Origin of the sequence: Vibrio paracholerae (genome assembly GCF_037672085.1) — a bacterium.
In the GTDB taxonomy this organism is placed as follows: Bacteria; Pseudomonadota; Gammaproteobacteria; order Enterobacterales; family Vibrionaceae; genus Vibrio; species Vibrio cholerae.
Map to the genome: position 1 here is coordinate 415,686 of NZ_JBBHLM010000002.1, position 57,671 is coordinate 473,356.

Below are 57,671 nucleotides of genomic sequence, written 5' to 3' on the forward strand. Positions count from 1 at the left end.
TTGGGGCTATGATCAACGCGCGCGCGGCGAGTAATGGCATGGCCAGTGGCGATTTTCCGCCACTGGCTAATTACACGATTTCCCATTACAATCCAACCCACTCACGGGGGGCCACCCATTCATCCGAATGGCGCTGAGATCAAGCACTGCTTGGGACCCGCAATGACTGCGATGTTCGCGGTTGAACCTGAACCAGATAATGCTGGCGTAGGAATTGAGCTAGGTTTGCAGAATGGAATAATGGACGATTCTCTGCCTCCCTCAAGCCTGTGCCGCTCATTAAGGAGAGCGAGCCTTGAAATTTCAACTGACTGCGGTTGCGTTAGCAACCCTATGTGTTGCCTCTGCAGCGTCTGCTGCACCAACCCTCACCGTTTACACTTACGACTCTTTTGCCGCCGACTGGGGGCCTGCACCTGCGATTGAAAAAGCGTTTGAAGCACAATGTGGCTGCGATCTGCAATTTGTCGCGCTAGATGATGGCGTGTCGATTCTTAATCGTCTGCGTTTAGAAGGTAGCAACAGCAAAGCCGATGTGGTACTGGGGCTGGATAACAACCTTATCGAAGAAGCCAAACAGACCGGATTATTGGCGACCCACAGTGTGGATACCAGCAAGGTGACTCTGCCCAATGGCTGGAGTGACAACACATTTGTGCCTTACGACTATGGTTATTTTGCTTTTGTGTACAACAAAGAGAAGCTAACTAATCCGCCGACCAGCTTGAAAGAGCTGGTGGAAAAACGTGATGATCTGAAAGTGATCTACCAAGACCCGCGCACTTCAACGCCAGGGCAAGGTTTATTGCTGTGGATGAAATCTGTCTACGGCGACCAAGCGCCACAAGCGTGGAAGCAGTTGGCGAGCAAAACGGTCACTGTGACCAAAGGTTGGTCAGAAGCTTACTCTATGTTTCTTGGTGGAGAGGCGGATCTGGTGCTCTCTTACACCACATCGCCAGCCTATCATTTGATTGCAGAAAATGATGCACGTTTTGCCACTGCGAATTTCAGCGAGGGGCATTACCTGCAAGTTGAAGTCGCCGCCAAAGTCAAAAGCACTAAAAATGGTGAGCTGGCGGACAAGTTCCTGCAATTTATCCTGAGTAATGAGTTCCAAAGCGTGATCCCAACGGGTAACTGGATGTATCCAGTGACGGCGGTTGAACTGCCCAAAGGGTTTGATACTTTGGCGGTACCGACACAATCTCTGTCCTTCAGCGCACAGGAAGTCGCGCAAATGCGTAAGCCATGGATTCGTGAGTGGCAGCAAGCGCTGAGCTTCTAAGGTTAAGCGTTGAATCGAACTCCTCAATTAGGCTTTTGGGTCGCGGCTGGTGTCGCGACCTTTGTCCTCGCAGCATTAGCAGCGCTGCTCTGGCAAGCGCCACCGCTCAATCTGAATCTGATCTGGCAAGATGCCTATTATCGGCATGTCACTCAGTTCAGCTTTTACCAAGCTTTCTGGTCAACCGTGCTCAGTGTGGGGTTGGCAATTCCGGTTGCTCATGCCCTCAGTCAGCGCCGTTTCCCCGGTCGTGATTTACTACTGAAACTGTTCGCGATGACGCTGGTTTTGCCCGTATTGGTGGCGATTTTTGGCTTGATTGCGATTTACGGTAACAGCGGTTTTTTGGCCAAAACGCTGCACAGTGTCGGACTCTCGCTGCCATTTTCGATTTATGGTTTGAACGGTATTTTGCTCGCTCATGTACTGTTTAATTTGCCTTATGCTAGCCGTTTGCTACTGCAAAGTTTAGAAGCGATCCCTAGTGAGCAGCACAAGCTGTGTGCCCATCTCGGTATGAACCGTTGGCAAAAGTTTAAGTGGGTCGAGTGGCCACGCTTGCGTCAGCAACTGCCGCACGTTGCAGGCTTGGTGTTTATGCTCTGCTTTACCAGTTTTGCAACCGTTATGGCGCTCGGTGGCGGGCCTAAAGCAACCACCATTGAGCTCGCGATCTACCAAGCGATCAAATTCGATTTCGATCTGCAAATTGGCGCGTTATTGGCGATTTGGCAGATGTTGCTGTGTACTTTACTGACTTTTACCCTGCAGCGTTTTTCCCATTCCCGACCCATGAACAGTGCTGCGAGCAAGGTGACTGAGCGTTGGATACGTGATTCATGGCGCGCCAAAGTTTGGGATACGAGCTGGATTGTTGCTGCATGTGCCTTGGTATTGCCACCATTAGTGATGGTTGTGCTGGCAGGGCTCAATTCAAAGCTAAGCAAGGTACTGACGAGCGGCGATTTTTGGTCGGCAGTCAGCCACTCTTTGCAAGTGGCGAGCTTAGCCAGCAGCTTGGCTTTGGCTAGTGGAATCGCGATGTTACTCACCAGCCGAGCCTTGCGGTTGAAAGCGGCCCATCGCCGCGCCAATGGCGTCGAGTGGATCGCGACTTTAATTCTGGTGACGCCGGGATTAGTGGTGAGTACCGGACTCTTTTTACTGCTGCGTAATATCACCGATGTGTTTAGTTTGGCTTACTGGATTGTGGTCGCAGTCAACGCGCTAATGGCGCTGCCTTACGTCGTAAAAACCTTGAGCCAACCTATGTGGCATTTGGCTCAGCAATATGAATTGCTGTGCGCCAGTCTAGGTATGTCTGGTTGGCGTCGATTTCGTTTAGTGGAGTGGCGCGCGCTGCGTAAGCCTCTCTCCCATGCTTTTGCGATCGGTTTTCTGCTCTCAATGGGAGATTTAAGCGCAATTGCCCTGTTTGGTAGCCAAGATTTTCGCACTCTGCCGCTCTATCTTTATCAATTGCTCGGCAGCTATCAGATGGATACCGCCGCTGTGGTGGCGTTGGCCATGCTGATCATGAGTGTGGGTTGGTTTTATGTGATTGAGCGGCTGTTTGCCCAGCGTCCGCTTACCAAGCGCTAATGAGGAAAAGCATGTTAGCTCTAGATAAAGTGCGTTACGAATATGACCACGAATGGTTCGAGTTTGATCTGAATGTGGCTGATGGCGACATTGTGGCTCTCATGGGGCCAAGTGGTGCGGGTAAATCTACCTTGCTGAGTCTGGTCGCGGGGTTTATTGAACCGGTGAGCGGCAGCATCAAGGTCAATGATCAGTCGGTACTCGGTTTAGCGCCTTATCAACGCCCTTTTTCGATGCTCTTTCAGGAGCACAACCTGTTTGCCCATCTTACCGTGCGTGAAAACATCGGCTTAGGTTTACATCCAGGCCTCAAATTGAACGCTGAGCAGAAACAGCAAGTGGTTGATGCAGCTCAGCAAGTAGGAATTGCCGACTACCTAGATCGTTTACCTGAGCAACTTTCCGGCGGGCAACGCCAGCGGGTGGCACTCGCGCGCTGTTTTGTGCAGCCGAATCCGATTTGGTTGCTTGATGAGCCTTTTTCGGCGCTCGATCCTTTGCTGCGAGAAGAGATGCTTGCCTTGGTGAAACAGTTAGCCAATGAGCGGCAGCGCACGGTAGTGATGGTGACCCACCATCTTAGTGATGCGCGTGCCATCGCCTGCCAAATCGCTTTTTTGAGTAAGGGCCAAGTGCAGGTAGTGACTGATTGTCAGGTGCTGACCGCGCAGCATCCGCATCCTGAACTGGCTCAGTTTGTGGCCGCGGCGCTGAGTGAGCCGAAATAACGCTGAGTGAACTGAGAAACATCGATCTAAAAAGAAAAAGGTTAGCGTGCGCTAACCTTTTTGATGCTGTTGCTTAAAACGAGATGGCATGTTGCCTCGCGTTTATTCCGCTGAATCCAGATCGTCTTCACTCTCTTCTTCGATCTCTTGTTTTGCCAACATCGCTTCTTTGAGCAGTTGGAAGATCTCGCGAGATGATTTTGGCGGCTTGTTGCCGGCTTTTTCCTTGCTGGCTTGACGTGCTAACAGACGCAGACGTTGACGATCTGCTTCCGGATATTGCTCCATCGCCACTTCAATCGCGCTGTCACCTTCGGCAACGATGCGATCACGCAACTGCTCCAGTTTGTGCAGTAATGCAGTGGTTTGCGAGTGCTTATTACGCAGTTTATCCAGTGCCGTTTGTAGCGGCTCAGGATCAATATGGCGCATCAATTTGCCAATGTATTGCAGTTGGCGACGACGTGCTTCGTTTTTAAAACGCTGCGCATCTTTGATCGCTTCGGCCAGATCTTCTGGCAGCGGGAATTTGGCTAACGCGGAAGGCTTTAGCTCCACCAGCTCTTCGCCGAGCTTTTGCAGGGCCAGCATGTCATTTTTCAATTCGGTTCTACTGACCCAAATGATCTCTTCTTCCTCTTCCCAAGGGGCTTTTTGGTTTTTACGTGCCATATTCTTCATCATGATGAGTTACTTATGTCGGCTATTTTAGCAAGAATCGTGGGGAGAAAGCGAAATTCTTGTTATCCTAATAACATCAATAACCAATGGTTGAATGAAATATGGATGTAAAAGAGCGAGTTGCGCTGCAGCGTCAAGAGCTGGAAGCTGCGGTTGCTAAGGCATTAGAGCTTGCAGCGGCGAGTTCTGATGCGGCTGAAGTGGCGATTACCAAGAGCACGGGGTTAAGTGTTTCGACCCGCATGTGCGAAGTAGAGAATGTTGAATTCAACAGCGATGGTGCTTTGGGTATCACAGTGTACCGTGGTCAGCGTAAAGGCAGCGCTTCAACATCGGACTTGAGTGAAAAAGCGATTCGACAAACCGTATTAGCCGCGCTGGATATTGCCCAGTACACCTCGGCCGATCCTTATGCCGGCCCTGCGCCGAAAGAATTGATGGTGCAGGAGATCCCTGATCTTGACCTCTTCCATCCTGATGAGCCTAATCCAGATGTGGCGGCGCAAATTGCCATTGCTGCTGAGCGTGCGGCGTTAGGCTACAGCAAGAAAATTAAGCAAAGCGATGGCGGTAGTTACGATAGCCATTTCGGCATTCGCGTTTACGGTAACAGCCATGGTTTATTGGCTAGCTATGCCTCTAGTCGCCACAGCATTAGCTGTAGTGTGATTGGTGAAGGCCGCAACGGTGAAATGGAGCGCGATTACAGCTATACCGTGGCACGTCACCGTGACGATTTATGGACGCCAGAAAGCGTTGGCTTGCAAGCGGCGGAAAATACGGTGAGCCGTCTGGATCCGCAAAAGCTGAAAACGGGTCAGTTTCCCGTGATGTTTGCGGCAGATGTGGCGACAGGCTTAATCGGTCATCTGGTGATGGCGATCAGCGGTGGTAATTTGTACCGTAAATCGAGTTTCCTGCTTGATCATCTAGGAAAATCTATTCTGCCAAGTTGGTTCAATATTAGTGAGCGCCCACATGTGATGCGTGGTTTGGCTTCCAGCCCATTTGATAGTGAAGGGGTTCGTACCCAAGATCTGGAAATCATCACTGATGGTGTGTTGGCGACTTACTTACTGACCAGCTACGCGGCACGTAAAATGAATATGACGCCAACCGGTCATGCGGGTGGTATTCACAACTGGTATGTGAAATCGACGGGGCAAAATTACCAACAGATGCTCAAAGAGCTGGGCACCGGCTTGCTGGTGACGGAAGTGATGGGGCAGGGCATGAATGTGGTCACCGGTGATTATTCACGTGGCGCTGCTGGTTTCTGGGTAGAAAATGGTGAAATCAAATACCCCGTTTCTGAAATCACCATTGCGGGTAACCTCAAGCAGATGTTGCAGCAGATTGTCGCAGTCGGCAGCGATATCGAAACGCGCTCACAGATCCAAACTGGTTCTATTTTGATTGAATCAATGAAGGTCGCGGGCGAATAAGCTCTGAGCCATTGAATGAAAAAGCCGACAGAAAGTCGGCTTTTTTGTCGAATCAATTTGGGAAATCGGACATTAACTGGTAAGCAGCAAAGTGGCTAGGCCGAGAAAAACGGATAAACCAATCACATCGGTGACGGTGGTGAGTGCCATCCCACCAGCGAGAGCTGGGTCGATGTTCATCTTTTTCAGCAAAATAGGAATGCTTACTCCAGCAATGCCGGCCACGATAAGGTTAGTCATCATCGCCGCGGAAATGATCCCGCCAAGCATCCATTCTCCTTTCCACACCACTACGATGGCACCAATGATCAATGCCCATGTAATGCCATTCAGTATGCCGATCGCCGCTTCTTTCATCAGCAATTCACGTTTATTACTGTCACCGATATGACCGAGTGCTAGTCCACGAATCACCAGAGCAACAGTTTGGTTTCCTGCCACACCACCCATAGAGGGCACAATAGTCATTAGCACGGCAACAGCGGCCATTTGTTCGAGAGTCGCTTCAAACATGTTCGACACCGAAGCCGCAGCAAGGGCGGCTAGCACGTTGGCACCGAGCCAAATACTGCGCTTGCGCGCCGATTTGACGACAGGGGCGAAGGTATCTTCATCATCATCCATACCCGCCATACTCATCATCGAGTGTTCGGCGTCTTCACGGATAATATCGACCACATCATCGATGGTGATACGGCCAACCAGATGTTGGTTTTCATCTACCACCGGTGCTGAAACCCAGTTACGGCGTTCGAACAGATTGGCGATATCAGAGTCTTTCATATCGACTTTGATCGCTTCGTCCGCGTCGTCCATCACTTCACTGACCGGCACATCCGGTTGGGTGGTGAGCAAAGTGACAAGAGAAAGATGGCCAATCAGTTTGCTTTCATCATCAATCACATACAGCGCATCGGTGGCTTCCGGTAATTCGCCTTTCATACGCAAATAACGCAGTACTACATCGACATCCACATCGGCACGAATGGTTATGACATCGGTGTTCATTAGACCGCCTGCGGTATCTTCCGGATAGGCAAGTGCGGTTTCTACCCGCATGCGATCCGCCGCATCCATTTGAGACAGAACTTCGCGCGATACATCATCTGGCAAGCTACGTAACACGTAAGCGACATCATCGATGTCCATACCTTCGGTCGCTTCGGCGAGCTTCTCAGGTGCCATTTTCGACACCAGCGCATCCTTAACGTCTTCATTCAGCTCGTCAAGGATTTCACCGTAATCTTCCGGGTCAGTCAGTTGCCACAACACCTCACGCGCTTTACGTGGTGAGGCTTCCAGCAGATGAGCAATATCTTCAGGCTCCATGTCCTGCAGTTGGCGGCGGACATGAACAAAGCGGCCATTATCTAAGGCTTCAGTGATTTCTTGGAGGGTGAGGTGAGCTTGGTCAAATTCGATCTGCTCGGCCATGGCTTCCCCCTAGGTTGGAATTGGAATAATGGTCAGCATGGTAACTTAATTTACCCGCTTATTTAATAAGATCTTATTAAGTAAGACGGATTTCTTTATTCTTGTTTGCCTAGGTAGGTCAAGCGGGTTGGGCTACGAGCTAAGTTGCTAGTGAGGAGTCTTACTCATCTTCATCAAACTTTTGTTCGATGAGCTGACAAACCGCCAGTAGTGCTTGTTCGGCTTGCGAGCCTTCGGCAGAGATCACCACGTTTTGCCCTTGTGCCGATTCCAGCATCAGTAACCCCATCACACTGTCGGCGGTTGCTTCACGGCCATCTTGGCTCTGTACGGTCAATACTGCATCAAAGGATTGAGCAACTTGCACCAGTTTAACCGCTGCCCGCGCATGCAGGCCAAGACGATTTTGGATCAGCACGGTTTGGCTTAGTTGCGGCATAGGGGCTCCTAGGATTGCTGTTTTTCCAATGAAGTATGGCGGATCTGCACTTGATGACCAAGCTGCGCGAAATATTCACCCAATTGCTGTGTCAGGTAGACCGAACGATGCTTGCCCCCGGTGCAACCAATAGCGATGGTCAGGTAGCTGCGATTGTTTTTCTCAAGCATGGGCAGCCAGTATTCGAAGAATTTTTGGATCTGCTGTTTCAGCTCCATCACTTCGCTATGGCCTTCCAAGAAAGATTTGATCGGCGCATCCAGTCCCGTCAGTGGGCGCAGATCGGGCTCCCAATGCGGATTGGGGAGAAAGCGCACATCAAACACGTAGTCGGCATCGGTTGGTAAACCGTATTTAAAGCCAAACGATTGAAACACCATCACAAGGTCTTTGCGTTCACGGCCTTCAATCCGCATGCGCACGGTTTCACTTAAATCATGCAGCGACTGGTTACTGCTGTCGAGCAACAAGTCAGCCTGCTCTTTGAGTGGGCCAAGCAGCTGTTTTTCTAACTCAATGGCTTGGGCAAGTGAAGTCTTGCTTTGACTGAGAGAGAGGGGATGAATGCGCCGTGTTTCACTGTAGCGTTTGAGCAAGGTCTCTTTACTGGCGTCGAGAAACAGCATGCTGACATCGTTGTTCTGCTTGAGCTGGTCGAGTACATCTTGTACCAAGCTTGGCTCTTTGGGCAGATTGCGGATATCAATGCTTACCGCTACGTTTTGTTGACTGCCTTGGACCGACTGGATAAAGGCTGTCAGCAGGCTGACGGGCAGGTTATCAACACAGTAGTAACCAAGGTCTTCGAGTACTCGAAGAGCGACGCTCTTACCGGCTCCCGATTGTCCACTGACCACGATCAAACGCATACTGTTTGCCTGCTATTGGTTAACCATGATGTTATACAGCTCTTGATCGCTGGCTGCGTTACGAAGCTGTTTGAGGATCTGTTTATCGTTGAGGCGTTCTGCCATGCAAGCGAGAGTTTTCAAATGCTCTTTGCACTGATCTTCTGGAACCAGTAGGGCAAATAAGAGATCCACCGGACGGTTATCAATCGAATCAAATTCAATCGGCTCTTCACACTGTAATAGCACGGCGACGGCGTTTTCGCTGTCAGACATGCGTGCGTGTGGGATGGCAATCCCGTTACCAATACCGGTACTGCCCATTTTTTCGCGGCCTAACATGCACTCGAACAGTTCGGTGGCATTTTGGCCAGTATGAAGGGCAGCGATTTCGCTGATGATTTCTAGTGCTCGTTTCTTACTAGAACATTGGACTGCACTTTTGGTGCAGTCCAATGAAAGTACTTCGCTCAATTGCATGATTAATGACTACTTAGCTTTTCTTTATGCTTATTCAATTGTCGAACCAACTTATCCACCAAACTATCGATGGCGGCATACATATTTTCATCGTCCGCGTGGGCATGAATTTCTGCTTGGTTTATGTGGAGCGTAGCTTCGGCGATCTGGCGCAGTTTTTCAACACGTAAAATGACTTGAACGTGATTAATGTGGTCGAAAAAACGCTCAAGTTTGTCAAATTTGGAGTTAACATAGTCTTGCATTGAATCGGTAAGATCAATGTGGTGGCCTTGAATGTTGATTTGCATAGACTTTCCTTCTCTAGTTTAGGCCTATAGCAGGCGTTTGCGCTGACTTGATGGGGCAATGCCAAGTGATTCACGATATTTGGCGATGGTTCGCCGCGCGACTTGGATGCCTTGGTCAGCGAGTAGGGTTGCGATCTTGCTGTCACTGAGTGGTTTAGCTGGACTCTCCGCCGCCACCAGTTTTTTGATCAGCGCCCTGATCGCAGTGGACGAGCACTCTCCGCCATTGTCAGTACTGACGTGGCTGGAGAAAAAGTACTTCAACTCAAAAATGCCGCGCGGGGTATGCATGTATTTCTGGGTGGTGACACGCGAAATCGTCGATTCATGCATTTCCACCGCCATCGCCACATCGTTGAGCACCATCGGCTTCATCGCCTCTTCTCCATACTCGAAGAAATCGTGTTGGTGTTCAACTATGCACTTGGCAACTTTGAGCAGTGTCTCGTTTCTACTTTCTAAACTTTTGATCAGCCATTTTGCCTCTTGCAAATTGGTACGGATGTAGTTGCTCTCCGCATTATTACCGCGCATCAGGTCGGCATACTGCTGATTGATCTTCAGTTTAGGCACACTATCTGGGTTGATGGTGACCAACCATCGACCTTGTTCTTTATAGACTGACACGTCAGGTATGACGTATTCAGCGTGATCTTGAGCAATTCGACTGCCGGGGCGAGGATCGAGCTGTTGGATGAGTTGCAGGATCTCGCGCAAGTCCTCTTCTTTGAGCTTAGTCTCTTTCAGAATGGTTTTGTAATCACGATTCCCTAAATCATCAATGTATTTTGCGAGCAGTAATTTGGCTTCTTCTAGCCAAGGGGTATTACTTGAATACGTGTTTAGTTGCAGTAGTAAGCAGTCCTGTAGATTGAGTGATGCTACTCCAAATGGGTCAAACTGCTGAATACGTTTACGTACCGCTTCAATCTCATCTAACTCAATGTCATCACTGCGCAGGCTCTCTTGGATATCCTCTAGTGAGACAGTTAAATAACCGTAATCATCGATAGCATCGATAAGTGCTACGGCAATGGTGCGATCCACATCACTAAAGGGAGTTAAATCAAGTTGCCAGTGAAGATAATCTTGCAGGGTTTGGGTGGTTTCGCCTTGGTAGATGGGGGCATCATCATCGAGTGCCAGTCCTGTACTGCCGGTATTCGCGCTGTAGACTTCATCCCAAGTGGTATCCATCTCTAATTCAGCGCTGATTTCCGATTTTTCAATCAGATCCGAGCTATCCTGCGGTTCAGGTTCGTAGAGTTCTTCTGGCTCGCGCGGGCTTTCTTCCGTCATGCGTACGCTATCAAGCGATGGTGCTTCGTCTTGGTTATCTTCCACCTCTAACAAGGGGTTAGATTCCAATGCTTCCTGAATTTCTTGCTGCAGATCCAGCGTCGAAAGCTGCAACAGACGAATCGCCTGCTGGAGCTGCGGAGTCATGGCTAACTGTTGACCTAGCTTGAGCTGTAATGACGGTTTCATGCAGTAATGGATGCCTTGTTATTTTTAGTATTCATTGAACTCTACTCTGTTTTAATCATAGACGGAATTGTTCGCCGAGATAAACCTGCTTCACCTGTTCATTATTGAGAACATCTTGTGGCGTTCCTTCCGCAATCAGTCGGCCTTGGCTGACAATATACGCTTTTTCACACACATCCAGTGTTTCACGCACGTTGTGGTCGGTGATGAGGACGCCTAGACCGCGATCGCGCAGATGCTCGATGATTTTTTTGATATCGATGACTGAGATCGGGTCAACACCAGCAAAAGGTTCATCGAGCAAGATAAATTGTGGGTTAGCCGCCAGAGCGCGGGCGATTTCCACTCGGCGTCGTTCACCGCCGGAGAGCGCCATTCCAGCACTTTTACGAATATGCTGAATGTGGAACTCTTCAAGCAAATCTTCCAGCTTGTCCTGACGCTCTTCATGGGTCAATTCTTCGCGGGTTTGCAGTACGGCCATGATGTTGTCTTCGACCGAGAGCTTACGAAAAATAGACGCTTCTTGCGGCAGATAACCAATGCCCATCCGTGAACGGCTGTGCATAGGTAAAATACTGATGTCGTTGTCATCAATGGTAATCGAGCCTTCATCACGCGCGACAAGGCCGACGATCATGTAAAACGACGTAGTTTTGCCTGCGCCATTCGGGCCCAGCAGGCCAACAATCTGCCCAGATTCGACTTGAAGACTGACGTCAGATACCACTTTGCGCTTTTTGTAGCTCTTGGCTAAATGTTGTGCTTTTAAGATGGCCATAGTTACTCTTGAATTGCTTGTGGTTGAAGAACGGTAGAGACGCGCCCTTTGCCATCACTGTCGGCAATTAATTTTTGTGCGCTAATGTTATAGCGAATTTTGCTGCCACGGATTTCACTATCGTCTTGTGACAACATGGCTTTATTGATCATCACTAACTCATCGTCGCGGACTTTGTAGTACAGCTCTTTGGCTTCACCATACAGGGTTTTGCCTTCATCAGTCAGTTGCGAGAAGGTTGCTACGTTGCCATAGCCTTCGATTTCTTCAATTTTGCCGTTTTTCGGATTACGGATCACGATCAACTTATTGGCATTGATGTTGATGCTGCCTTGCTTGAGTTTTACATCGCCTAAGAAGGTGACACGATTGCTCTTCATATCCAGTTGTTGACTGTCTGAGTCGATATAAACTGGTTGTTCTCTGTCGGTAGAGAGTGCATAAGCCTGAGTCGAGGCGAGCAAACAAGCAATAAGACTAAGGTGTGAGCGTTTCATATCTACCTTGTACTTGGTTATAAAGTTCAGCTGAATGATCAGCAAAGTTGCCTTTCATCGCTTGACCCTGTGTTTCAAATTGTGGGCCGCGCAGTTCGACGGGCTTATCGGCCCAGAAATCACGGCTTTTGAGTTGGATACTCATCTCGCTGGTGGTGAGAGTATCAAAGCCGGAGTCTGGAAGTAGATTTTTAGCCAAAACGTCGTCATATAAGGTCAGCACCTGATCTTTGCTCAGAATGCCTCTGCGTGCGGTGATTTCCCACTCTTGTAATGTACCTTCCCGATACACTTTGAGTATCGGAGCTTTAAACAGGGTATTGCCGCTTTTCGCATAGTGATCCAGATGAATCGAAGTGATCACGTAGTTGCGGATACCTTGTTCGTTATAAGTGATATTTTCTAAGTTCTCACCACTGAACATAGGCAACTCCAAATTGGGAGCCACCTGAATCTTACTGTCTTGTTCTTGTCCCAATAAGTAATAGAGTGACCAAGAAGCAATAAACAACAGCAGAACGTAAACAATGCGCGGCAAACTCATAGGCTCAGGCCTTTATGAACATCCAACTCGTTACGTGCTTGCAAAATCAAATCGCACACTTCGCGTACGGCGCCGTGACCGCCTTTGATGTGCGTAACGTAATTGGCGCGTTGCGCCAGTAGTGGATGACCATCAGCCACACACACTCGCAATGCCACTTTTTCCATTACTGGCCAATCAATAAGATCATCACCGATATAGCCTGTCTGTTCAGGAGCAATCGCGAGCTTCTGACAAATATCATAATAAGCCTGCACTTTATCATCCTGACCTTGATAGATCAGTGAAATGCCTAGCGCTTTCATACGATTTTCAACAATTTGTGAGCGTCGGCCAGTAATGATCGCGATTTCAATCCCCGCATTCATCAACGCTTTCACGCCATAACCATCACGAGTATGGAAGGTTTTTAACTCTTCGCCTTGGTTACCCATGTAAATTAAACCGTCAGAAAACACACCGTCGACATCGCAAATCAGCAATTTGATCTGTTTGGCAATCTCCAGCAGTGAAGGTTCCACTTCTCCATACAAGGTTGAGACGGTTGAACTCATTACATCACTCCGGCTTTGAGTAGGTCATGCATGTTTAATGCGCCGACCAATTTATTATTTTCAACGAGCATCAGGCCATTAATGCGTTTGGCCTGCATTAAATTCAATCCTTCCACGGCCAGTAAATTGGGTTGAGCCACGGTTGGTTGGCGTGTCATCACATCAGCGATCGCAGTGCTGTGAATATCGATACGCTTATCAAGAATGCGCCGTAAATCACCGTCAGTAAAAATACCGAGTAGCGTGTCTTGTTCATCGACAATCGCCGTCATACCAAGCCCTTTTTGACTGATTTCGAGCAAAGCATCTCGGATCAAGGCTTGTGGTGCAACTTTAGGCAGTGCGTCACCACTGTGCATGATGTCATTGAGTTTGAGCAAGAGTTTACGCCCAAGTGCGCCGCCTGGGTGAGACAAAGCAAAATCTTCTGCGGTGAAACCGCGTGCCTGCATTAAGGCAACGGCTAACGCATCGCCCATTACGAGAGTAGCGGTGGTGCTTGAGGTTGGAGCAAGCTCTAACGGGCAAGCTTCACGTGGCACTGTGATTTGTAGATGGATATCGGCCAATTTCGCCATGTTGGAGTTGGGGTTACCCGTCATACTGATCACGCGAATACTTAAGCGCTTGAGCACTGGAAGTAGCGATAGGATTTCCGATGATTCACCGGAGTTTGAGATGGCAAGCACGATATCGCCACGCTCAATCATTCCCAGATCCCCATGTGACGCTTCACCCGGATGTACAAAAAAGGCAGATGTTCCTGTACTGGCTAAGGTGGCGGCAATTTTCTTACCGATGTGGCCAGATTTGCCCATGCCCATTACCGCTACTTTGCCCGTTTGATTGGCCAAAATCATCGCACAAGCACGCGCAAAGTCGTTATTGATATACTGCTCTAGCTGCTGCAATGCATGGATTTCGGTTGCCAGCACTTGTTTAGCGACCGTTTGGTAATCAAATGAATTGGGCATCCTCATCTTCCTCTTTAATGCACTTCGATATTCATGAACGGAGATATTTTCTCACTTAGATGTTCATTAATAGGTAAGTAATGTAACCGATGAAAGAGCACAATAGGAGTGCGCCTTCTAAGCGACTAATTTGACGTTTTTTGCCTAAAGCAACCCCAACCAGCAGCAGAGATACGCCGAGCATCACCCAAAAGTCACGGCTCATTGCTTCAGGGCTAAGCAGAGAAGGGTTGAGTAAACCCGGTAAGCCCATTACAGCTAATATGTTGAAAACGTTTGAGCCGATAATGTTACCGACTGCCATATCATCCTCGCCTTTTAGCGCGCCAGCCAGCGAGGCTGCAAGCTCAGGTAAGCTGGTACCCACCGCAATAATAGTTAAACCGATCACTAGATCGCTCATGCCGAAATGCTTGGCTATCACAACAGCATTATCAACCAGCATGCCAGCGCCAATCGGTAACAGAATAAGACCGACCACGACCCAAAATGCGGCTTTGGGATTACTGACACCAACCGGAATCTCCGATTCTTGTTCATCCAACAAGGCATCGCCGTTTTGTTTCTCTTTGCGGCTCACTTGCAGCATGACCAAAATAAAGGCGGCAAACAGGGCAATCAGTAAAAGGCCTTCATGAAAGCCTAAGTGGTTGTCCCACAAAATCGCACCGGCAATCAGCGTCACACCAATCATCATCGGCAGTTCTCGACGTAATACCGCTGAGCCCACTGAGAGCGGTTTAACAAGGGCGGTGATACCTAAAATCAATGCGATGTTGGCAATGTTTGAACCGAGGACGTTACCCACAGCAGTATCGGTTTTCCCTTCTAGGGCGGCAGTAGCTGAAACCATCATCTCGGGAGCAGAGGAGCCCATCGCTAAGATAGTCATACCGATCACTAAAGGGGAGATGCCAATATTGCGGGCTAATGCCGCAGAACCGAACACCAATTTGTCTGCGCCCCAAACTAGGATAGCAAGACCGATAAACAGAAAGATCACCGCTTCAGTAAGCATGTAGATTCCCATGTAATAAATGAAAATAAAGGCCAACGGCTTGAATGCATCATGACTATACCTTTCCTACTTGAAGCTGCAGCGGTGTTGGCTACGTTCGTTCACCCCAATCACATAGTCTATCTATGCTCATGGGGACTCACTCACTTGCCGCCTACCTGCAACTCCAAGTTGTTTGGGTATAAGAGTCTCGACTCTTAGGGCAAGGCAAACACCTCCATCAGTGGAGGAATTCGCGCAAGGTCAGGCATCTTTAGCCATTTAGGCAGAGAATTGGCCGCCAATTTTGACTTGTTGGGTATTAAAAGGGAAGTCGAAGTTCTAATTAATTATCCTGTTCGACTTCTGATTTTGCCTGTTTCTCATGATAGAGCTCTGCCTGTAAAGCTTGTGTTTACCTTGGCCTCGGCATGCTATCGATTATGCTGGATGAAGACTATTGTCGTATTTTTATGGCGCAAATAGGGTTGCACAACTTTGACAAATCTTGGTCAAGAACCCAAGCATGGATTGATGCGTGCTTTTAATTGCAGCATATTGTGCATTATCATGCGCATTCTTTTAGGATGTCGAGCTAACAGTGAAGTGCCCATATGTCTCAATCTGACTTAGTCACCATCAAAAATTTGCGTTTTTCGCGCTCGCAGCGCGTCATTTTTGATGACATAGATCTGCATGTCCCCAAGGGTAAAGTTACCGCCATTATGGGACCGTCTGGCATAGGTAAAACCACGCTGCTGCGTTTGATCGGCGGTCAACTCCTTCCAGAGCAGGGGGAGATCTGGTTCGATGGTGAAAATATTCCCGCCCTCAGTCGTCGCAAACTGTATCGTGCTCGTAAAAAGATGAGCATGCTGTTCCAATCGGGTGCTCTGTTTACGGATCTTAATGTGTTTGACAATGTGGCCTACCCATTGCGTGAGCATACCGAACTTGATGAAGCTATGATCAAAACCTTGGTGCTGCTGAAATTAGAGGCGGTTGGGTTGCGTGGTGCTGCGTATTTAATGCCAAGTGAGCTTTCTGGCGGCATGGCACGCCGAGCCGCACTGGCAAGGGCTATCGCACTCGATCCAGAACTCATCATGTACGATGAGCCGTTTGTCGGGCAAGATCCGATCACCATGGGGGTGCTGGTTGAATTAATCCGTAATCTTAACCAAGCCTTGGGTGTCACTTCTGTGGTGGTATCGCACGATGTGCCGGAAGTGATGAGTATTGCAGATTGGGTTTATCTGTTGGCTGATGGTAAGGTGATTGCGCAAGGTTCACCTCAAGCATTGCGCGACAATCCAGATCCGCGAGTACAACAATTTTTATGCGGCGATGCGGATGGTCCAGTGCCATTTCGTTTCCCTGCTCAGCCGATAGAACAGGAGCTGTTTAGTGCTAAATGATGTGATGCGATGGGTCAGCTCAGTTGGGCAACGCACGCTGGCGGTCAGTGAAACTTTTGGCCGCGCAAGCTTAATGCTGTTTGGTGCGCTGGTAGGCCGTCCGCAGCCGATTCGCCATTTTCCGCTCCTCGTTCGCCAGTTATACAGCATTGGTGTGCAGTCACTGGCGATCATTATCGTCTCTGGACTCTTTATTGGCATGGTGCTCAGCTTGCAGGGTTATGTGATTTTGGTCGATTACGGCGCAGAAACCAGCCTAGGCCAGATGGTGGCGTTATCATTGCTGCGTGAATTAGGCCCTGTGGTTACGGCACTGCTGTTTGCTGGACGAGCGGGCTCTGCCTTAACCGCCGAAATTGGCTTAATGAAAGCCACCGAGCAGCTTTCTAGCCTTGAAATGATGGCGGTCGACCCACTGAAACGCGTTATTGCGCCACGCTTTTGGGCGGGAGTCATCTCCATGCCGCTGTTGGCGATGATTTTCATGGCGGTCGGTATTTGGGGCGGTCAATTAGTTGGGGTGGATTGGAAAGGCATTGACCACGGCAGTTTCTGGTCAGCCATGCAAGCCTCTGTCGAATTAGGTCAAGATATCGGTAACAGCACCATCAAATGTGTGGTGTTTGCTTTTACTGTAACTTGGATTGCTCTGTTTAACGGTTATGACGCGATCCCGACTTCTGAAGGGATCAGCCGAGCGACCACTCGCACCGTGGTGCACTCATCACTGGCCGTACTTGGGCTAGATTTTGTTCTAACCGCATTGATGTTTGGGAACTGATCATGCAACAAACACGAAAAATTGAATTTTGGGTTGGCAGCTTTGTTATCGCGGGAATTTGCGCGATTTTAGTGATGATTTTTCAGGTCGCTGACGTCAAAGGCCTTGGCTCCAGCAATACTTATCGCCTGACTGCGGAGTTTGACAATATTGGTAGCTTGAAGGTCCGCTCTCCAGTCAAAGTGGGAGGCGTGGTGGTTGGACGCGTTGAGTCGATCGCGCTGAACCCGAAAAATCTGTTACCGACAGTCATCTTGGCAATCGACAGCCAGTTTAACCAGTTTCCTGAAAACTCAAGTTTGCAGATCCTGACCTCTGGTTTGATAGGTGAGCAGTACTTGAGTTTGGTGCCCGGATTTGTGTTTGAAGATGAAGTCATGCTGAAAGAAGGTGATCGCATTGAAGACACCAAGTCTGCATTAGTATTGGAAGATTTGATTGGCCAAGTGCTGTACAGCGTGGGTGGCGGATCAGACAAAGAGAAAAAGGAATAAATGATGTGGAAAAAAGCGCTACTCCTCGTGAGTACCCTGTTAATGCCTTTGCTTACGACAGCGGCCACTATTGATACCAGCAACCCTTACCAAATGATGAAAGCGGTGGCTGAGAAGTCATTTGATCGTCTGAAAAACGAACAACCCCAAGTGCGTCAAGATCCGCAGTATCTTAAAGTGATTGTGGAAGAAGAGTTGATGCCATACGTGAATGAACAATACGCAGCACTTAAACTGCTGGGGCCAAATCTTAAAGGGGCCAAACGTGAAGATGTGGCGGAGTTCGTTAAAGCGTTTCGCGCTTATTTGGTGACCAATTACGCGCAAGTACTGACCCAATACACCAATCAAACGATTGAGTTTGGGCCTGAAATGCCATTGGAAGAGGATCGCCGTATTACCACAGTGAAAGTGGAAATCCTTGATGCGCCGCGCCCGAATATCAAACTTGAGTTTAAACTGCGCCAAGAGAAATCGGGTGAGTGGAAGGCGTTTGATATGATTGCTGAAGGCATCAGCCTACTGTCCAGCAAACAATCGGAATGGAGCGGTAAAATTCGTCAAGAAGGTATTCTGGCGGTGGCGAAAGAGCTGGAACAGTTAGCGAATCAACCGATCCGTTTTGAGAGTCAAAAATAATGAGTCATCCACAATGGTCTGCCGAAAATGAACATCAGTTCAGTTTAATTGGCGAGCTGGATCGAGAAACGGTACCCAAATTGTGGATCTTTCTCAAAAATTGGCAGCCGCAAGTGAAGCAAATCGAGCTTTCTTTGCAGCAAGTTGTCAGAATTGACTCTGCGGGAATGGTGCTGTTAATTCACCTAATAGAGCATGCAAAAGTGAGAAACTGTCATATAATGCTCAACTTCGTGCCAGAGCAACTGCGCACACTGTTTCAGTTGAGCAATATTGAACATCTGATGTCTCAACACATAGCCAAACCAGCAGAGGTCAATTGTGGATAGCGCACAAGTCCAACAAATTTTACAACAAGCCCTTAATCTAGAAGAAATTCATGTAAAAGGTGAGGGCAGCCATTACGAAGTGATCGCTGTCGATGCTTGTTTTGCCGATATGAGCCGCGTGAAGAAACAGCAGATGATTTATGCCCCGTTAATGGGATACATCCAACGCAATGATATTCACGCGGTCACAATGAAGACGTTTACCCCACAAGAGTGGGCACGCAATAAGAAGTTGATGTCCCTTTAAGGTTTTTATGGAAAAGTTTCGAGTTATTGGGTCAACGCAGCCTCTCCAAGGTGAAGTGACCATTTCAGGCGCAAAAAATGCTGCCCTACCTATTTTATTTGCTTCAATTTTGGCTGAAGAGCCAGTTGAAGTTACCAATGTACCTCACCTTCGTGACATCGACACTACGATGGAACTGCTTGAGCGTTTAGGCGCGAAAGTTGAGCGTAATGGCTCTGTACATGTGGACGCCGGTCCAATCAACCAATATTGCGCACCTTATGATTTGGTAAAAACCATGCGTGCCTCGATTTGGGCATTAGGTCCATTGGTGGCACGTTTCGGTCAAGGTCAAGTCTCTCTGCCGGGTGGTTGTGCGATTGGTGCTCGCCCTGTGGATCTGCATATCCATGGTTTGGAGCAGCTTGGCGCAACCATTACCTTGGAAGATGGCTACGTAAAAGCCCACGTTGATGGCCGTTTGCAAGGCGCACATATTGTGATGGACAAAGTAAGCGTGGGTGCCACGATCACCATCATGTGTGCTGCAACACTCGCGGAAGGCACTACTGTGCTGGATAACGCGGCGCGTGAACCAGAGATTGTCGATACCGCCATGTTCCTCAATAAACTGGGCGCGAAAATCTCTGGCGCTGGCACGGACAGCATTACCATTGAAGGTGTAGAACGTCTTGGCGGTGGTAAGCATGCTGTGGTTCCCGATCGTATCGAAACCGGCACCTTTTTGGTGGCCGCTGCCGTATCGCGTGGCAAAATCGTCTGTCGTAATACCCATGCCCATTTGCTCGAAGCGGTTTTGGCTAAGCTTGAAGAAGCGGGTGCTGAGATTGAGTGTGGCGAAGATTGGATCAGCTTGGATATGACAGGGCATGAGCTCAAAGCGGTTACGGTACGTACTGCACCACACCCAGGTTTTCCAACCGACATGCAAGCGCAGTTCACGCTGCTGAACATGATGGCAAAAGGCGGTGGCGTGATCACTGAAACCATTTTCGAAAACCGTTTTATGCATGTACCTGAGTTAAAGCGCATGGGTGCCAAAGCGGAAATCGAAGGCAATACCGTGATTTGCGGTGATGTCGATCGTTTAAGTGGCGCGCAAGTGATGGCGACCGATCTGCGTGCTTCTGCAAGTCTGGTCATTGCAGGTTGTATCGCTAAAGGCGAAACCATTGTCGATCGTATCTATCACATTGATCGTGGTTACGAGCGAATTGAGGACAAACTCTCAGCGCTTGGTGCCAATATTGAGCGTTTTCGCGACTAGCGTTAAACTCCTCATTTATGAATCGGCCGAAATCCAAGGGTTTCGGCCTTTTTCTTCCAGTGCCTTCGGAGAAGTTGCATGATTGCGTTATTGCGAATCTTGGCAGTGGCAGTGTTCGCTGTCTATATGTTTGTGTTTGGCTGCGGTTACTGTTTGTTCAGTCCACGTAACCCTAAGCATGTTTATACCTTTGGTAAGCAGTTTGCGGCGATGTCGAAAGTGTTCGGCATTAAGCTTGAATACCGCGCTCCGGCCGATGTCGATCAGCGTGGTCAGCACATTTATATTGCTAACCACCAGAATAACTGGGATCTGTTTACCGTTTCTAAAGCGGTGACGCCTAAAGTGGTCACCGTCGGTAAGAAAAGCCTAGTGTGGATGCCACTGTTTGGTCAGATTTATTGGTTGACGGGCAATATCCTGATTGATCGCGCTAACAAAGCCAAAGCTAAAGGCACTATTGACCAAGTGGTTGATTCAATGAAACAGAGCGATGTTTCGGTGTGGATGTTTCCGGAAGGTACGCGCTCGCGTGGTCGTGGTTTATTGCCGTTTAAAGCGGGTGCTTTCCATGCGGCGATTGGTGCGGGTGTGCCGATTATTCCTATCGTGTGTAGCTCGACCGATAAGCTCAAATTTAACCGTTGGAACAACGGCCATGTGATTGTCGAAGTGTTGCCTCCCATCAGCACCGAAGGCTACAGCAAAGAGAACATTCGAGAGCTGTCACAACACTGTTACGATCTAATGAAAGCCAAACTGGCGCAGTTGGATGCCGAAGTGGCTGAGCTGAACCGTAAAGCCTAGCCGCAGTTTTAATCAAAACGAATAAAAAGAAAGGGTTGCCACTGGCCTGTCTCTTATACACAAATCCCCAAGCCTCTGCTTGGGGATTTTTTTGAACTAATTTTATGTTTCATGATCTGATCATCTAAGCAATAACAAGGATGATTAGAATGACTTATATAGAACCAACCCTCTGGGCACAAAAGCAATTTGGTCAAGCTCACCTCAATGACCCAAGACGTACTCAAAGACTCGTTGCCCTAGCTGCCTCTCTGGCCGAGCAACCTGGCGTACCGGTCTCGAAACTCATCATCTCCCCTGCAGATATGGAAGGGGCTTATCGCTTTATCCGTAATGAGCAAATCAAAGCAGAAGATATCGCTGAAGCGGGCTTTCATGTCACAGCGCAAGAGGCTTTAGAACAACAAACACTTCTTGCATTAGAAGATACGACTTCTCTAAGTTACTCCCATCGCAGCATACAAGATGAACTTGGGCACTCCAATCAAGGCAATCGAAATCGAGCTATGTTCATACACTCGACCTTACTTTTTGCTCCCGAAACTCAAGTGGTTGTTGGCTTAATTGAACAACAACGCTGGACTCGAGATATTGAAAAGCGTGGACAAGGACACCAGTACGCCACTCGACCATACAAAGAGAAAGAAAGCTATAAATGGGAGCAAGCTTCTCGCCATGTCGCAGAGCGACTTGGCGATAAAATCTCAGATGTAATTTCTGTGTGCGATAGAGAAGCCGACCTATTTGAATACCTCACTTACAAGCAAGAGCAACAACAGCGATTCCTTGTTCGCTCAATGCAAAGTCGCTGTATAGAAGAGCATGATAATCGTCTTTATGACTACGCTTCCAAGCTGCAATCAGCAGGAGAAAGAGTGCTCGACATACCGCAAAAAGGCGGCCGTAAAGCTCGTACAGTTCACCTAGACATCAAATATGCCCCCGTGACACTCAAATCTCCCGCGAATAAAAAAGAGTTCAATAACATTCCGCTTTACTACGTGGGATGCATAGAACAAGGAGAGAGTAACGATAAGCTCGCATGGCACTTACTCACCTCAGAGCCAATAACGAGCAAGGAAGAGGCACTTAAAATCGTCAGTTATTATGAGCTGCGTTGGCTAATTGAAGATTTTCATAAAGTCTGGAAAAGTGAAGGCACTCAAGTCGAGCAATTGAGAATGCAAAGCAAAGATAACTTAGAAAGGCTCAGCGTTATTCTGGCTTTTATCGCGACTCGGTTGCTCCAGTTGAGATTTATGAATGAATCAGATGAGTTATCTAAGAGCAGTTGTGAGCCGATATTAAAAGGCAAAGCATGGAAGCTAATGTGGCTAAAGCTAGAAAGAAAAGGGCTACCGAAGGAAGCTCCGGACATATCATGGGCTTACAAAGGTATTGCTCGATTAGGGGGTTGGAAGAATACAAAGCGAACGGGTCGTGCTTCTATAAAGACATTATGGCAAGGATGGTTTAGGTTACAAACCATCCTTGAAGGGTATGAACTGGCTAAGTCTCTTGATTCACCAGACTTGTGATCAAGAGACAGGCCACTGGCAACCCTTTTTGTATTTGCGATCCAATAAAATGAATTACTTGCGTACCGCGATCGCTTCGATTTCGATACCCACATCTTTTGGCAGACGTGCCACTTCAACACAAGAGCGCGCTGGGTAGTGCGCCACTTTATGCTCATCAAAGAATGCGCCGTACACTTGGTTTACCGTGCCGAAGTCGTTGAGGTCTTTGACGAATACAGTCATTTTCACAATGTCACCGACGGTTAGGCCTGAGGCTTCAACTACGGCTCTCACGTTGTCCAGTGATTGGCGAGCTTGCGCAGCGATATCCGCAGGAATTTCACCCGTAGTTGGATTCACTGGGATTTGACCAGACGTCAGTACCATGTTGCCAAGATCAACACCTTGAATGTATGGGCCAATGGCAGCCGGAGCCGCGTCAGTATGCAGAACTTTTGTCATCTTTCTTATCCGTTAGTGGTTCGAAAATCGCTGTTCAGTTTGCCTGTAAAGCTCTGGTAGGTAAAGCGCCGAGCTCTCATTTATCCCTATCTTGCTGACAGCGGTTAAGCTTCGATTTCCGTGACCACATCGCGCGCAAACACTTTTTCGCAGTATTTGCATTTTAGGCGGATGTCGTTGTTCTTCTCAGAAAGCTTGAAGCTGCTTTCCACGGGCTCATTGTGTGAAATGCAATTGCTGTTTGGGCAGGCAAACACATTGTTGATGCGCTCTGGCAGTTGCAGCGCCAACTTCTTCACCACTTCGTAGTTTTCAATTTGGTTTACGGTCGCGTGTGGCGCGTACAGCGCGAGTTTGTTGGCTTGCGCTTCACTGATGAATACATTTTCAATCTTGAGCAGATCTTTGCTGCCTAGGGCAGAAGACGGCAGATTGAGGCCGATGGTGACACGCTGCGCGGAGTTGTGCATATCAAACAGCTTCAGCACTTTAATCCCCACTTTGGCAGGAATGTGGTCAATCACCGTGCCGTTTTTGATCGCTTCAACTTGTAATTTCGTCTCTTTGCTCATGATTGCTCTCCTTACAGCGATTCGTTCAAAACTAGAGCCAGCAAGGCTTCACGGGCGTAAACACCGTTCTCTACTTGCTCGAAATAGTAAGCGTGTGGGGTTTTATCGACATCGGTGGTGATTTCATCCACCCGTGGCAGTGGGTGCAGCACTTTCAGATTGCTGCGCGCATCGCTCAGGTGAGCGGCCGTCAAGATATAGGCCGATTTGATGTGTGCATATTCCGATTCATCAAAACGCTCTTTCTGTACGCGTGTCATGTACAGAATATCCAGCTCTGGGATCACGCTTTCCATATCGCTAAACACTTGGTATTTCACACCAGCTTCATCCAACTCTTCACAGATGTAATCTGGCATCGCTAGGGCCTCCGGTGCCACAAAGTAGAAGCGGTTGTTATTAAATTTAGCCAACGCTTGTGCCAGCGAATGCACGGTGCGACCATATTTTAAATCACCGACGAACGCGACATCGAGGTTATCGAGGCGACCTTGAGTTTCGAAAATAGAGTAGAGATCGAGCAGGGTTTGCGATGGGTGTTGGTTTGAACCATCACCGGCGTTAATCACAGGGACGCTGTTAGAAAATTCAGACGCCAAACGCGCGGCACCTTCTTGCGGATGACGCATCACAAAAGCATCAACATAAGAGGAGATGACACGTACTGAATCGGCTAGGGTTTCGCCTTTCTTCGCCAGTGACGTGTTGCCGCCGTTATCAAAGCCAATCACGCTGCCACCGATACGTTGGATTGCTGTCTCGAATGAGAGGCGAGTACGGGTGGAAGGTTCAAAGAAACAGCTGGCCACGACCTTGTGCTTGATCAGCTCTGGATTCGGTTGTGCCTTTAGTTGGCCTGCGGTTTTCACAATCAACTCCAACTCAGCGCGTGAGAGTTCAGCAATGGAGATGATGTGCTTTTGGTAAAGCGAATTCGCCATGATCGTCTTCCCTATATTTTCTAACAGCCATAAAAAAGCCCCCCATGAGGGAGGCTTTAACAAATCGATGAGGGGAGAAACAGTGAGGCCAGTAAGCCAATTTGCTTACTACGATGGACACTGCTTTGAGCTGCACGCTGTGCAAATTTCATTGGCTACCCCTCAGACAAACGGTCGGCATTATACGCCTAAAGGCTGTGAGCGCAAGCGATTACATCACAGAGTCAGGGATATTAAATCAGTGGCACGCTATTGGCCTAAAGTAGCGACCATCACCGCCTTGATGGTGTGTAGTCGGTTCTCCGCTTCATCAAACACAATCGAGTATTCTGACTCAAACACCTCTTCGGTGACTTCCAATCCTTGCATGCCGTATTTGGCCGCAATCTCTTGGCCTACTTTGGTTTGGTCATCATGGAATGCCGGTAAGCAGTGCATGAATTTGACCTGCGGATTGCCTGTTGCTTTGATCACATCCATGTTGACTTGATATGGCTTCATTAATGCGATCCGCTCATCCCACGCATCCGCCGCTTCACCCATGGAAACCCACACATCGGTGTAAAGGAAATCACAGCCTTTCACGCCTTCTTGAACCTCTTCGGTCAAGGTGATTTTGGCTCCGGTTTGCTTGGCAATCTCTTGGCAGGTTGCCACTAAGGCATCATTTGGCCAGTACGCTTTCGGCGCGACTAAGCGAATATCCATGCCCATTTTGGCTGCGCCCACCATCAGTGAGTTGCCCATGTTGTTGCGTGCATCGCCAAGGTAAGCAAACTTCATTTCATGTAGCTGTTTACCGCGTCCGTGTTCTTGCATAGTCAGAAGATCGGCCAAGATCTGCGTGGGGTGAAACTCATCCGTTAAGCCATTCCATACTGGCACACCCGCGTATTTTCCTAGCACCTCAACAATCTCTTGGCCGAAGCCACGGTATTGAATGCCATCGTACATGCGACCTAATACGCGTGCGGTATCTTTCATCGACTCTTTATGGCCAATTTGCGAGCCAGAAGGGCCGATGTAAGAGACTTGCGCGCCTTGATCAAACGCCGCCACTTCAAAAGCACAGCGAGTACGGGTCGATGACTTTTCAAAGATCAACGCAATGTTTTTGCCTTGCAGGGTTTTCTGCTCGGTGCCTGCGTATTTGGCGCGTTTTAGCTCGGCAGACAGATCCAGCAAGAAGTGGATCTCTTTTGGGGTGAAGTCGAGCAGTTTTAAAAAGTTGCGGTTACGTAAATTGAAAGCCATTTCCCTATCCTCGTTTGGCGATTCCAGTTGCGGCCAGTAAAGCATGAAAATGCTATAAAAGTGAATAAATATTTTAAATTAAATAAAGAAAAGGCGAGGGGGGATAGATTTTGTGAGGCGAGATGCACATAACATCTCGCCAAAAGTGATTATAAATTCTCTTCGGCGAATTCAGCCAAGCGGCTGCGTACTACGCCATTGAGGTGGATGTTGGCGCTGCCTTCAAAGTTTTTGAAGCGCTCAACCATGTAGGTAAGGCCTGAGGTGACAGGGGTTAAATAGTGGGAGTCAATCTGCGCTAAGTTACCAGAGCAGACGATCTTGGTGCCTTCACCACAGCGGGTGATGATGGTTTTGATCTGCGATGCGGTGAGGTTTTGACACTCATCGAGCAGCACGAAAGCGTTTTGGATTGAACGACCGCGCATAAAGTTGATCGATTTAAACTGAATGTTGGCTTTATCGCAGATGTATTTGAGCGAGCCATCGGTACAGTGATCATTTTTGTGCAGCGCTTCTAAGGTATCGGTGACGGAAGCAAGCCACGGCATCATTTTTTCCTCTTCGGTGCCGGGCAGGAAGCCAATCGATTCGCCGATATCAGGGGTGTTACGAGTGACGATGATTTTATCGAACATTTTGCGCTCGACGGTTTGCTCCAGCGCTGCCGCCATCGCCAGTAAGGTTTTACCACTGCCGGCAGCACCGGTCAGGATCACCAGATCGATATCCGGATCGAGCAGTGCGTCCAGCGCCATCCCTTGATAAATATTTTTTGGGGTGATGCCCCACGCTTTGCGATGCATCATGCGTTCACGGCTCAGATCGCGCAGCGTCAATTTATCGCCATCGATAGTTTCGACCCGCGCGGCAAAGTCGGTGTCTTCATCAATGACATATTGGTTGAGGAAGGTAGGATCGAACGGTGCGCGATCCAGCTTATGGAAAGTTTTGCCACTGAGCGTGTAGCTCGCGACATCTTCTATGCTGTCCCAAAAACTGCCGGGACGAGTTTGGAAGCCCTTGGTCAGATATTGAATATCATCAATCAGTTGGTCGGTGCGGTAGTCTTCCACATACAACACGCCAGCACCTTTGGCGCGCAAACGCATGTTGATGTCTTTGGTCACCAGCACCACGGCGCGTGGTGTACGTTGAGCTTGCAGGTAAAGCACGGCATTGAGGATCCGGTTATCGCCCTCTTTGTCGGTAAAGGCTTTGACGGTTTCATCCAGTTCATAATCGGCGAGGATCGAGATGGTTCCTGTTGCGCCCTCTTGCTTAGAAAGCGGGATCCCTTCGGTGATTTCTTCGGGAGTGGCATCGTGGAATAAGTGTTCCAAAGCCCGAATCGCTACGCGTGCATCGCGCGCCACATCGCGTTTGCTGTCTTTGATTCGGTCAAGTTCTTCAAGAACGGTCATTGGGATGACCACGTCGTGCTCTTTAAAAGAGTAAATCGCGAGAGGTTCGTGGAGTAGGATATTGGTATCCAGTACAAACAGTTTCCGATCGGTATCGCCCATAAGCGGCTCCTTGCTACATGTAGCATGCTTTATCGTGGATGTTCACAAGCGGCCTGTAGGATCGTACGTTCAGGTGAGCGTTACGATCATTGTCGACTTGCTGCAAACCCGTGTTGATACTCTCTGTTTGAACTTGCAGGCTTTGTGCCAATCTTTTTTTGACACAAACACCGCGCCTTCAATCTGAGTATAGCAATCATCTTGTTAACAAATGCCACTCATTTTTGACAATTTGATGTCACCCAAAAGCTCTAGAAAAAAAAGCGCGTAACGGCGGGGAATGGGCGTGACCTGTATCACGCCATCAAGTAAGATTAGCGGCCTTTTTCTGCACTCAAAGCGGTCAGCATCCATAATAAAAAGCTGGCTGAAGTGAAGTGTAAAAATTCTCTGCAACGCTATTTGATGAGGTAGTCCATTCATGTCATTTGCTTTAGGGCAACGCTGGATAAGCGATACGGAAAGTGATCTCGGGTTAGGTACTGTGGTGGCGCTTGATGCGCGTACAGTGACCTTGATGTTTGCAGCATCGGAAGAAAATCGTGTGTATGCACGTTCAGATGCGCCGGTCACCCGTGTGATCTTTAATGTCGGCGATGTGGTGGATAGTCAGCAAGGCTGGTCGTTACAAGTTGAACAAGTGGTCGAAGACCAAGGCGTCTACACCTATCTAGGCACGCGAGTGGATACCGAAGAAAGCGGTGTTGCGCTGCGGGAAATTTTCCTCAGTAACCAAATTCGTTTTAATAAACCGCAGGATAAGTTGTTTGCCGGTCAAATCGATCGCATGGACAACTTCGTGCTGCGTTATCGCGCGCTCACTAACCAATATCAGCAGCACAAAAGCCCAATGCGTGGCTTGTGTGGTATGCGCGCTGGGCTGATCCCGCATCAGCTGTACATCGCCCATGAAGTAAGTCGTCGTCATGCGCCACGCGTATTGTTAGCCGATGAAGTCGGTTTGGGTAAAACCATCGAAGCGGGCATGATCATCCATCAGCAAGTGCTGACTGGGCGTGCCGAGCGCATCCTGATTGTGGTTCCTGAAACGCTGCAACACCAATGGTTGGTGGAGATGATGCGCCGTTTCAACCTGCACTTTTCGATTTTTGATGAAGAGCGCTGTGTGGAAGCCTTTAGCGAGGCCGATAACCCATTTGAAACTCAGCAATATGTGCTGTGTTCACTCGATTTCTTGCGTAAAAGCCGCCAGCGTTTTGAACAAGCCTTGGAAGCGGAATGGGATTTGTTGGTAGTCGATGAAGCGCATCATCTTGAGTGGCACCCAGAAAAGCCAAGCCGAGAATATCAAGTGATTGAAGCTCTGGCCGAACAGACTCCGGGCGTATTGCTATTGACCGCAACGCCTGAGCAGTTAGGCCGTGAAAGCCACTTTGCCCGTCTGCGCCTGTTGGATGCGGATCGTTTCTACGATTACCAAGCCTTTGTTAAAGAAGAAGAGCAGTACGCACCGGTTGCCGATGCCGTTACTGCGCTGTTCAGCGGTGAGAAGCTTAGTGATGAAGCGAAAAACAAAATCACTGAGCTTCTGTCTGAGCAAGATGTGGAGCCGCTGTTTAAAGCGTTGGAAAGCCACGCCAGCGAGGACGAAATTGCTTTGGCGCGCCAAGAGCTGATCGACAATCTGATGGATCGCCACGGTACTGGTCGCGTGTTGTTCCGTAACACGCGTGCGGCTATTAAAGGCTTCCCTGTGCGTAATGTGCATTTGCTGCCATTGGAAATTCCTTCTCAATACACCACTTCAATGCGGGTTGCGGGCATGCTCGGCGGTAAACTGACGCCAGAAGCGCGCGCGATGAAAATGCTCTACCCAGAAGAGATTTTCCAAGAGTTTGAAGGCGAGGAGTCAAGCTGGTGGCAATTTGACTCACGCGTCAACTGGCTGCTCGAAAAAGTCAAAGCCAAACGCAGCGAGAAGATCCTCGTCATCGCGTCACGTGCCAGCACCGCCTTGCAGCTAGAGCAGGCACTGCGCGAGCGTGAAGGTATCCGCGCAACGGTATTCCATGAAGGCATGTCGATCATTGAGCGCGACAAAGCCGCCGCTTACTTTGCCCAAGAAGAGGGCGGCGCGCAGGTACTGATCTGTAGTGAAATTGGCTCGGAAGGTCGCAACTTCCAGTTTGCCAACCAATTGGTGATGTTCGATCTGCCGTTCAACCCAGACTTGCTGGAGCAGCGTATCGGACGTTTGGATCGTATCGGTCAAAAACGTGATATCGACGTGTACGTGCCGTACCTGACCGAAACGTCACAAGCGATTTTGGCGCGTTGGTTTCAAGAGGGTTTGAATGCCTTTGCGGAAACCTGCCCAACGGGTCGTGCGGTGTATGATGCCTTCGCTGAGCGTTTAATCCCCATTCTGGCCACCGGTGGCGGTGAAGAGCTGGAAGTGATCATCGAAGAGTCAGCCAAGCTCAACAAAACACTGAAATCACAGCTGGAAGTGGGGCGTGATCGCTTGCTGGAAATGCATTCTAACGGTGGCGAAAAAGCGCAGCAGATTGCCGAACAGATCGCAAAAACCGATGGCGATACCAATTTAGTGACGTTTGCGTTGAGCCTGTTTGATGCGATTGGTTTGCATCAAGAAGATCGTGGCGAGAATGCGTTGGTGGTCACTCCTGCTGAACACATGATGGTACCAAGCTATCCGGGTCTCCCTTATGAAGGCGCCACCATTACCTTTGATCGTGACACCGCACTGTCGCGTGAAGATATGCACTTCATCAGTTGGGAACACCCTATGGTGCAAGGTGGCATTGATTTACTGATGAGTGAAGGGGTGGGCACTTGCGCGGTGTCGCTGTTGAAAAACAAAGCACTGCCAGTGGGGACCATCTTGCTGGAACTGGTGTATGTGGTGGATGCCCAAGCGCCGAAACGCAGTGGCATCAGCCGCTTCTTGCCAGTCTCGCCAATCCGAATTCTGATGGATGCGCGCGGTAATGATCTCTCTTCGCAAGTGGAGTTTGAAAGCTTTAACCGTCAGCTCAGCCCAGTGAATCGTCATTTGGCCAGCAAGCTGGTGAGCTCAGTACAACATGACGTGCATCGTTTGATTACGGCAAGCGAAGCCGCGGTTGAACCGCGAGTGAGCGCGATTCGTGAACAAGCGCAGCGTGATATGCAGCAGAGCCTTAACAGCGAGTTGGAGCGTTTGCTGGCACTCAAAGCGGTTAACCCGAACATTCGTGATGAAGAGATCGAAGTGCTGGAGCAGCAAATCAAAGAGCTGACTGGCTATATTGCGCAGGCGCAGTATCAGCTGGATTCACTGCGTTTGATTGTGGTGGCACACAACTGATGACGTAGGCCCTCGAACCGAGGGCCTTGTTTTATTCCCCGTTGGCGACATTTTGCGTATATAATGCGCCGTTTTTTGTGATACGAGACGATAGCGATGGCAATGACCGAGTACAATCCACCCAAGGAACCGTGGATTGATGTGATTTATGAGGATGAACACATCATCGCAGCCAACAAGCCTTCTGGTTTGTTATCTGTTCCTGGGCGACCTGTTGAGCACTACGACAGTATGTGGGCTCGTTTGGTGGATTACTGCCCTGATGTGAAGGTCGTCCACCGTTTGGATATGTCGACTTCTGGGCTGATCCTGTTTGCGAAAGGCAAACATATGGAATCGGCGTTGAAGAAGCAGTTTCAGTATCGTCTCACTCATAAAATCTACTATGCCCGCGTATGGGGTGTGATGGAGCAAGACGAAGGCGAAGTGAATTTGCCTCTGTGTTGTGATTGGCCAAACCGCCCGAAACAGAAAGTCTGTTTTGAAGAGGGACGTGATTCTCTGACCCGCTATCAAGTCGTCAAGCGTGAAGAGAAAACCACAGTGGTACGCCTTATCCCGATCACTGGACGCTCTCATCAGCTGCGTGTGCACATGCAATCGCTCGGTCATCCGATTGTCGGTGATGATCTTTACGCGCCACAAGAAGCCGTTGAATTTGCCGATCGTCTGCAACTGCACGCCGCGGAGCTCTGTTTCTATCATCCTCGCAGTCATTGGCTGCGCACTTTGTTTGTCCCTTGTGACTTCTATCCCGAAGCCGAGGAGCAGATTTTGCAGCATTTCGATCCTGAGCGAAAATTACCGGACTATAAAAAGCTATCCCAAGACTAATATTATTGTGGGTAGCGGATAATCAGACCCGGAGTCAGCATGTCACTACCCACTACTTCTTTGCCTACGGTCGTTTTTCTCGACCGCGCGACCATTCCGCGCCATATCCCCTTACCTGCTCTGCCTTTTGAACACCATTGGCTTGAGTATGATGCATGTGAGCCTCAGCAAGTGGTTGAGCGCCTCTTAGCGGCCGATATCGTTATCACTAATAAAGTGGTACTCACCCGTGAAATGCTGGTTCAGTTGCCTAAGCTCAAGTTGATCGCCATTTCTGCCACGGGCACCAACAACGTCGATTTACCGGCGTGTCGAGATCTCAATATCGCGGTGTGTAATGTGCAAGGTTATGCCACGCGCTCCGTACCAGAGCATGTTGTCGCCATGATGTTTGCTCTAAGGCGTAATCTTATCGGTTATCACAATGATATTGCGGCCGGAGAGTGGCAGCGCCATAAGCAGTTCTGTTTTTTCACGCATCCGATTGGCGATATTGCGGGTTCAACCATGGGCATTATCGGCAGTGGTGCATTAGGCCAAGCGACGGCGAATTTGGCTCGCGCATTAGGTATGCATGTGCTGTTGGCTGAACGTAAAGGTCAGGTGGAATGCCGCGATGGGTACACACCATTTGAACAAGTGCTGGCGCAGTCGGACGTGCTATCACTGCACTGTCCGCTAACGGATGAAACGCGAAACATTATCTCAGAAGCGGAATTGGCGCAGATGAAGCCCAATGCTCTGCTGATCAATACTGGGCGCGGCGGTTTAGTGGATGAACAGGCGCTGGTGGATGCGCTGAAAAGACGTCAAATTGCTGGGGCTGGGGTGGATGTGTTTAGTGCTGAGCCTGCGGATATGGATAACCCACTGATTGCCAACCGTGATTTGCCCAACCTCCTGCTGACACCGCATGTGGCGTGGGGCAGTGATTCCTCGATACAACAACTCGCGACTATCTTGATTGACAACATCAGTGCATTTATGCGTGGTGAAGCGAAAAATCGAGTGGTCTAGCGGCAATATCATCGCTAAAACAAAAAGGCAGCGAAATTAAATCGCTGCCTTTTTTTATCGACTTTTTCTATGAAAAGCTTGGCTTACAGCGCCGTGATAGTCGCTTTCTGCTGCTCAAGTTTCACCAGTGCTTCTTGGTAACCCGCGAGCTTTTCACGCTCTTTGGTAATTACCGCTTCTGGTGCTTTCGCCACAAAACCTTCGTTACCCAGCTTGCCTTCGATGCGCGCAATTTCACCTTGCGTCTTAGCAATCTCTTTGGCCAGACGATCCAGCTCAGCGTCTTTATCAATCAGACCTGCCATTGGGATCATCAGCTCGGATTTGCCAACCAGTGCGGTTGCACACGCCGGTGTCGCTTCGCCATCCGCCAATACACGAATGCTTTCGAGCTTGGCCAGTGAAACCAGCACTGGCTTGTTCGCTTCGATACGCGCGGCATCTTGCTCATTCGCCGCTTTCAGCATGACTTCCAGAGGCTTACCTGGGTTGATGTCGTACTCTGCACGCAGGTTACGGATGCTAGTGATAAAGGCTTTCACCCACTCAATATCATCCAAGGCTTCTTGGTTGAAGTTTGCCGCATCGTACTGAGGCAGTGCTTGCAGCATGATGGTGTCGCCTTCCACGCCATCCACCAGTGGCTTAACACTTTGCCAGATGGTTTCGGTGATGTAAGGGATCACTGGGTGCGCCAAACGCAGCGTTTTCTCTAGTACGGTGATCAGCGTGCGACGTGTTGCGCGTTGCTGAGCTTCGGTGCCTTTCCACAGAACGGGCTTAGTCAGCTCTAAGTACCAGTCACAGAATTGGTTCCAGATGAATTCGTACAGCGTGTTGGCTGCCATATCCAGACGGAAGTTATCAATGTGACCATTGAACTCTTTCGCAGCCAGCTCGAACTGTGATTCGATCCACTTGTCGGCCAGTGAGTATTCAAGCTCAGCACCGGCTGCAAAACCGCAATCTTGCTCTTCGGTGTTCATCAGCACGTAACGGCTTGCGTTCCACAGCTTGTTACAGAAGTTGCGGTAACCTTCTAGACGCTTCATATCCCAGTTGATGTCACGACCGGTTGACGCCATGGCCGCTAGAGTGAAACGTAGTGAGTCAGTACCGTAGGCTTCGATGCCGTTTTCAAACGTCTTACGCGTGTTTTTCTCAATCTTCGCCGCCAGTTGTGGCTGCATCATGTTACCAGTACGTTTCGCAACCAGAGACTCAAGATCAATACCATCAATCATATCGATTGGATCAAGCACGTTACCTTTCGATTTCGACATTTTATCGCCGTTTTCGTCACGGATCAGACCCGTTACATACACGGTTTTGAACGGAACTTGTGCTTTGCCATCTTCATCTTTACAGAAGTGCATGGTCATCATGATCATGCGCGCCACCCAGAAGAAGATGATGTCAAAGCCTGTAACCAGAACATCGGTTGGGTGGAAGACTTTTAGCTCAGGCGTTTTTTCAGGCCAGCCAAGTGTTCCGAAGGTCCACAGTGCAGAAGAGAACCAAGTATCCAACACGTCATCATCTTGACGAAGTGCAACATCCGCCGCGATGTTGTTTTCTGCACGCACTTCGGCTTCGTTACGGCCTACAAACACATTGCCTTGCTCGTCATACCAAGCCGGAATGCGATGCCCCCACCACAGTTGGCGAGAGATACACCAGTCTTGAATGTCACGCATCCAAGAGAAGTACATGTTCTCGTACTGTTTTGGTACAAATTGAATATCGCCATTTTCTACCGCTTCAACCGCTGGTTTCGCCAGAATACCTGCGCGAACGTACCATTGGTCAGTCAGCATTGGTTCAATCACCACGCCACCACGGTCGCCGTAAGGAACCGTTAAGTCGTGATCTTTGATTTCTTGCAGTAGACCCAGTTGTTCAAATTCCGCCACGATCGCTTTACGTGCAGCAAAACGCTCCATGCCTTGGTATTTAGCAGGGATCTCTGTGCCGTAAGCATTGCTTGCTTCGCCGTTTGAGTTGAAGACTTCGGCTGCATCACGGATGTTGGCATCAAAGGTCAGAATGTTGATCATCGGTAGCTGATGACGCTTGCCGACTTCATAGTCGTTGAAGTCGTGCGCAGGGGTGATTTTCACACAGCCCGTGCCTTTCTCCATATCGGCGTGCTCATCGCCCACGATAGGGATGCGACGACCGACGATCGGCAGAATGATCTCTTTACCAATCAGATCTTTATAACGAGGATCTTCTGGGTTAACCGCAACACCCGTATCGCCGAGCATAGTTTCTGGACGGGTGGTGGCAACCACGATGTAATCTTTACCATCTGCCGTTTTCACGCCATCGGCTAGCGGGTAGCGGAAGTGCCACATGTGACCTTTGGTCTCTTTATTTTCCACTTCCAGATCGGAGATCGCAGTGTGCAGTTTTGGATCCCAGTTAACTAGGCGCTTACCGCGGTAGATCAAATCATCTTTGTAGAGACGCACGAACACTTCTTGCACGGCTTTGTAGAAGCCATCATCCATTGTAAAGCGTTCACGATCCCAATCGACAGAGGCGCCAAGACGACGTAGCTGCTTAGTGATGGTACCGCCAGATTCTGCTTTCCATTCCCAAATCTTGTCGATGAACGCATCACGGCCGTAATCGTGTTTAGTTTTACCTTCTTCTGCAGCGATTTTACGCTCAACCACCATTTGAGTAGCGATACCTGCGTGGTCAGTACCCACTTGCCACAGGGTATTTTTACCCTTCATACGCTGACAACGGATCAGAGTATCCATAATGGTGTCTTGGAAGGCGTGACCCATGTGCAGGCTGCCTGTGACGTTCGGTGGCGGGATCATGATGCTGTATGCGTCTTTTGATGTGTCACCGTGAGGCTTAAAGTAGCCTTGCTCTTCCCAAGTCTTATACAGATCTTGTTCGATTGATGTTGGGTTGTATGTCTTTTCCATAGTGCTCTTTAATGGATGCTGTGATGGTTAATTCAGTCTATCGCTATAAGTGAGTTCTCTTGGATAAGAGAGCTTAACTATAAGGATGGACGGTTATGGATACTGAATCTCAACAGTTTGCAGCTGATAACCCGCTTGTCGATAGAGTTTATACCGCTCGCGCGCCAGCTGCTTGGCATTTTCTGCGCAGGGCACGAAGTCTACCACCTCGGTAAAGGTACGCGCAAAGGTTGTCTGATTATCCGCCAAATTTATTGCCAGTTGACGATTCCAAGAGGGGGAAACGCCCACATAACCTATCTCAATCGCGGTGCCAGATTTGGGGCCTTCACCGACCAGATTGTGCGCTAAAAACTGTTCGGGCTCGACTTGCCAAAATCGCTCAGCTAGCTGCTCGGCGTGTGGTTTATCTTGGCATTGCAGATAAATGCGTGCGCCTTGCGCGGCAAAGTGACGCGTCAAATACAGCACATACTGCGCGAAGCCTTCTGGCGTTGCTTGAGCAGAATCTGGGGAAATCAGGTAAAAAGTTGCGGTAGGCATCTTGGTCTCTTGCAAACAATCACCACGCCTGTGGCTGTAGTTGAGGTCTAGTAATGAAAAAGGGCCCGAAGGCCCTTTTGCGATTACTCTTCAGCGTCTAGGCCACCGCTGCGATTAAGCAGGAATTGGACCAGTAGCGAGACAGGACGACCGGTTGATCCTTTCGCGGCCCCCGATTTCCACGCAGTACCCGCGATGTCTAAGTGTGCCCAGTTGTATTTCTTAGCAAATTTAGACAGGAAACAAGCTGCAGTAATGGCGCCACCTGGGCGGCCACCAATGTTGGCCATATCAGCAAACGGGCTCTTGAGCTGCTCATGGTATTCATCAGCCAGTGGCAGACGCCATGCGCGATCGCTCGACTGCTCAGAAGCATTCACCAACTCATGTGCCAGCGGGTTGTGATTCGACATCACCGCACTGATGTGATGGCCTAAAGCAATCACACACGCACCGGTTAGCGTGGCTACATCGACCACACATTCAGGCTCAAAGCGCTCAACGTAAGTCAGTACGTCACACAGTACTAAACGACCTTCGGCATCGGTGTTTAACACTTCCACGGTTTGACCTGACATCGTCGTCAGAATATCACCCGGACGGTAAGCATTGCTGCCTGGCATGTTTTCACAGCCAGCCAAAACACCAATCACATTGAGTGGTAGCCCGAGTTTGGCAATCGCTTTCATGGTGCCGAAAACAGATGCGGCGCCACACATGTCGTACTTCATCTCATCCATACCTTCACCCGGTTTGAGTGAGATACCGCCTGAGTCAAAAGTCAGACCTTTACCCACTAGTACGATTGGTTTGGCTTCAGGATCTGGATTGCCTTTGTATTCGATGACCGACATCATGGATTCATTGCGTGAGCCACGACCGACCGCAAGATAAGAGGCCATGCCGAGCTTTTCCATCTCTTCTTCACCAATGATTTTGGTGGTGATGCTCTCGTAATCGTCAGCCAGACGACGAGCTTGAGAGGCGAGGTAAGCGGGGTTAGCAATATTGGGCGGCATATTGCCCAAATCTTTACAAGCTTTTACACCGGATGAAATAGCTAGACCATGGGCAATCGCGCGTTCGCCAAGATTCAGTTCACGGCGAGTGGGAACGTTAAATACCAATTTACGCAGTGGGCGGCGAATTTCCGGTTTCACGCTCTTGAATTGATCAAAGATGTACAGACCATCTTTGGTGGCTTCTACCGCCTGACGCACTTTCCAATAGGTATCGCGACCTTTGACATGCAGTTCGGTCAAGAAGCAGACCGCTTCCATAGAGCCCGTTTCATTTAGGGTGTTAATGGTTTTCTGAATGATCTCTTTGTACTGACGTTCACCCAGTTCGCGTTCTTTACCGCAACCGACGAGCAGTACTCGCTCAGACAACACACCAGGTACTTGATGCAGCAGTAGCATCTGCCCCGGTTTACCCTCTAGATCACCGCGACGTAGCAGTGAACTAATATAGCCGTCGCTGATTTTATCAAGCTGTTCTGCGACTGGAGAAAGGCGACGTGGTTCAAACACCCCAACAACGATACATGCGCTGCGCTGTTTCTCAGGGCTGCCACTCTTAACACTGAACTCCATGCGTACTCCTACATCCTGAAGACAAATAGAACTAAATGGTAGATAATGCGCTCTTACTTGCTGGATCCCATGAAGGATCGACCTTTTGCATGCGCAACCTAACCGTTAGCGAAATTATTCAAAAAATAAAAGGTTCATCGGGAAATTATAGTGATTCAATCAAAAAAACAAGTTTTGCATAGGTAATTTCAGCGTGATTATTGTTAGATATTTGATCAGAGAAACAATAAAAAGCCAGTTTGCGATCTTTTTCGTGCTGTTTTTAGTGTTTCTCAGCCAAAAATTTATCCGTGTTTTGGCAGAGGCCTCTGACGGTGAAATTCCTACCAGCATGATCTTATCCATCGTTGGATTGAATATGCCGGCGATGGGCTTATTAATGCTGCCACTTAGCCTGTACATCGGTATTCTGCTTACTTTCGGCCGTTTGTATGCGGAGAGTGAGATAACCGTCATGAATGCGACTGGGATCGGTAACAAGTTTTTGATCCGCGCCGCCTTATATTTAGCTTTGATTACAGCTTCAGTGGCGGCTTTTAACGCGCTTTGGCTTGCACCTTGGAGCCAAGATAAAGAAGCTCATTTAATGGAGCAGTTTGCGGCAGAAAACAGTGTCGATCTGCTGCAAAAGGGCCACTTCCAACGCTCGCCTGATGGCTCCTCGGTGGTGTTCATCGACAATATTGAAAATCGTAAGCTATATAACGTTTTTGTAGCACAGTTAGCACCGCGAGATTCGATTTTGCCAAGCGTGATGTTTTCTCACTCTGGCGATGTGAAAGAGCTGAGTGATGGCCGTCAGATCATTACTCTCTACGACGGTACTCGCTATGAAGGCGTACCTACCCGAGTCGACTACATGATCACTAACTTCGACTCTTACGACGGTTTGATCGGCCAACGTGAAGTGAAATCTGCTGAACGTGATTGGGAAGCTCTGCCAACCTTAAGCTTGCTCAATGATGCCGATCGCCGAGCACAAGCCGAATTACAATGGCGAATCTCTCTCGTAGTGTGTATTCCACTGTTGACTATGTTGGTGGTCCCTCTTTCCGCGGTAAACCCTCGTCAAGGACGTTTTGCCAAAATGGGACCCGCTATTTTGATCTATTTGACTTATTTCCTTGCGCTCAGTGCGACCAAATCAGCGATTGAAGACGGTTCACTGCCAGTTATCATTGGCTTGTGGCCAATTAATGCCGCACTGCTGTTGGCTGCGCTGATGGTCAATACCTTGGATAGCATTCCTGTGCGCCGTTTTAAAGATCGATGGAAACAGAGAAAGGTAGCTTAAGTCGTGTTTAAAATTCTTGATTGGTATATCGGCCGCACTATTGTTGCTACGACAGCCTTGGTACTGGTTACCTTTGTTGGCCTCTCTGGCATCATCAAATATGTTGAGCAGCTCCGTAAAGTGGGTGAGGGAAGTTACGATTTATTGCAAGCCTTGCTGTTTGTGGTGCTGAGTATTCCTCGTGATGTGGAAATGTTTTTCCCGATGGCTGCTCTGCTAGGGGCTTTGATCGGTTTGGGTGCTTTGGCTTCCAGCTCTGAATTGGTGGTGATGCAGGCTGCTGGGTTTTCTAAGCTTGATATCGGCCTTTCAGTCCTTAAAACCGCCATTCCACTGATGATTATTGTTACCTTGCTCGGAGAGTGGGGCGCACCACAAGCGCAAAAACTGGCACGTGATATGCGCGCATTTGCCACCTCGGGTGGTGCGATTATGTCGGTACGTACTGGGGTTTGGGCACGGGATGCGAATGATTTTATCTTTATCGCTAAAGTTGAAAACGAACAGTTGTATGGATTGAATCTGTGGCGCTTTGACGAGAATAAAAAGCTGAGTACGGTGATTTTTTCTGAGCAGGTCGATTACGTTGGCAACAATGAATGGCTGATGAAAGATGCAGTATTGACCCGTTTGGTGAATGACATCGAGATCAGCAAAGAATCGTTGCCTGAGTACCGTTGGCGAACCTCCCTTGCTCCAGACAAACTTGCCGTAGTGACGGTTAAGCCGGAAGAGCTATCTCTCACTGGCTTAAGTGATTACGTGCATTACTTAAAAGCATCAGAGCAAGACCCATCGCGTTATGAGCTGGCTTTGTGGCGCAAAGTGACTCAGCCGATCTCAATTGCGGTGATGATGTTGATGGCGCTGTCGTTCATTTTTGGCCCATTGCGTAGCGTCACCATGGGGGCGCGGATTTTATCTGGCGTCATTGCTGGATTTACTTTCTACATCTCAAGTGAGTTCTTTGGTCCACTCAGTTTGGTGTATGGATTACCGCCATTATTTGGTGCGCTAGCGCCAAGCTTAGTTTTCTTGGCCATCGCTTTAGGTTTATTAGGCAGAAAGCTATAACCCCCAATGTCCCCCAAAAATCTCATTTTGGTCAGAATGATAATCTCAAAATCAAAAGAGGAAGGTGAATACCTTCCTCTTTCTATATTGCTTATCGAAGCGAGTTAATTGGCTTTCGGTAATACAACGACCTTTGTTTTAGCCCAGATATCGTGAAAGCCACGTTTTTTCGTATCAAACAACACAGTCAAGTTGGCGAGCCCAAATCCCGATGTGGCTAGACGGATCAGCGCTTGTGTGGCTGAGATGTGGTGACCTTCCTCGGTGCAAATGTGCATTTTCCATGCGCGCATACCTAGCGTTTGTCCGCCGCGAGTCCAGAAGTAAACAAAGAAATAGATCCAAACCAAGGCAAGATAAACGGTATACACTGGACTCCAAATCGGATGAGAAGAGAGAAGATCGCTCGCATCTTGATACGGTGCGTAGCTCATGAGCCCCGCAGCCACCAAAGCTTCAAGCACTGCGACGACTACGCCGCCAGCCATCATTAGAATCGCCATTACGATCAGTGCGTCGTAAGTCCATGCCCCTAAACGCCGAAAAAAACCAGCCGGAGGAAGTGTCGCGTAGTTCATCATTATCATTCTTGGTTACTTGAAAGAGGCCAAGCATAGCCAGTGCAAAATCCGAAAGAAAGAGAGCTAACGCACAGCTTAAGGCTTTGTGGTGAAATAATCGGCAAACGATTTTATTTTCAATCTTTTGCTATTGCGTGCTTCGACTTCTTACGTATAATGCGTTCCATCAAAGGGCAACAGCCTAGATGCCGATGTGGTGAAATTGGTAGACACGACGGATTCAAAATCCGTTTCCTTCGGGAGTGACGGTTCAAGTCCGTCCATCGGTACCATAATTTAAAGAATCCGACTCAATGAGTCGGCTTTTTGCTATCTGTCATATTCAGATCCGCTTTCGTGATCTAACAACCTTCATAGCAATAACTTCTTCTATCATATTCGGGTTATTCACTCAGATGTAATCAAGATTGTGGCAAGCATTAAAATCACGGTAGATAGATTGCAACCCGGGCTCTACATTCGGTTGCCTGTCAAATGGAATGAACATCCCTTCCTATTCAATAGCTTTAAGATCAAATCACAAGAGCAGATCCAACTGATCAAGCATCTTGGTATTCAGCACGCTTTTCTCAATCCGGGATTAAGCGATAGCCAGCCTTTACCGCCAAGCGTTGAAGAGGCAACTCCAGAAGAGGCTCTACCTCCGGTTGATAGTGAAGCGGAAAAGCTATGGCAGGAAAAGCAAACGCGGATAGAGAAGCTCAACGAATATCGACGTCGAGTACAAACTTGTGAGAAAGAGTTTGAACGTTCTCTTGCTCGTATGCGTGCGGTAGTGAATAAAATTCGTAACCGCCCTTTAGATGCTGTCGGGAAAGCCATCATATTGGTCGATGATATCGTCGATAAATTGATGAGTGATGATAATGTCACCTTGCATTTAATGAACAGCAAAAGTGAATTTGAAGATATCTATTTTCACTCTTTAAATGTGTCAGTGATTGCCATGATGATAGGTAAAGCTAGAGGCTTGCCTGCAGAAAGAATCAAAGAGTTGGCTTTTGCGGCGCTATTTCATGACATAGGCAAAGTGAGAGTGCCAACGGCGATCGTTCGTAAAAAGACCCCATTAACGGAACCGGAAGAAAACTACTTACGGCTGCATACCAAATACGGCATAGAGTTGGCCGATAATATAGAAACGTTTCCTGAAAGTGCTAAACGCGTCATCGAACAACATCACGAACTGCGAGATGGTTCGGGCTATCCACTCGGCCTAAAAGGGGATGATATTGATGAGCTTGCGCAGATTGTGGCGGTAGCGAACGCGTTCGACAATCTTTGCCACCCCAATATTCCTTCGGAACAAAAGATCCCGTACGTTGCTTTGTCTCATCTATTTAAGAATTGTAAGCATTTTTATAACGCGGAGAATTTAGGCATCTTAGTTAAGTTCATGGGGGTGTTCCCACCAGGAACTGTCGTACAGCTCTCTAATGATATGGTGGGGTTAGTCATTTCAGTGAATGCAAGTAGCCTCTTGTATCCGAATGTACTGATTTATGATCCCTCAGTCCCGCGTTCTCATGCGCCGATAATTGATCTTGCAGACCGAGATCTGAAAATCGTCAATGCCATTTTACCGAACAAATTACCTGATAAGGTTCGTGATTATCTTAACCCGCGTTCACGGATCTCATACTTCTTTGACAGCGAAGAGTAAAAGAGATCCTTCTAGAGCATTTTGAGATTGAATGGCGCTTAAATCGCGTCATTTTTATGAGAGAAAGAGTGATAAATAAACGTCTTGTCGGTTTTGTGTTCGAACGAGCGTATTTTAAGAAAAATTTATGATTAGGGGCTTGCATAAAAAAAGTAGCTCCCTATAATGCGCCCTCACTGACACGGCATACGCCGCAAGGCCTCAGGGCTAGTCAGTTAGGCGAAAATGCTTTGATAAAGAAATTGAAAAAAGAGTTTGACTCTGACAATTATCTCGCTAGAATGCACAGCCTCTTCGGTAAGAAAACCGAAGCAAAACGCTCTTTAACAATATAAACCAATCAATCTGTGTGGGCACTCGTTGATGATAATCAAAAAAGATTTATCAATGAACTGAGTGACCATTTGAATGAGCAATCATTCAGCACAGTCGATTCAACATTACTTCGCTTTTTATTAAGCAAAGAATGTAATCAGTATTCATTGAGCCGAAGCGAAAGCTTCACAAAACTTTTAATTGAAGAGTTTGATCATGGCTCAGATTGAACGCTGGCGGCAGGCCTAACACATGCAAGTCGAGCGGCAGCACAGAGGAACTTGTTCCTTGGGTGGCGAGCGGCGGACGGGTGAGTAATGCCTGGGAAATTGCCCGGTAGAGGGGGATAACCATTGGAAACGATGGCTAATACCGCATAACCTCGTAAGAGCAAAGCAGGGGACCTTCGGGCCTTGCGCTACCGGATATGCCCAGGTGGGATTAGCTAGTTGGTGAGGTAAGGGCTCACCAAGGCGACGATCCCTAGCTGGTCTGAGAGGATGATCAGCCACACTGGAACTGAGACACGGTCCAGACTCCTACGGGAGGCAGCAGTGGGGAATATTGCACAATGGGCGCAAGCCTGATGCAGCCATGCCGCGTGTATGAAGAAGGCCTTCGGGTTGTAAAGTACTTTCAGTAGGGAGGAAGGTGGTTAAGTTAATACCTTAATCATTTGACGTTACCTACAGAAGAAGCACCGGCTAACTCCGTGCCAGCAGCCGCGGTAATACGGAGGGTGCAAGCGTTAATCGGAATTACTGGGCGTAAAGCGCATGCAGGTGGTTTGTTAAGTCAGATGTGAAAGCCCTGGGCTCAACCTAGGAGTTGCATTTGAAACTGACAAGCTAGAGTACTGTAGAGGGGGGTAGAATTTCAGGTGTAGCGGTGAAATGCGTAGAGATCTGAAGGAATACCGGTGGCGAAGGCGGCCCCCTGGACAGATACTGACACTCAGATGCGAAAGCGTGGGGAGCAAACAGGATTAGATACCCTGGTAGTCCACGCCGTAAACGATGTCTACTTGGAGGTTGTGACCTAGAGTCGTGGCTTTCGGAGCTAACGCGTTAAGTAGACCGCCTGGGGAGTACGGTCGCAAGATTAAAACTCAAATGAATTGACGGGGGCCCGCACAAGCGGTGGAGCATGTGGTTTAATTCGATGCAACGCGAAGAACCTTACCTACTCTTGACATCCAGAGAATCCTGCGGAGACGCGGGAGTGCCTTCGGGAGCTCTGAGACAGGTGCTGCATGGCTGTCGTCAGCTCGTGTTGTGAAATGTTGGGTTAAGTCCCGCAACGAGCGCAACCCTTATCCTTGTTTGCCAGCACGTAATGGTGGGAACTCCAGGGAGACTGCCGGTGATAAACCGGAGGAAGGTGGGGACGACGTCAAGTCATCATGGCCCTTACGAGTAGGGCTACACACGTGCTACAATGGCGTATACAGAGGGCAGCGATACCGCGAGGTGGAGCGAATCTCACAAAGTACGTCGTAGTCCGGATTGGAGTCTGCAACTCGACTCCATGAAGTCGGAATCGCTAGTAATCGCAAATCAGAATGTTGCGGTGAATACGTTCCCGGGCCTTGTACACACCGCCCGTCACACCATGGGAGTGGGCTGCAAAAGAAGCAGGTAGTTTAACCTTCGGGAGGACGCTTGCCACTTTGTGGTTCATGACTGGGGTGAAGTCGTAACAAGGTAGCGCTAGGGGAACCTGGCGCTGGATCACCTCCTTACACGATGATTATCGTGATGAGTGTCCACACAGATTGATTCGGTTTAGATTTGAGCATTAAGTGGGTCTGTAGCTCAGGTGGTTAGAGCGTACGCCTGATAAGCGTAAGGTCGGTGGTTCGAGTCCACTCAGACCCACCACTAACGATGGGGTTATAGCTCAGCTGGGAGAGCGCCTGCCTTGCACGCAGGAGGTCTGCGGTTCGATCCCGCATAACTCCACCATCTTTAAGCGTTTTCGCTGAGAATGTTTAAAAATGGTTCATCTTTTCTTTAAATAGAAAGGGAATCTTGCTCTTTAACAATTTGGAAAGCTGACAAAACAACAATTTATTGTTGTTTGTAAAGTTCTCAATGTTTATCGAAAGATAAACACCAACAACACATTCAAGTGTGCTTGGTATCGAATAAGACTTCGGTCTTGTTCAAATTTGAGTCCGGCAAAATCTGTCTCGCACTCATGTAAATTAAACGCGAGACAACTTAGGTTGTTTAAACAACAATCCGAAACTCCTTCGGGTTGTATGGTTAAGTGACTAAGCGTACACGGTGGATGCCTAGGCAGTCAGAGGCGATGAAGGACGTACTAACTTGCGATAAGCGCAGATAAGGCAGTAAGAGCCGTTTGAGTCTGCGATTTCCGAATGGGGAAACCCAACTGCATAAGCAGTTACTGTTAACTGAATACATAGGTTAACAGAGCAAACCGGGGGAACTGAAACATCTAAGTACCCCGAGGAGAAGAAATCAACCGAGATTCCGGTAGTAGCGGCGAGCGAACCTGGATTAGCCCTTAAGCACTCGGTGAAGTAGGTGAACAAGCTGGAAAGCTTGGCGATACAGGGTGATAGCCCCGTAACCGACGCTTCATCGAGCGTGAAATCGAGTAGGGCGGGACACGTGATATCCTGTCTGAATATGGGGGGACCATCCTCCAAGGCTAAATACTCCTGACTGACCGATAGTGAACCAGTACCGTGAGGGAAAGGCGAAAAGAACCCCTGTGAGGGGAGTGAAATAGAACCTGAAACCGTGTACGTACAAGCAGTAGGAGCACCTTCGTGGTGTGACTGCGTACCTTTTGTATAATGGGTCAGCGACTTATATTCAGTGGCAAGGTTAACCGTATAGGGGAGCCGTAGCGAAAGCGAGTCTTAACTGGGCGCTCAGTCTCTGGATATAGACCCGAAACCGGGTGATCTAGCCATGGGCAGGTTGAAGGTTGAGTAACATCAACTGGAGGACCGAACCGACTAATGTTGAAAAATTAGCGGATGACTTGTGGCTAGGGGTGAAAGGCCAATCAAACTCGGAGATAGCTGGTTCTCCCCGAAAGCTATTTAGGTAGCGCCTCGGACGAATACTACTGGGGGTAGAGCACTGTTAAGGCTAGGGGGTCATCCCGACTTACCAACCCTTTGCAAACTCCGAATACCAGTAAGTACTATCCGGGAGACACACGGCGGGTGCTAACGTCCGTCGTGGAGAGGGAAACAACCCAGACCGCCAGCTAAGGTCCCAAAGTATTGCTAAGTGGGAAACGATGTGGGAAGGCTCAGACAGCTAGGATGTTGGCTTAGAAGCAGCCATCATTTAAAGAAAGCGTAATAGCTCACTAGTCGAGTCGGCCTGCGCGGAAGATGTAACGGGGCTAAGCAATACACCGAAGCTGCGGCAATATCTTTTAGATATTGGGTAGGGGAGCGTTCTGTAAGCCGTTGAAGGTGGTCTGTAAGGGCTGCTGGAGGTATCAGAAGTGCGAATGCTGACATGAGTAACGACAAAGGGGGTGAAAAACCTCCTCGCCGGAAGACCAAGGGTTCCTGTCCAACGTTAATCGGGGCAGGGTGAGTCGACCCCTAAGGTGAGGCCGAAAGGCGTAATCGATGGGAAACGGGTTAATATTCCCGTACTTCTGACTATTGCGATGGGGGGACGGAGAAGGCTAGGTGGGCCAGGCGACGGTTGTCCTGGTTCAAGTGCGTAGGCTTAAGAGTTAGGTAAATCCGGCTCTTTCTAAGGCTGAGACACGACGTCGAGCTGCTACGGCAGTGAAGTCATTGATGCCATGCTTCCAGGAAAAGCCTCTAAGCTTCAGATAGTCAGGAATCGTACCCCAAACCGACACAGGTGGTCGGGTAGAGAATACCAAGGCGCTTGAGAGAACTCGGGTGAAGGAACTAGGCAAAATGGTACCGTAACTTCGGGAGAAGGTACGCTCTTGATGGTGAAGTCCCTTGCGGATGGAGCTGACGAGAGTCGCAGATACCAGGTGGCTGCAACTGTTTATTAAAAACACAGCACTGTGCAAAATCGCAAGATGACGTATACGGTGTGACGCCTGCCCGGTGCCGGAAGGTTAATTGATGGGGTTAGCGCAAGCGAAGCTCTTGATCGAAGCCCCGGTAAACGGCGGCCGTAACTATAACGGTCCTAAGGTAGCGAAATTCCTTGTCGGGTAAGTTCCGACCTGCACGAATGGCGTAATGATGGCCACGCTGTCTCCACCCGAGACTCAGTGAAATTGAAATCGCTGTGAAGATGCAGTGTACCCGCGGCTAGACGGAAAGACCCCGTGAACCTTTACTACAGCTTGGCACTGAACATTGAACCTACATGTGTAGGATAGGTGGGAGGCTATGAAGACGTGACGCTAGTTGCGTTGGAGCCGTCCTTGAAATACCACCCTTGTATGTTTGATGTTCTAACTTAGCCCCATTATCTGGGGTGAGGACAGTGCCTGGTGGGTAGTTTGACTGGGGCGGTCTCCTCCCAAAGAGTAACGGAGGAGCACGAAGGTGGGCTAATCACGGTTGGACATCGTGAGGTTAGTGCAATGGCATAAGCCCGCTTAACTGCGAGAATGACGGTTCGAGCAGGTGCGAAAGCAGGTCATAGTGATCCGGTGGTTCTGTATGGAAGGGCCATCGCTCAACGGATAAAAGGTACTCCGGGGATAACAGGCTGATACCGCCCAAGAGTTCATATCGACGGCGGTGTTTGGCACCTCGATGTCGGCTCATCACATCCTGGGGCTGAAGTCGGTCCCAAGGGTATGGCTGTTCGCCATTTAAAGTGGTACGCGAGCTGGGTTTAGAACGTCGTGAGACAGTTCGGTCCCTATCTGCCGTGGGCGTTGGAAGATTGAAGGGGGCTGCTCCTAGTACGAGAGGACCGGAGTGGACGAACCTCTGGTGTTCGGGTTGTGTCGCCAGACGCATTGCCCGGTAGCTAAGTTCGGAATTGATAAGCGCTGAAAGCATCTAAGCGCGAAGCGAGCCCTGAGATGAGTCTTCCCTGACAGTTTAACTGTCCTAAAGGGTTGTTCGAGACTAGAACGTTGATAGGCAGGGTGTGTAAGCGTTGTGAGGCGTTGAGCTAACCTGTACTAATTGCCCGTGAGGCTTAACCATACAACACCCAAGGGGTTTTGTAGTGGACTCAAAGCTAAGCGCATAAGAATGTGTGTGAGAGAATGAAGACAGCTTTCCAGAATTGTTGGTTATCACTTTTTAAGAAAAAGTGAAATCAAAAAAGAATTTTGCTTGGCGACCATAGCGTTTTGGACCCACCTGACTCCATCCCGAACTCAGAAGTGAAACGAAACAGCGTCGATGGTAGTGTGGGGTCTCCCCATGTGAGAGTAGAACATCGCCAGGCTTTAATTTACAAAACACGTTACTTATAACGTGTTTTAAATTTTTGTGTGCTGATATGGCTCAGTCGGTAGAGCGCATCCTTGGTAAGGATGAGGTCCCCAGTTCGATTCTGGGTATCAGCACCATCTATTTCGATGCTTAGCTCAAAGCTGAGATCACAAAATTTGTTTGGCGACCATAGCACTTTGGACCCACCTGATTCCATCCCGAACTCAGAAGTGAAACGAAGTAGCGCCGATGGTAGTGTGGGGTTTCCCCATGTGAGAGTAGGACATCGCCAGGCTTGATTTACGAAGCCGCTGTAGAGATACAGCGGCTTTTTGCTATTTCACTTTTCTGTATTATTTCTTTTCTTTCGCATCGTTCAGTTTCCAATCATATTGATAGTCGATGTTGCCTGAATAAAGGGATAGCTCAGGAAGATACTGCGCAAGGTGAATAAGAAGATCTTCTTTATTACCAAAATCAACGGTAAACCAGTCATAAATAGAGGAGAGAATTAAGGTGTCATTGTTCAATTTTGCTCCCTTACTGCTGTTGATAAAGGTATGTGCTGCGTTACTAAGTAGTTGTTCTGTGTTTTGTGCAGTAAAAGCTTGGGATTGCAGATTTGGGCAGCCTAAGCTGGCACAATTGACCGCATAATGGGTTCGTGGATCCTTCCAGATAGGGCGCAAAATTCGGTGCTCGATATCATTGAGGGTTAGGGTTTGTCCTGCCACAGTAAAAACTTTCTCATCCCACGGTCCAAAACTGAATAAGCCGCCTAGTTTGGTAATGGACGCGACTGGGTAGTTATCCAGAATTAATTTCACTGTCAGAGCGTTGTAGAGATTAACCCAATAAGCATACTGCTCTTGGCGGTTAAATTCTCTTGGATCCAATTTTGAAAGTTGATCTAAGTAATCGTTGAGTAGCGTTTTATCCTCCTTTGTTACTTCTGCATAACGAAAGAGGGCGTTCTCTCCCACTTGAACAAGGTTGCGATCGAGGATGCTTTGCCAAGCTTGGTGAGAGATGCTTTCCGTATTACTGTCGTTGCTCGCTTGCCAATAAGCCCAAAGCTCCGCCTTTGGCGCTGCGTATACTATGTTGGAAAAAATCAGAAGACAGAAAGCGAAGAGTGTTTTCATATCAGAGTAACCTTATCGTGAGATTGTGATTAGCTAGACCCGATGGCAACGCATTTTCTTTCGCGATAAAAAAGGCTGCCATTTGGCAGCCTAGAAATGCTTATTTTAAGAAGCTCGGTATCTTGGCTTCATACTCCGCAATTTTTGCTTCGTGCTGTAGAGTCAGGCCGATATTGTCTAAGCCATTGAGTAGACAATGGCGACGGAAATCGTCAATCTCGAAATGGTAGGTTTTACCATTCGCGGTTACGCTCAGCGCTTCTAAATCGACGGTAATCGTTGCACCTTCCGTATCATGAACATAGCTAAAGAGTTCATCCACTTCTTGCTCGGTTAAACGAACGGGCACCATCTGGTTGTTGATCGAGTTACCATAGAAAATATCGGCAAAGCTTGGGGCAATCATGACTCTGATGCCGTAATCCGCTAATGCCCAAGGTGCGTGTTCGCGCGAGGAGCCGCAACCAAAGTTCTCTCTTGCGAGCAAAATGCTAGCGCCTTGGTAGCGAGGTTGGTTCATCACAAATTCTGGGTTGGCTTTTTCACCTGCATCGTCCAAAAATCGCCAGTCGTGGAACAGATGTTTGCCAAAGCCAGTGCGATTCACTTTTTGCAAAAACTGCTTTGGAATGATCGCGTCGGTATCGACGTTGGCGGCATCAAGAGGAACGACTAAGCCGGTGTGTTGCTGAAATCCTGACATGGGGTTCTCCTTGAATTAAAACTGACGAATATCGACGAAGTGACCTGCAATCGCCGCGGCGGCTGCCATTGCTGGGCTAACTAAATGAGTGCGACCATCACGTCCCTGACGTCCCTCAAAGTTGCGGTTTGAGGTAGATGCGCAGCGCTCTCCAGGCCCTAAGCGGTCATTGTTCATGGCTAAACACATTGAGCAACCCGGTAAGCGCCATTCAAACCCTGCTTCAATAAAGATCTTATCTAAACCTTCCGCTTCGGCTTGCGATTTTACTTGTTCGGATCCGGGCACGATCAATGCTTGGACATGAGAGGCGACTTTTTTCCCTTTGGCTACCGCTGCTGCAGCGCGCATATCTTCGATACGCGAGTTAGTGCATGAACCGACGAACACTTTATCGACCTTATAATCGGAGAGCATTTTGCCGGCTTCAAGTCCCATATAAGCCAGAGCTTTTTCTGCTGAGCTGCGTTCAACAGGATCGGCAAACTGGCTAGGTGATGGGATTGGCTCATCAACGGCAATCACTTGGCCTGGGTTGGTACCCCAAGTCACTTGCGGTTTGATTTCACTGGCTTCAAGCGTCACGACGGCATCGAACTGTGCATCCTCATCGGTTTTTAAGGTTTGCCAATAGTCGACAGCAGCATCCCAATCACTGCCTTGTGGGGCAAATTTGCGGCCTTTGATGTAGTTGAACGTAGTTGCATCAGGGGCAATCAAGCCTGCTTTCGCACCAAGTTCAATCGCCATGTTACACACGGTCATGCGACCTTCCATGGAGAGATCGCGAATCGCTTCGCCACAAAATTCCACGACATAGCCTGTACCGCCAGCGGCAGTTGTTTTACCAATGATCGCCAGTACGATGTCTTTAGCGGTGATGCCGGGAGTCACTTTTCCACGCACTTCGATTTTCATCGTTTTAGCGCGGCCTTGCTTTAGGGTTTGAGTGGCCAGTACGTGTTCTACTTCTGAGGTGCCGATCCCAAAGGCAAGCGAGCCGAATGCACCGTGAGTTGCGGTGTGTGAATCGCCACATACAATCGTCATACCGGGTAGGGTAATACCAAGCTCAGGTCCCATCACATGCACAATGCCTTGGTACTTGTGGTTAATGTCGTACAGCGTGACGCCAAACTCTTCGCAGTTTTTGGAAAGCGTTTGCATCTGGATGCGCGCCATTTCACCTGAGGCATTGATGTCTTTAGTAGTGGTGGAGACGTTGTGATCCATGGTCGCAAAAGTTTTGCTAACTTGGCGTACCGGGCGACCTTTTTCACGCAAGCCATCAAAGGCTTGTGGAGAGGTCACTTCATGGACTAGATGACGGTCGATGTACAAAATCGGCGTTTCACCCGGTGCGGCAACCACCACATGGGCATCGTAAATTTTTTCGTAAAGAGTTTTGGCTTTTGACATTGCTTCTTCCTTGAGCTCAGTGAGCTAAAGAGGAGTGGGGTAACCCCACTCTCAAACTTATGAATTCAAAATATAGCTTGCGATTTTATCGCCCATTGCTGAGGTCGATAGGGCTGGTTTATTGCCTGCGAGATCCGCCGTCAGTTCACCTGCTGCTAGTGCTTGGCTAACCGCGTTTTCAATATCACGCGCTGCCGCTTCTTCACCCAAGCTGTAACGCAGCATGAGCGCCGCAGATAAGATCTGCGCGACAGGGTTGGCGATGTTTTTGCCTGCGATATCTGGCGCGCTGCCGCCTGCAGGTTCGTACAAGCCAAACTTGCTCTCATTCATACTGGCCGAGGGGAGCATGCCCATAGAGCCTGTGATCATCGCGCATTCATCAGAAAGGATGTCGCCAAAAATGTTCGAGCAGAGCATCACATCGAACTGGGCTGGATCTTTGATAAGTTGCATGGTGGCATTATCGATGTACATGTGTGAAAGCGAGACATCGGGATACTCTTTGGCAATCTCGCTGACCACTTCGCGCCACAGTATTGAGCTTTGCAGCACGTTAGCTTTGTCGATAGAGCAGACTTTCTTACGACGCAAGCGAGCCGACTCAAAGGCGATTCGCGCGATACGTTCAATTTCAAAACGGTGGTAAACCTCAGTATCGAACGCTTTTTCATGAGCGCCTTCACCTTCACGGCCTTTGGGTTGACCAAAGTAAATGCCGCCAGTCAGCTCACGCACCACCACAATATCGAAACCGCGAGCAGAGATGTCAGCACGTAGGGGCGAAAAGGCTTCCAGACCTTGGTGGATCTGCGCGGGGCGCAAATTACAAAACAGTTGGAAGTGCTTACGCAGTGGCAGCAAAGCACCGCGTTCAGGTTGTTCGTTAGGTGGCAGATGTTCCCATTTAGGTCCGCCGACGGAGCCAAACAAGACCGCATCCGCGTCTTCACAGGCACGCAGAGTGCTTTCTGGCAGTGGGCAACCATGGTTATCAATCGCAATACCACCAACATCGTGCTGTTCACGACTGAAACGAATGCCGTGTTTTTGCTCAATCGCATCCAACACTTTGTGGGCTTGTGCCATCACTTCCGGGCCGATACCGTCGCCGGGTAATACGGCAATTTTGTAATCTCTGTCTGTCATGCGAGTCCTTTATGATCGATTTTTAAGTTGTGTTTGTGTCGCCTAAGGTTCTTGAATACCGAAGCTACTCAGGGTTAGCAGTAACTTCAGTAGATCTAAGGAGTATTAAACCGTTGCGACGCTTTTTTTCTGTTTAATCTGGGCGATTTGATCCGCGCGATGAATGCTATTGATAACATGCAACAAGGCTTGACCGGAAGCTTCAACGATGTCGGTTGAGACGCCGGTACCGTGATATTTACGTCCTTTGTAGTTGGCGATGATATCCGCTTGACCAAGACCATCTTCACCTTCGCCTTTGGCGGTGAGATCGAATTTATCGAGTACAATCTCATAACCTGTGATGCGATAGATACACTGATATAACGCATCGACTGGACCATTACCAACAGCGGCTTCGCATTTTTCTTCACCGCCACACAGCAACTTAATACTGGTGGTGGCCATCACGCTACCCGATTGCACGCTCAAGTAATTGAGTTTGTAGAAGTCATCCTCTTCACGCAAATTAGAGAAATGCATCAAGGCCTCTAAATCGTAATCAAACACTTGGCCTTTGCGATCTGCCAGCTTCAAGAAGTCTTCATACAAGGCATCCAAATTGTATTCATTTTCGTTGTAGCCCATTGAATCCATATGGCTTTTCACTGCGGCACGCCCACTACGGCTAGTGAGGTTCAGTGCTTGGTTTTTGAGGCCAATCGATTCGGGAGTCATGATTTCGTAGGTATTTTTGTTTTTGAGCATGCCATCTTGGTGAATGCCCGAAGAGTGGCTAAACGCATTGGCTCCGACAATCGCTTTGTTGCTTTGAATCGGCATGTTGCAAAGCTGGCTGACGAGCTTGCTGGTACGGCTGATCTCGTCGTGTTTAATGCCTGTGGTTACTCCGAGCAACTCTTGACGGGTTTTGATGATCATCGCGATCTCTTCCAATGCGCAGTTACCCGCACGTTCGCCAATACCGTTGATGGTTCCCTCTACTTGACGCGCTCCCGCTTGAATAGCGGCAATCGAGTTAGCTACCGACATGCCTAAATCATCATGACAATGAACGGAGATGATCGCTTTATCGATATTGGGCACTCGGTTAAACAGCGTTTGAATAATGCCGCCAAATTCGCTCGGCACTGTGTAGCCGACCGTATCTGGAATATTGATGGTACGCGCACCGGCATTGATCGCAGCTTCGACCATACGGCATAAGTTATCGATAGGTGTGCGGCCCGCATCTTCACAAGAGAACTCCACATCATCCGTATATTGACGCGCATGTTTCACCGCTTTGACTGCCATTTCGACGACATCGTCATAGCTGCGGCGCAATTTGTCTTGCACATGGATAGTGGATGTGGAGATAAAGGTGTGAATACGAAAGGCCTCGGCGACTTTCAAGGCTTCGGCCGCTGCATCAATGTCTTTCGCAACGGCTCGCGAAAGGGCACAAACACGGCTGTTTTTGATGTGTTTAGCGATGGTTTGTACCGATTCAAAATCGCCCGGAGAGGAAACTGGGAAACCGGCTTCGATAATATCTACCCCTAAGCGCTCCAGTGCGTAGGCGATTTGCAGTTTCTCTTTTACCGTCAGGCTGGCAGACAACGCCTGCTCTCCATCGCGTAATGTCGTATCGAATATAATCACCTGATTGTTCATGTTTGCTTCCTCGCACTGAGAGTTAACGGCTAACTTCCTGAATATTGTTGTAAAAATCGGCTATAAAAAAACCCGCATCAGCTGCGGGTCTTTTATCTTGTGTGGTGTTTTTCGTCCACAGCCTACCCGCGTGATGGTTCCACGATCAGTAGTAGGCCTAGCAGGAGAGAAAAACGCATTGTCATCTGTAACAATCCACACAATTAAGTTAACAGATTAGTACCGTACTCGACACAATGCGTCAACCCCAAAGTTGATTTTTTATTCAGCATGACTAAATTGTGTGCCCGTTTGTCACTATTTCGACAAACAATTTTCACCTGACTGTCATTTGCTGCCGATAAGCTCAAAGCATCACCCCACCAGAAGGAAGGATGTGTGATGCGAGCTATGGAATCGATCGCTAAACTCGATTTAGCTTTTTCATTACTCTGCTTACAGCATAAGTACAATACGCGAGTCGCGAGGCTCAGTAAGTCAATTTCTCATACAGGAGATGGGCATCTTTACGCGCTGATGGGCATTCTAGCTTGGTGGTTAGATGAGACTCATGGGCTGCTGTTTCTCGCGGTTGGCTTGCTTGCGTTTGCTATTGAATTACCGATTTATTGGTTGCTTAAAAACAGTTTTCAGCGCCGACGTCCACAAGAACTTTCTGCCTTAGTCACGGCTTATATCACGCCGAGCGATCGCTACAGCTTACCGTCGGGACATACCGCCGCCGCCTTCGTCATGGCGACATTAATTGGTTATATCTATCCTCATTGGTATGCCGTCGCACTTTGTTGGGCAGGTTTAATTGGCTTGGCGCGAGTGTTATTAGGCGTGCATTTTCTAAGTGATGTGATCGCTGGAGCTTTGCTTGGGATGGGCAGCGCAACCTACGCAATGAGCGTAATGGAGAAAAGCATTTGAAAATACTGTATGGCGTTCAAGGAACCGGGAATGGGCATATTGCGCGTTCAAGAGCCATGTGTGCGGCACTTAAGCAGCAGCAAGTTGATGTGGATTATCTGTTCTCAGGGCGTCCTGTTGAGAACTATTTCTCAATGGAATGCTTTGGTGATTTCGCGACTCGACGGGGGCTTACCTTTGCCACCGAAAATGGCCACGTCAATTACGTTAAAACGTTACGTAAGAATAATCTGTTGCAGTTTTGGAATGAGGTGAAGCGCTTAGATCTTTCTGGTTATGACCTGATTTTGAACGATTTTGAGCCAGTGACGGCTTGGGCGGCCAAATTACAAAATATTCCCTGTATTGGAATTAGTCATCAGAATGCCTTCTTGTATCCAGTGCCATTAAAAGGTGCTTCTTGGCTGGATAAAGCGATCTTGCGGCATTTTGCGCCAGCCCAGTACCATTTAGGTTTACATTGGTACCATTTTGAGCAGCCGATCTTGCCTCCCATTATTTATACTCCGGAGCAGCCGCTGAGTCAGCAGAACTTTATATTAGTCTACCTTCCATTTGAAAATGTGAATGAAATCTGTGAGTTACTGTATAGATTTACCAATGTTCACTTCATTTGTTATCACCCCGAGGTGCCAGAAAACGAGTTGACGGAAAATGTCGAACTGCGTCGTTTGCATCATGGTGATTTTCAGCATCATTTACACCAATGCAGCGGAGTGATCACCAGTGGTGGTTTTGAGTTGCCTTCGGAGGCTTTAGCGTTAGGTAAAAAATTATTAATGAAGCCATTAGTTGGCCAATTTGAACAGGTGAGTAATGCGGCAACCCTTGAAACACTTGGGCTGGCAAGTGTGATGGAGTTTCTTGACCCTGCCTGCTTACGTCAGTGGCTTGATGAGAAACAGGCTGAGCGAGTGATCTATCCCGATGTGGCTCACTTTTTAGTTGAATGGATTCTCAAGGGGAAATGGGAAAATAGTGAAGTACTTTGTCAGCAACTTTGGCAAAAAGTCGATTTCCCCAGTTACGCAATTTTGGGTAATGAACTGACTAACCCAATGAGTCCTTCGTTAAAACATTTTTGACGTGAATATTAGTGTTCAGTAAAGGATGTATCTATTGTTTAAATTGATAATTAATAAAAACCCATTAAAAATGCATTTTTATAGATTTTTATAAAAATTAATCGTATTGATTATTAAGGTTTTTTTTAAGTAATGACTAAAATAAACTGACTTTTTGTCAATGCTATTGCATAGCTTCGAATGATTAGCCGATATTACTCGCCATCCACCAAATATCTGGGCGGTAAATATTACAAACAGCGCTTATCTTTCCACTGGCGATTTATGCATATTTATCGTTAGTGACGACACTGTGAGGCATGCAAATGTTAGATAAAAAAGACGCAATGAGTGCCATTGCGAGTTACCGCATGGAAAGCACCCTCCGAGGCGTAGACCTCAATCTGTTAACCGTTTTTGATGCAGTAATGCAAGAGCAAAACATTACGCGAGCGGCACACAACTTAGGTATGTCACAGCCTGCGGTCAGTAATGCCGTGGCACGTTTAAAAGTGATGTTCAATGATGAGTTGTTTATGCGCCAAGGGCGTGGCATTCAGCCAACCCAGCGTGCTCGCCAACTGTTTGGCCCGATCCGTCAAGCTTTGCAATTGATCCGTAACGAGCTACCGAGTTCAGTTTTCACACCGGAAACTTCAACGCGTCTGTTTAAGCTCGCGATCTGCAGTCCTTGCGATTTACGCTTTGCTCCTCAGATCATGGCATCGATTGATGAATTAGCCCCAAGTGTACAATTGCATTTGGATGCAGAGTTTGATCGCCAAATCGCAGAACGCATGCGTTATCAAGAAATTGATTTTGTGATTGATTACGCTCGATTTGATGATCAAGGTTTTTCAAGTACTGAGATTTTCCAAGATGAGTTGGTGGTGGTGGCATCAAAACTTCACCCTCGTATCCAAGGAAGTATCACGGCCGAACAATTGGGTGCGGAAAAACACGCAAAATTGTCCAAAGTGCATGGGCAGCGTAGTTTCTCTGAACTGGCGTACCGTGATTTTGATTGCCAGTCTTATTACGAAGGCACCAGCCTAAGCAATGTGTTGTATGTGGTCGGTCAGTCTGAACTGGTGACCGTTGCTCCACGTTGGATGGCGGAAAATGCGGCCAATCGTGATGAGTTGCAAATCCTCGCTTTCCCATTTGCTGAGTCCAAAATCTCGGGTTATCTGAGTTGGCATGAGTCGAGTGAAAAAGACAAAGGCCATATTTGGCTGCGTGACCAACTGATGGTGATTTGTGGCGAAGTGGTCGCGAATCGCTGATCCTTTGTTCATTCTATGTTTCTAAAGCCTTGGGCAGTAAAAACTGTCCAAGGCTTTTTTGTTACAGAATGAGTTTTAATCGATAACTTTGACGTTAGTCAGTTGTGTTTTGGCCTTTGAAATGTACACTTGTGCGCTGAAAAAGGCTTACAGGTGTAAGCTACAGGTAAGAGATATGACGAACTTAGATTTCCACATCGTTAAACGGATCCGCCAACGTATTGCCCAAGGGGGTGATAACGCCGCGCTAAAACATAAACAGAACGGCCAATGGCAAGCAATCAATTGGCACCAGTTTGGTGAACAATTGGATGAACTCTCGATGGCGTTGTTAGCTCAAGGCATTAGTGTACAGGACAAAATTGCGATTTTTTCCAACAACATGCCGCGTTGGACGATTGCTGATTTTGCCGCTTTACAGATCCGTGC

The 57,671-nt window shown here is 48.5% G+C and carries 51 protein-coding genes, 4 tRNA genes and 4 rRNA genes (2 of these 59 cut by a window edge); 32 read left to right on the forward strand and 27 right to left on the reverse strand.

Features of this window, described 5'->3' with window-relative positions; translation table 11 throughout:
- The 4 genes from R4537_RS07275 to thiQ all read left to right on the forward strand — a co-directional run.
- Positions 1–34: the 3' portion of a flavin prenyltransferase UbiX gene (locus R4537_RS07275; RefSeq protein WP_001063917.1), read on the forward strand. It extends 596 nt beyond the left edge of the window; only the last 34 of its 630 coding nucleotides appear in the window; its start codon lies beyond the left edge, outside the window; the stop codon is at positions 32–34.
- Between the two features lie 261 nt (positions 35–295).
- Positions 296–1,288, forward strand: a complete 993-nt coding sequence (gene thiB / locus R4537_RS07280; protein WP_071179267.1) for a thiamine ABC transporter substrate binding subunit — start codon at positions 296–298, stop codon at positions 1,286–1,288.
- A gap of 9 nt (positions 1,289–1,297) precedes the next feature.
- Positions 1,298–2,890 (forward strand): thiamine/thiamine pyrophosphate ABC transporter permease ThiP, encoded by a 1,593-nt coding sequence (gene thiP / locus R4537_RS07285; protein ID WP_071179266.1) that lies wholly within the window; start codon positions 1,298–1,300, stop codon positions 2,888–2,890.
- A gap of 11 nt (positions 2,891–2,901) precedes the next feature.
- Positions 2,902–3,618 (forward strand): thiamine ABC transporter ATP-binding protein, encoded by a 717-nt coding sequence (gene thiQ, locus R4537_RS07290; protein WP_071179265.1) that lies wholly within the window; start codon positions 2,902–2,904, stop codon positions 3,616–3,618.
- Between the two features lie 102 nt (positions 3,619–3,720).
- On the opposite strand, the gene yjgA is transcribed toward thiQ, so the two are convergent.
- Positions 3,721–4,290: a ribosome biogenesis factor YjgA gene (gene yjgA, locus R4537_RS07295; protein ID WP_000101582.1), complete on the reverse strand. Its 570-nt coding sequence runs from the start codon at positions 4,288–4,290 to the stop codon at positions 3,721–3,723.
- A gap of 110 nt (positions 4,291–4,400) precedes the next feature.
- On the opposite strand from yjgA, the gene pmbA reads away from it, so the two are divergent.
- Positions 4,401–5,744, forward strand: coding sequence for a metalloprotease PmbA (gene pmbA / locus R4537_RS07300; protein WP_071179264.1), 1,344 nt, complete (start codon positions 4,401–4,403; stop codon positions 5,742–5,744).
- Between the two features lie 72 nt (positions 5,745–5,816).
- Here the strand turns inward: pmbA and mgtE are convergent, their stop codons facing one another.
- The 12 genes from mgtE to R4537_RS07360 form a co-directional block, all read right to left on the reverse strand.
- Positions 5,817–7,178: a magnesium transporter gene (mgtE, locus tag R4537_RS07305; protein WP_071179263.1), complete on the reverse strand. Its 1,362-nt coding sequence runs from the start codon at positions 7,176–7,178 to the stop codon at positions 5,817–5,819.
- Positions 7,179–7,338: 160 nt separating this feature from the next.
- Positions 7,339–7,617: an HPr family phosphocarrier protein gene (locus R4537_RS07310; RefSeq protein WP_071179262.1), complete on the reverse strand. Its 279-nt coding sequence runs from the start codon at positions 7,615–7,617 to the stop codon at positions 7,339–7,341.
- Between the two features lie 8 nt (positions 7,618–7,625).
- A complete protein-coding gene (gene rapZ, locus R4537_RS07315; RefSeq protein ID WP_001237200.1) occupies positions 7,626–8,486 on the reverse strand; it encodes an RNase adapter RapZ in 861 nt (286 codons plus the stop codon).
- A gap of 12 nt (positions 8,487–8,498) precedes the next feature.
- Positions 8,499–8,945 carry a PTS IIA-like nitrogen regulatory protein PtsN gene (gene ptsN, locus R4537_RS07320; RefSeq protein ID WP_001177160.1) on the reverse strand — a complete coding sequence of 149 codons (447 nt, stop codon included), beginning with the start codon at positions 8,943–8,945 and terminating at the stop codon, positions 8,499–8,501.
- 2 nt (positions 8,946–8,947) lie between these two features.
- Positions 8,948–9,235, reverse strand: a complete 288-nt coding sequence (gene hpf / locus R4537_RS07325) for a ribosome hibernation promoting factor (protein ID WP_001166647.1) — start codon at positions 9,233–9,235, stop codon at positions 8,948–8,950.
- Positions 9,236–9,259: 24 nt separating this feature from the next.
- Positions 9,260–10,723, reverse strand: coding sequence for an RNA polymerase factor sigma-54 (locus R4537_RS07330; protein ID WP_029627666.1), 1,464 nt, complete (start codon positions 10,721–10,723; stop codon positions 9,260–9,262).
- A gap of 55 nt (positions 10,724–10,778) precedes the next feature.
- The gene (lptB, locus tag R4537_RS07335) at positions 10,779–11,504 is read right to left on the reverse strand and encodes an LPS export ABC transporter ATP-binding protein (RefSeq protein ID WP_071179261.1); all 726 of its coding nucleotides are present in this window, start codon (positions 11,502–11,504) and stop codon (positions 10,779–10,781) included.
- Positions 11,505–11,506: 2 nt separating this feature from the next.
- On the reverse strand, positions 11,507–12,001 hold the full coding sequence (gene lptA / locus R4537_RS07340; protein WP_000830447.1) for a lipopolysaccharide transport periplasmic protein LptA: 495 nt from the start codon (positions 11,999–12,001) through the stop codon (positions 11,507–11,509).
- Entirely contained in the window at positions 11,982–12,545 is a 564-nt protein-coding gene (lptC, locus tag R4537_RS07345; protein ID WP_071179260.1) for an LPS export ABC transporter periplasmic protein LptC, read from the reverse strand. The genes lptA and lptC overlap by 20 nt, the downstream gene beginning before the upstream one ends.
- On the reverse strand, positions 12,542–13,099 hold the full coding sequence (gene kdsC, locus R4537_RS07350; RefSeq protein WP_000099768.1) for a 3-deoxy-manno-octulosonate-8-phosphatase KdsC: 558 nt from the start codon (positions 13,097–13,099) through the stop codon (positions 12,542–12,544). The genes lptC and kdsC overlap by 4 nt, the downstream gene beginning before the upstream one ends.
- Positions 13,099–14,073 carry an arabinose-5-phosphate isomerase KdsD gene (gene kdsD / locus R4537_RS07355; protein WP_001133836.1) on the reverse strand — a complete coding sequence of 325 codons (975 nt, stop codon included), beginning with the start codon at positions 14,071–14,073 and terminating at the stop codon, positions 13,099–13,101. The genes kdsC and kdsD overlap by 1 nt, the downstream gene beginning before the upstream one ends.
- Positions 14,074–14,128: 55 nt before the next feature.
- Positions 14,129–15,091 carry a calcium/sodium antiporter gene (locus R4537_RS07360; RefSeq protein ID WP_071179259.1) on the reverse strand — a complete coding sequence of 321 codons (963 nt, stop codon included), beginning with the start codon at positions 15,089–15,091 and terminating at the stop codon, positions 14,129–14,131.
- A 593-nt stretch (positions 15,092–15,684) separates the two neighbouring features.
- Between R4537_RS07360 and mlaF the strand changes: the two genes are divergently transcribed.
- The 9 genes from mlaF to R4537_RS07405 all read left to right on the forward strand — a co-directional run bounded on the left by mlaF (position 15,685) and on the right by R4537_RS07405 (position 22,590).
- Positions 15,685–16,488: a phospholipid ABC transporter ATP-binding protein MlaF gene (gene mlaF / locus R4537_RS07365; RefSeq protein WP_000083180.1), complete on the forward strand. Its 804-nt coding sequence runs from the start codon at positions 15,685–15,687 to the stop codon at positions 16,486–16,488.
- 4 nt (positions 16,489–16,492) lie between these two features.
- A complete protein-coding gene (mlaE, locus tag R4537_RS07370; RefSeq protein WP_001887761.1) occupies positions 16,493–17,269 on the forward strand; it encodes a lipid asymmetry maintenance ABC transporter permease subunit MlaE in 777 nt (258 codons plus the stop codon).
- 2 nt (positions 17,270–17,271) lie between these two features.
- Positions 17,272–17,763 (forward strand): outer membrane lipid asymmetry maintenance protein MlaD, encoded by a 492-nt coding sequence (gene mlaD / locus R4537_RS07375; RefSeq protein WP_001187992.1) that lies wholly within the window; start codon positions 17,272–17,274, stop codon positions 17,761–17,763.
- 3 nt (positions 17,764–17,766) lie between these two features.
- Complete coding sequence (gene mlaC, locus R4537_RS07380) at positions 17,767–18,402, forward strand: phospholipid-binding protein MlaC (RefSeq protein ID WP_071179257.1); 636 nt, start codon at positions 17,767–17,769, stop codon at positions 18,400–18,402.
- Complete coding sequence (locus tag R4537_RS07385; protein ID WP_000019310.1) at positions 18,402–18,731, forward strand: STAS domain-containing protein; 330 nt, start codon at positions 18,402–18,404, stop codon at positions 18,729–18,731. The genes mlaC and R4537_RS07385 overlap by 1 nt, the downstream gene beginning before the upstream one ends.
- A complete protein-coding gene (gene ibaG / locus R4537_RS07390; RefSeq protein WP_000376481.1) occupies positions 18,724–18,978 on the forward strand; it encodes a BolA family iron metabolism protein IbaG in 255 nt (84 codons plus the stop codon). Before R4537_RS07385 ends, ibaG begins: the two co-directional genes overlap by 8 nt.
- Before the next feature lie 7 nt (positions 18,979–18,985).
- A complete protein-coding gene (gene murA, locus R4537_RS07395; protein ID WP_071179256.1) occupies positions 18,986–20,245 on the forward strand; it encodes a UDP-N-acetylglucosamine 1-carboxyvinyltransferase in 1,260 nt (419 codons plus the stop codon).
- 78 nt (positions 20,246–20,323) lie between these two features.
- Positions 20,324–21,052 carry a 1-acylglycerol-3-phosphate O-acyltransferase gene (locus R4537_RS07400; protein WP_000561042.1) on the forward strand — a complete coding sequence of 243 codons (729 nt, stop codon included), beginning with the start codon at positions 20,324–20,326 and terminating at the stop codon, positions 21,050–21,052.
- Positions 21,053–21,201: 149 nt separating this feature from the next.
- Positions 21,202–22,590: an IS4-like element ISVa18 family transposase gene (locus tag R4537_RS07405; RefSeq protein WP_000221030.1), complete on the forward strand. Its 1,389-nt coding sequence runs from the start codon at positions 21,202–21,204 to the stop codon at positions 22,588–22,590.
- A gap of 54 nt (positions 22,591–22,644) precedes the next feature.
- Here the strand turns inward: R4537_RS07405 and R4537_RS07410 are convergent, their stop codons facing one another.
- From R4537_RS07410 to R4537_RS07430, 5 genes are all read right to left on the reverse strand, one after another.
- Positions 22,645–23,034 (reverse strand): RidA family protein, encoded by a 390-nt coding sequence (locus R4537_RS07410; protein ID WP_071178708.1) that lies wholly within the window; start codon positions 23,032–23,034, stop codon positions 22,645–22,647.
- A 104-nt stretch (positions 23,035–23,138) separates the two neighbouring features.
- Positions 23,139–23,606, reverse strand: coding sequence for an aspartate carbamoyltransferase regulatory subunit (gene pyrI, locus R4537_RS07415; RefSeq protein ID WP_000032502.1), 468 nt, complete (start codon positions 23,604–23,606; stop codon positions 23,139–23,141).
- 11 nt (positions 23,607–23,617) lie between these two features.
- Positions 23,618–24,547, reverse strand: a complete 930-nt coding sequence (gene pyrB / locus R4537_RS07420) for an aspartate carbamoyltransferase (protein WP_071178707.1) — start codon at positions 24,545–24,547, stop codon at positions 23,618–23,620.
- Positions 24,548–24,796: 249 nt separating this feature from the next.
- Entirely contained in the window at positions 24,797–25,801 is a 1,005-nt protein-coding gene (argF, locus tag R4537_RS07425; RefSeq protein ID WP_071178706.1) for an ornithine carbamoyltransferase, read from the reverse strand.
- Between the two features lie 149 nt (positions 25,802–25,950).
- The gene (locus tag R4537_RS07430) at positions 25,951–27,327 is read right to left on the reverse strand and encodes a PhoH family protein (protein WP_071178705.1); all 1,377 of its coding nucleotides are present in this window, start codon (positions 27,325–27,327) and stop codon (positions 25,951–25,953) included.
- Between the two features lie 421 nt (positions 27,328–27,748).
- Here R4537_RS07430 and rapA point away from each other — a divergent pair, with 421 nt between their 5' ends.
- The 3 genes from rapA (at position 27,749) to R4537_RS07445 (ending at position 32,509) form a co-directional block, all read left to right on the forward strand.
- The gene (gene rapA / locus R4537_RS07435; protein WP_071178704.1) at positions 27,749–30,658 is read left to right on the forward strand and encodes an RNA polymerase-associated protein RapA; all 2,910 of its coding nucleotides are present in this window, start codon (positions 27,749–27,751) and stop codon (positions 30,656–30,658) included.
- A 96-nt stretch (positions 30,659–30,754) separates the two neighbouring features.
- The gene (locus R4537_RS07440) at positions 30,755–31,492 is read left to right on the forward strand and encodes a pseudouridine synthase (protein WP_001251800.1); all 738 of its coding nucleotides are present in this window, start codon (positions 30,755–30,757) and stop codon (positions 31,490–31,492) included.
- A 39-nt stretch (positions 31,493–31,531) separates the two neighbouring features.
- Positions 31,532–32,509: a D-2-hydroxyacid dehydrogenase gene (locus R4537_RS07445; RefSeq protein ID WP_071178703.1), complete on the forward strand. Its 978-nt coding sequence runs from the start codon at positions 31,532–31,534 to the stop codon at positions 32,507–32,509.
- Between the two features lie 83 nt (positions 32,510–32,592).
- Here the strand turns inward: R4537_RS07445 and R4537_RS07450 are convergent, their stop codons facing one another.
- From R4537_RS07450 to pepA, 3 genes are all read right to left on the reverse strand, one after another.
- The gene (locus R4537_RS07450) at positions 32,593–35,454 is read right to left on the reverse strand and encodes a valine--tRNA ligase (protein ID WP_071178702.1); all 2,862 of its coding nucleotides are present in this window, start codon (positions 35,452–35,454) and stop codon (positions 32,593–32,595) included.
- A gap of 93 nt (positions 35,455–35,547) precedes the next feature.
- Positions 35,548–35,997 carry a DNA polymerase III subunit chi gene (locus R4537_RS07455; RefSeq protein WP_071178701.1) on the reverse strand — a complete coding sequence of 150 codons (450 nt, stop codon included), beginning with the start codon at positions 35,995–35,997 and terminating at the stop codon, positions 35,548–35,550.
- Positions 35,998–36,080: 83 nt separating this feature from the next.
- Positions 36,081–37,592 carry a leucyl aminopeptidase gene (pepA, locus tag R4537_RS07460; RefSeq protein ID WP_000397168.1) on the reverse strand — a complete coding sequence of 504 codons (1,512 nt, stop codon included), beginning with the start codon at positions 37,590–37,592 and terminating at the stop codon, positions 36,081–36,083.
- A 193-nt stretch (positions 37,593–37,785) separates the two neighbouring features.
- On the opposite strand from pepA, the gene lptF reads away from it, so the two are divergent.
- Both lptF and lptG read left to right on the forward strand, forming a co-directional pair.
- A complete protein-coding gene (gene lptF / locus R4537_RS07465; protein ID WP_071178700.1) occupies positions 37,786–38,886 on the forward strand; it encodes an LPS export ABC transporter permease LptF in 1,101 nt (366 codons plus the stop codon).
- A 3-nt stretch (positions 38,887–38,889) separates the two neighbouring features.
- Positions 38,890–39,960, forward strand: a complete 1,071-nt coding sequence (gene lptG, locus R4537_RS07470; RefSeq protein ID WP_071178699.1) for an LPS export ABC transporter permease LptG — start codon at positions 38,890–38,892, stop codon at positions 39,958–39,960.
- 104 nt (positions 39,961–40,064) lie between these two features.
- Here lptG and R4537_RS07475 read toward each other — a convergent pair whose 3' ends face one another.
- Entirely contained in the window at positions 40,065–40,538 is a 474-nt protein-coding gene (locus R4537_RS07475; protein ID WP_001104967.1) for an RDD family protein, read from the reverse strand.
- 190 nt (positions 40,539–40,728) lie between these two features.
- Here R4537_RS07475 and R4537_RS07480 point away from each other — a divergent pair.
- The 9 genes from R4537_RS07480 (at position 40,729) to rrf (R4537_RS07520) (ending at position 48,200) form a co-directional block, all read left to right on the forward strand.
- A tRNA-Leu gene (locus R4537_RS07480) sits at positions 40,729–40,813 on the forward strand.
- A 137-nt stretch (positions 40,814–40,950) separates the two neighbouring features.
- Positions 40,951–42,204 carry a cyclic di-GMP phosphodiesterase gene (locus R4537_RS07485; RefSeq protein WP_071178698.1) on the forward strand — a complete coding sequence of 418 codons (1,254 nt, stop codon included), beginning with the start codon at positions 40,951–40,953 and terminating at the stop codon, positions 42,202–42,204.
- A 513-nt stretch (positions 42,205–42,717) separates the two neighbouring features.
- A 16S ribosomal RNA gene (locus tag R4537_RS07490) occupies positions 42,718–44,260 on the forward strand.
- A gap of 62 nt (positions 44,261–44,322) precedes the next feature.
- Positions 44,323–44,399, forward strand: a tRNA-Ile gene (locus R4537_RS07495).
- 8 nt (positions 44,400–44,407) lie between these two features.
- A tRNA-Ala gene (locus R4537_RS07500) sits at positions 44,408–44,483 on the forward strand.
- Between the two features lie 301 nt (positions 44,484–44,784).
- Positions 44,785–47,671, forward strand: a 23S ribosomal RNA gene (locus R4537_RS07505).
- A gap of 131 nt (positions 47,672–47,802) precedes the next feature.
- Positions 47,803–47,918 (forward strand): 5S ribosomal RNA (gene rrf / locus R4537_RS07510).
- Between the two features lie 48 nt (positions 47,919–47,966).
- Positions 47,967–48,042: transfer RNA gene (locus tag R4537_RS07515), tRNA-Thr, on the forward strand.
- A gap of 42 nt (positions 48,043–48,084) precedes the next feature.
- Positions 48,085–48,200 (forward strand): 5S ribosomal RNA (gene rrf, locus R4537_RS07520).
- Together the 16S, 23S and 5S rRNA genes with 3 tRNA genes alongside form the textbook arrangement of a ribosomal RNA operon.
- Before the next feature lie 58 nt (positions 48,201–48,258).
- Here the strand turns inward: rrf (R4537_RS07520) and R4537_RS07525 are convergent.
- From R4537_RS07525 to leuA, 5 genes are all read right to left on the reverse strand, one after another.
- On the reverse strand, positions 48,259–49,050 hold the full coding sequence (locus tag R4537_RS07525) for a DUF547 domain-containing protein (RefSeq protein WP_071178223.1): 792 nt from the start codon (positions 49,048–49,050) through the stop codon (positions 48,259–48,261).
- 100 nt (positions 49,051–49,150) lie between these two features.
- Positions 49,151–49,753 (reverse strand): 3-isopropylmalate dehydratase small subunit, encoded by a 603-nt coding sequence (gene leuD / locus R4537_RS07530; RefSeq protein ID WP_000012775.1) that lies wholly within the window; start codon positions 49,751–49,753, stop codon positions 49,151–49,153.
- A 15-nt stretch (positions 49,754–49,768) separates the two neighbouring features.
- Positions 49,769–51,172, reverse strand: a complete 1,404-nt coding sequence (gene leuC / locus R4537_RS07535) for a 3-isopropylmalate dehydratase large subunit (protein WP_071178222.1) — start codon at positions 51,170–51,172, stop codon at positions 49,769–49,771.
- Positions 51,173–51,229: 57 nt separating this feature from the next.
- Entirely contained in the window at positions 51,230–52,321 is a 1,092-nt protein-coding gene (leuB, locus tag R4537_RS07540) for a 3-isopropylmalate dehydrogenase (protein ID WP_071178221.1), read from the reverse strand.
- 105 nt (positions 52,322–52,426) lie between these two features.
- Complete coding sequence (gene leuA, locus R4537_RS07545; protein WP_001064845.1) at positions 52,427–53,977, reverse strand: 2-isopropylmalate synthase; 1,551 nt, start codon at positions 53,975–53,977, stop codon at positions 52,427–52,429.
- 381 nt (positions 53,978–54,358) lie between these two features.
- On the opposite strand from leuA, the gene R4537_RS07550 reads away from it, so the two are divergent.
- From R4537_RS07550 to R4537_RS07565, 4 genes are all read left to right on the forward strand, one after another.
- A complete protein-coding gene (locus R4537_RS07550; protein ID WP_071178220.1) occupies positions 54,359–54,892 on the forward strand; it encodes a phosphatase PAP2 family protein in 534 nt (177 codons plus the stop codon).
- Complete coding sequence (locus R4537_RS07555) at positions 54,889–55,977, forward strand: MJ1255/VC2487 family glycosyltransferase (protein WP_071178219.1); 1,089 nt, start codon at positions 54,889–54,891, stop codon at positions 55,975–55,977. The genes R4537_RS07550 and R4537_RS07555 overlap by 4 nt, the downstream gene beginning before the upstream one ends.
- A 305-nt stretch (positions 55,978–56,282) precedes the next feature.
- A complete protein-coding gene (gene leuO / locus R4537_RS07560; protein ID WP_069648345.1) occupies positions 56,283–57,242 on the forward strand; it encodes a transcriptional regulator LeuO in 960 nt (319 codons plus the stop codon).
- A gap of 175 nt (positions 57,243–57,417) precedes the next feature.
- A protein-coding gene (locus R4537_RS07565; RefSeq protein ID WP_071178218.1) for an AMP-dependent synthetase/ligase crosses the window boundary here: on the forward strand, positions 57,418–57,671 show its 5' portion. 1,552 nt of this gene lie beyond the right edge of the window; the window shows 254 of its 1,806 coding nt (coding positions 1–254); it begins with the start codon at positions 57,418–57,420; its stop codon lies off the right edge, out of view.

Coding starts and splice junctions, on each gene's coding strand:
- R4537_RS07450 (WP_071178702.1), bottom strand. CDS start 35,454: ATGGAAAAGACATACAACCCAACATCAATCGAACAAGATCTGTATAAG.
- R4537_RS07330 (WP_029627666.1), bottom strand. CDS start 10,723: ATGAAACCGTCATTACAGCTCAAGCTAGGTCAACAGTTAGCCATGACT.
- R4537_RS07525 (WP_071178223.1), bottom strand. CDS start 49,050: ATGAAAACACTCTTCGCTTTCTGTCTTCTGATTTTTTCCAACATAGTA.
- rapA (WP_071178704.1), top strand. CDS start 27,749: ATGTCATTTGCTTTAGGGCAACGCTGGATAAGCGATACGGAAAGTGAT.
- R4537_RS07385 (WP_000019310.1), top strand. CDS start 18,402: ATGAGTCATCCACAATGGTCTGCCGAAAATGAACATCAGTTCAGTTTA.
- ptsN (WP_001177160.1), bottom strand. CDS start 8,945: ATGCAATTGAGCGAAGTACTTTCATTGGACTGCACCAAAAGTGCAGTC.
- yjgA (WP_000101582.1), bottom strand. CDS start 4,290: ATGGCACGTAAAAACCAAAAAGCCCCTTGGGAAGAGGAAGAAGAGATC.
- rapZ (WP_001237200.1), bottom strand. CDS start 8,486: ATGCGTTTGATCGTGGTCAGTGGACAATCGGGAGCCGGTAAGAGCGTC.
- R4537_RS07400 (WP_000561042.1), top strand. CDS start 20,324: ATGATTGCGTTATTGCGAATCTTGGCAGTGGCAGTGTTCGCTGTCTAT.
- lptC (WP_071179260.1), bottom strand. CDS start 12,545: ATGAGTTTGCCGCGCATTGTTTACGTTCTGCTGTTGTTTATTGCTTCT.
- lptA (WP_000830447.1), bottom strand. CDS start 12,001: ATGAAACGCTCACACCTTAGTCTTATTGCTTGTTTGCTCGCCTCGACT.
- pyrB (WP_071178707.1), bottom strand. CDS start 24,547: ATGGCGAATTCGCTTTACCAAAAGCACATCATCTCCATTGCTGAACTC.
- R4537_RS07475 (WP_001104967.1), bottom strand. CDS start 40,538: ATGAACTACGCGACACTTCCTCCGGCTGGTTTTTTTCGGCGTTTAGGG.
- kdsD (WP_001133836.1), bottom strand. CDS start 14,073: ATGCCCAATTCATTTGATTACCAAACGGTCGCTAAACAAGTGCTGGCA.
- R4537_RS07550 (WP_071178220.1), top strand. CDS start 54,359: ATGCGAGCTATGGAATCGATCGCTAAACTCGATTTAGCTTTTTCATTA.
- lptB (WP_071179261.1), bottom strand. CDS start 11,504: ATGGCCATCTTAAAAGCACAACATTTAGCCAAGAGCTACAAAAAGCGC.
- kdsC (WP_000099768.1), bottom strand. CDS start 13,099: ATGAGTTCAACCGTCTCAACCTTGTATGGAGAAGTGGAACCTTCACTG.
- mlaF (WP_000083180.1), top strand. CDS start 15,685: ATGTCTCAATCTGACTTAGTCACCATCAAAAATTTGCGTTTTTCGCGC.
- pmbA (WP_071179264.1), top strand. CDS start 4,401: ATGGATGTAAAAGAGCGAGTTGCGCTGCAGCGTCAAGAGCTGGAAGCT.
- hpf (WP_001166647.1), bottom strand. CDS start 9,235: ATGCAAATCAACATTCAAGGCCACCACATTGATCTTACCGATTCAATG.
- pepA (WP_000397168.1), bottom strand. CDS start 37,592: ATGGAGTTCAGTGTTAAGAGTGGCAGCCCTGAGAAACAGCGCAGCGCA.
- R4537_RS07405 (WP_000221030.1), top strand. CDS start 21,202: ATGACTTATATAGAACCAACCCTCTGGGCACAAAAGCAATTTGGTCAA.
- argF (WP_071178706.1), bottom strand. CDS start 25,801: ATGGCTTTCAATTTACGTAACCGCAACTTTTTAAAACTGCTCGACTTC.
- leuO (WP_069648345.1), top strand. CDS start 56,283: ATGTTAGATAAAAAAGACGCAATGAGTGCCATTGCGAGTTACCGCATG.
- thiQ (WP_071179265.1), top strand. CDS start 2,902: ATGTTAGCTCTAGATAAAGTGCGTTACGAATATGACCACGAATGGTTC.
- pyrI (WP_000032502.1), bottom strand. CDS start 23,606: ATGAGCAAAGAGACGAAATTACAAGTTGAAGCGATCAAAAACGGCACG.
- R4537_RS07445 (WP_071178703.1), top strand. CDS start 31,532: ATGTCACTACCCACTACTTCTTTGCCTACGGTCGTTTTTCTCGACCGC.
- murA (WP_071179256.1), top strand. CDS start 18,986: ATGGAAAAGTTTCGAGTTATTGGGTCAACGCAGCCTCTCCAAGGTGAA.
- R4537_RS07360 (WP_071179259.1), bottom strand. CDS start 15,091: ATGCTTACTGAAGCGGTGATCTTTCTGTTTATCGGTCTTGCTATCCTA.
- leuD (WP_000012775.1), bottom strand. CDS start 49,753: ATGTCAGGATTTCAGCAACACACCGGCTTAGTCGTTCCTCTTGATGCC.
- mgtE (WP_071179263.1), bottom strand. CDS start 7,178: ATGGCCGAGCAGATCGAATTTGACCAAGCTCACCTCACCCTCCAAGAA.
- R4537_RS07430 (WP_071178705.1), bottom strand. CDS start 27,327: ATGGGCGATACCGATCGGAAACTGTTTGTACTGGATACCAATATCCTA.
- R4537_RS07440 (WP_001251800.1), top strand. CDS start 30,755: ATGGCAATGACCGAGTACAATCCACCCAAGGAACCGTGGATTGATGTG.
- mlaC (WP_071179257.1), top strand. CDS start 17,767: ATGTGGAAAAAAGCGCTACTCCTCGTGAGTACCCTGTTAATGCCTTTG.
- R4537_RS07410 (WP_071178708.1), bottom strand. CDS start 23,034: ATGACAAAAGTTCTGCATACTGACGCGGCTCCGGCTGCCATTGGCCCA.
- leuB (WP_071178221.1), bottom strand. CDS start 52,321: ATGACAGACAGAGATTACAAAATTGCCGTATTACCCGGCGACGGTATC.
- leuC (WP_071178222.1), bottom strand. CDS start 51,172: ATGTCAAAAGCCAAAACTCTTTACGAAAAAATTTACGATGCCCATGTG.
- mlaD (WP_001187992.1), top strand. CDS start 17,272: ATGCAACAAACACGAAAAATTGAATTTTGGGTTGGCAGCTTTGTTATC.
- R4537_RS07455 (WP_071178701.1), bottom strand. CDS start 35,997: ATGCCTACCGCAACTTTTTACCTGATTTCCCCAGATTCTGCTCAAGCA.
- leuA (WP_001064845.1), bottom strand. CDS start 53,977: ATGAACAATCAGGTGATTATATTCGATACGACATTACGCGATGGAGAG.
- mlaE (WP_001887761.1), top strand. CDS start 16,493: ATGCGATGGGTCAGCTCAGTTGGGCAACGCACGCTGGCGGTCAGTGAA.
- R4537_RS07310 (WP_071179262.1), bottom strand. CDS start 7,617: ATGCCGCAACTAAGCCAAACCGTGCTGATCCAAAATCGTCTTGGCCTG.